At 41.9% G+C, this 57,671-nt stretch carries 57 protein-coding genes and 2 pseudogenes (1 of these 59 running past the window's edge); 28 read left to right on the forward strand and 31 right to left on the reverse strand.

The features are described from left to right. Nucleotides 1-183: 183 nt before the first annotated feature. Nucleotides 184-1,374 (forward strand): HAMP domain-containing sensor histidine kinase, encoded by a 1,191-nt coding sequence (locus HWQ38_RS18560; RefSeq protein ID WP_292796212.1) that lies wholly within the window; start codon nt 184-186, stop codon nt 1,372-1,374. Between the two features lie 629 nt (nt 1,375-2,003). Continuing rightward, nucleotides 2,004-4,634 carry a DNA polymerase III subunit alpha gene (locus HWQ38_RS18565; protein ID WP_292796214.1) on the forward strand — a complete coding sequence of 877 codons (2,631 nt, stop codon included), beginning with the start codon at nt 2,004-2,006 and terminating at the stop codon, nt 4,632-4,634. Nucleotides 4,635-5,019: 385 nt separating this feature from the next. Here the strand turns inward: HWQ38_RS18565 and HWQ38_RS18570 are convergent, their stop codons facing one another. From HWQ38_RS18570 to HWQ38_RS18585, 4 genes are all read right to left on the reverse strand, one after another. After that, nucleotides 5,020-5,190, reverse strand: a complete 171-nt coding sequence (locus HWQ38_RS18570; RefSeq protein WP_292796217.1) for a hypothetical protein — start codon at nt 5,188-5,190, stop codon at nt 5,020-5,022. A 32-nt stretch (nt 5,191-5,222) separates the two neighbouring features. Next, nucleotides 5,223-6,245, reverse strand: coding sequence for a zinc-binding dehydrogenase (locus HWQ38_RS18575; RefSeq protein WP_292796425.1), 1,023 nt, complete (start codon nt 6,243-6,245; stop codon nt 5,223-5,225). 228 nt (nt 6,246-6,473) lie between these two features. Further along, entirely contained in the window at nt 6,474-6,659 is a 186-nt protein-coding gene (locus tag HWQ38_RS18580; protein ID WP_292796220.1) for a hypothetical protein, read from the reverse strand. A gap of 61 nt (nt 6,660-6,720) precedes the next feature. Beyond that, nucleotides 6,721-7,785: a glycosyltransferase family 4 protein gene (locus tag HWQ38_RS18585; RefSeq protein WP_292796222.1), complete on the reverse strand. Its 1,065-nt coding sequence runs from the start codon at nt 7,783-7,785 to the stop codon at nt 6,721-6,723. Nucleotides 7,786-8,243: 458 nt separating this feature from the next. Between HWQ38_RS18585 and xth the strand changes: the two genes are divergently transcribed. Beyond that, nucleotides 8,244-9,026 (forward strand): exodeoxyribonuclease III, encoded by a 783-nt coding sequence (gene xth / locus HWQ38_RS18590; RefSeq protein ID WP_292796224.1) that lies wholly within the window; start codon nt 8,244-8,246, stop codon nt 9,024-9,026. Between the two features lie 65 nt (nt 9,027-9,091). Here the strand turns inward: xth and HWQ38_RS18595 are convergent, their stop codons facing one another. The 4 genes from HWQ38_RS18595 to HWQ38_RS18610 form a co-directional block, all read right to left on the reverse strand. Then, on the reverse strand, nt 9,092-10,186 hold the full coding sequence (locus tag HWQ38_RS18595) for a T3SS effector HopA1 family protein (protein ID WP_292796427.1): 1,095 nt from the start codon (nt 10,184-10,186) through the stop codon (nt 9,092-9,094). A 43-nt stretch (nt 10,187-10,229) separates the two neighbouring features. Next, nucleotides 10,230-11,468 carry a phosphotransferase gene (locus HWQ38_RS18600; protein ID WP_292796226.1) on the reverse strand — a complete coding sequence of 413 codons (1,239 nt, stop codon included), beginning with the start codon at nt 11,466-11,468 and terminating at the stop codon, nt 10,230-10,232. Nucleotides 11,469-11,586: 118 nt separating this feature from the next. After that, entirely contained in the window at nt 11,587-11,904 is a 318-nt protein-coding gene (locus HWQ38_RS18605) for a hypothetical protein (RefSeq protein ID WP_292796228.1), read from the reverse strand. A gap of 236 nt (nt 11,905-12,140) precedes the next feature. Beyond that, nucleotides 12,141-13,007, reverse strand: coding sequence for a WYL domain-containing protein (locus HWQ38_RS18610; RefSeq protein WP_292796230.1), 867 nt, complete (start codon nt 13,005-13,007; stop codon nt 12,141-12,143). A gap of 100 nt (nt 13,008-13,107) precedes the next feature. Here HWQ38_RS18610 and cas3 point away from each other — a divergent pair, with 100 nt between their 5' ends. From cas3 to HWQ38_RS18675, 13 genes and pseudogenes are all read left to right on the forward strand, one after another. Beyond that, nucleotides 13,108-15,285, forward strand: coding sequence for a type I-D CRISPR-associated helicase Cas3' (gene cas3, locus HWQ38_RS18615; RefSeq protein WP_292796232.1), 2,178 nt, complete (start codon nt 13,108-13,110; stop codon nt 15,283-15,285). A gap of 222 nt (nt 15,286-15,507) precedes the next feature. After that, complete coding sequence (locus HWQ38_RS18620; protein WP_292796234.1) at nt 15,508-15,804, forward strand: hypothetical protein; 297 nt, start codon at nt 15,508-15,510, stop codon at nt 15,802-15,804. 140 nt (nt 15,805-15,944) lie between these two features. Next, nucleotides 15,945-16,187, forward strand: a complete 243-nt coding sequence (locus HWQ38_RS18625) for a DUF433 domain-containing protein (RefSeq protein WP_292796237.1) — start codon at nt 15,945-15,947, stop codon at nt 16,185-16,187. 5 nt (nt 16,188-16,192) lie between these two features. Next, nucleotides 16,193-16,552, forward strand: a complete 360-nt coding sequence (locus tag HWQ38_RS18630) for a DUF5615 family PIN-like protein (protein WP_292796240.1) — start codon at nt 16,193-16,195, stop codon at nt 16,550-16,552. Between the two features lie 42 nt (nt 16,553-16,594). After that, nucleotides 16,595-17,614, forward strand: a complete 1,020-nt coding sequence (locus HWQ38_RS18635) for a PDDEXK nuclease domain-containing protein (RefSeq protein WP_292796243.1) — start codon at nt 16,595-16,597, stop codon at nt 17,612-17,614. A 58-nt stretch (nt 17,615-17,672) separates the two neighbouring features. Beyond that, nucleotides 17,673-18,125 (forward strand): nucleotidyltransferase domain-containing protein, encoded by a 453-nt coding sequence (locus HWQ38_RS18640; RefSeq protein WP_292796244.1) that lies wholly within the window; start codon nt 17,673-17,675, stop codon nt 18,123-18,125. Nucleotides 18,126-18,133: 8 nt separating this feature from the next. Then, nucleotides 18,134-21,502, forward strand: coding sequence for a type I-D CRISPR-associated protein Cas10d/Csc3 (cas10d, locus tag HWQ38_RS18645; RefSeq protein ID WP_292796245.1), 3,369 nt, complete (start codon nt 18,134-18,136; stop codon nt 21,500-21,502). Nucleotides 21,503-21,553: 51 nt separating this feature from the next. Next, a complete protein-coding gene (gene cas7d / locus HWQ38_RS18650; protein ID WP_292796248.1) occupies nt 21,554-22,570 on the forward strand; it encodes a type I-D CRISPR-associated protein Cas7/Csc2 in 1,017 nt (338 codons plus the stop codon). Then, entirely contained in the window at nt 22,570-23,277 is a 708-nt protein-coding gene (gene cas5d, locus HWQ38_RS18655; protein ID WP_292796250.1) for a type I-D CRISPR-associated protein Cas5/Csc1, read from the forward strand. Before cas7d ends, cas5d begins: the two co-directional genes overlap by 1 nt. A 140-nt stretch (nt 23,278-23,417) precedes the next feature. Then, nucleotides 23,418-26,402, forward strand: coding sequence for a valine--tRNA ligase (locus HWQ38_RS18660; RefSeq protein ID WP_292796251.1), 2,985 nt, complete (start codon nt 23,418-23,420; stop codon nt 26,400-26,402). Between the two features lie 312 nt (nt 26,403-26,714). Next, nucleotides 26,715-27,113 (forward strand): annotated as a pseudogene (locus tag HWQ38_RS18665) (hypothetical protein); the annotation flags it as partial. A gap of 206 nt (nt 27,114-27,319) precedes the next feature. Beyond that, complete coding sequence (locus HWQ38_RS18670; RefSeq protein ID WP_292796253.1) at nt 27,320-27,772, forward strand: hypothetical protein; 453 nt, start codon at nt 27,320-27,322, stop codon at nt 27,770-27,772. 73 nt (nt 27,773-27,845) lie between these two features. After that, entirely contained in the window at nt 27,846-28,157 is a 312-nt protein-coding gene (locus HWQ38_RS18675; RefSeq protein ID WP_292796255.1) for a type II toxin-antitoxin system VapC family toxin, read from the forward strand. A 99-nt stretch (nt 28,158-28,256) separates the two neighbouring features. Here HWQ38_RS18675 and HWQ38_RS18680 read toward each other — a convergent pair whose 3' ends face one another. Continuing rightward, on the reverse strand, nt 28,257-30,242 hold the full coding sequence (locus tag HWQ38_RS18680) for an AarF/ABC1/UbiB kinase family protein (protein WP_292796258.1): 1,986 nt from the start codon (nt 30,240-30,242) through the stop codon (nt 28,257-28,259). 257 nt (nt 30,243-30,499) lie between these two features. Here HWQ38_RS18680 and recN point away from each other — a divergent pair, with 257 nt between their 5' ends. Next, on the forward strand, nt 30,500-32,248 hold the full coding sequence (gene recN, locus HWQ38_RS18685) for a DNA repair protein RecN (protein WP_292796429.1): 1,749 nt from the start codon (nt 30,500-30,502) through the stop codon (nt 32,246-32,248). 46 nt (nt 32,249-32,294) lie between these two features. Here the strand turns inward: recN and HWQ38_RS18690 are convergent, their stop codons facing one another. Together HWQ38_RS18690 and HWQ38_RS18695 are read right to left on the reverse strand one after the other, a co-directional pair. Continuing rightward, nucleotides 32,295-32,528, reverse strand: a complete 234-nt coding sequence (locus tag HWQ38_RS18690; protein WP_292796260.1) for a PepSY domain-containing protein — start codon at nt 32,526-32,528, stop codon at nt 32,295-32,297. Next, a complete protein-coding gene (locus HWQ38_RS18695) occupies nt 32,528-32,767 on the reverse strand; it encodes a PepSY-associated TM helix domain-containing protein (protein WP_335238126.1) in 240 nt (79 codons plus the stop codon). Before HWQ38_RS18695 ends, HWQ38_RS18690 begins: the two co-directional genes overlap by 1 nt. Here HWQ38_RS18695 and HWQ38_RS18700 point away from each other — a divergent pair. Continuing rightward, complete coding sequence (locus tag HWQ38_RS18700) at nt 32,759-32,956, forward strand: hypothetical protein (protein WP_292796262.1); 198 nt, start codon at nt 32,759-32,761, stop codon at nt 32,954-32,956. The two genes, HWQ38_RS18695 and HWQ38_RS18700, sit on opposite strands and share 9 nt — an antisense overlap. A 47-nt stretch (nt 32,957-33,003) precedes the next feature. Here the strand turns inward: HWQ38_RS18700 and efeB are convergent, their stop codons facing one another. From efeB to HWQ38_RS18750, 10 genes are all read right to left on the reverse strand, one after another. Further along, the gene (gene efeB, locus HWQ38_RS18705; protein WP_292796264.1) at nt 33,004-34,278 is read right to left on the reverse strand and encodes an iron uptake transporter deferrochelatase/peroxidase subunit; all 1,275 of its coding nucleotides are present in this window, start codon (nt 34,276-34,278) and stop codon (nt 33,004-33,006) included. A gap of 168 nt (nt 34,279-34,446) precedes the next feature. Continuing rightward, entirely contained in the window at nt 34,447-35,637 is a 1,191-nt protein-coding gene (gene efeO / locus HWQ38_RS18710; protein WP_292796266.1) for an iron uptake system protein EfeO, read from the reverse strand. Between the two features lie 31 nt (nt 35,638-35,668). After that, nucleotides 35,669-36,502, reverse strand: coding sequence for an iron uptake transporter permease EfeU (gene efeU, locus HWQ38_RS18715; protein WP_292796268.1), 834 nt, complete (start codon nt 36,500-36,502; stop codon nt 35,669-35,671). A 526-nt stretch (nt 36,503-37,028) separates the two neighbouring features. Next, nucleotides 37,029-38,294, reverse strand: a complete 1,266-nt coding sequence (locus tag HWQ38_RS18720) for an MFS transporter (RefSeq protein WP_292796270.1) — start codon at nt 38,292-38,294, stop codon at nt 37,029-37,031. Continuing rightward, nucleotides 38,260-38,733, reverse strand: coding sequence for a MarR family transcriptional regulator (locus HWQ38_RS18725; protein WP_292796272.1), 474 nt, complete (start codon nt 38,731-38,733; stop codon nt 38,260-38,262). The genes HWQ38_RS18720 and HWQ38_RS18725 overlap by 35 nt, the downstream gene beginning before the upstream one ends. 208 nt (nt 38,734-38,941) lie before the next feature. Next, nucleotides 38,942-39,796: an ABC transporter permease gene (locus HWQ38_RS18730; protein WP_292796275.1), complete on the reverse strand. Its 855-nt coding sequence runs from the start codon at nt 39,794-39,796 to the stop codon at nt 38,942-38,944. Further along, a complete protein-coding gene (locus tag HWQ38_RS18735; protein ID WP_292796277.1) occupies nt 39,753-40,604 on the reverse strand; it encodes an ATP-binding cassette domain-containing protein in 852 nt (283 codons plus the stop codon). Before HWQ38_RS18735 ends, HWQ38_RS18730 begins: the two co-directional genes overlap by 44 nt. Before the next feature lie 376 nt (nt 40,605-40,980). Next, nucleotides 40,981-41,088: a DUF3368 domain-containing protein gene (locus HWQ38_RS18740; protein WP_335238127.1), complete on the reverse strand. Its 108-nt coding sequence runs from the start codon at nt 41,086-41,088 to the stop codon at nt 40,981-40,983. A 3-nt stretch (nt 41,089-41,091) separates the two neighbouring features. Then, a complete protein-coding gene (locus HWQ38_RS18745) occupies nt 41,092-41,469 on the reverse strand; it encodes a DUF3368 domain-containing protein (RefSeq protein WP_292796279.1) in 378 nt (125 codons plus the stop codon). Further along, nucleotides 41,466-41,711: a UPF0175 family protein gene (locus HWQ38_RS18750; protein ID WP_163928872.1), complete on the reverse strand. Its 246-nt coding sequence runs from the start codon at nt 41,709-41,711 to the stop codon at nt 41,466-41,468. Before HWQ38_RS18750 ends, HWQ38_RS18745 begins: the two co-directional genes overlap by 4 nt. Nucleotides 41,712-41,885: 174 nt before the next feature. On the opposite strand from HWQ38_RS18750, the gene HWQ38_RS18755 reads away from it, so the two are divergent. After that, entirely contained in the window at nt 41,886-42,362 is a 477-nt protein-coding gene (locus HWQ38_RS18755) for a hypothetical protein (RefSeq protein WP_292796283.1), read from the forward strand. 15 nt (nt 42,363-42,377) lie between these two features. Here HWQ38_RS18755 and HWQ38_RS18760 read toward each other — a convergent pair whose 3' ends face one another. Further along, entirely contained in the window at nt 42,378-42,506 is a 129-nt protein-coding gene (locus tag HWQ38_RS18760) for a hypothetical protein (RefSeq protein WP_292796285.1), read from the reverse strand. Between the two features lie 13 nt (nt 42,507-42,519). On the opposite strand from HWQ38_RS18760, the gene HWQ38_RS18765 reads away from it, so the two are divergent. Both HWQ38_RS18765 and HWQ38_RS18770 read left to right on the forward strand, forming a co-directional pair. Next, entirely contained in the window at nt 42,520-42,966 is a 447-nt protein-coding gene (locus tag HWQ38_RS18765) for a hypothetical protein (RefSeq protein WP_292796288.1), read from the forward strand. Nucleotides 42,967-42,980: 14 nt separating this feature from the next. After that, nucleotides 42,981-43,592: a PIN domain-containing protein gene (locus tag HWQ38_RS18770; protein ID WP_292796289.1), complete on the forward strand. Its 612-nt coding sequence runs from the start codon at nt 42,981-42,983 to the stop codon at nt 43,590-43,592. Nucleotides 43,593-43,666: 74 nt separating this feature from the next. Here HWQ38_RS18770 and HWQ38_RS18775 read toward each other — a convergent pair whose 3' ends face one another. Together HWQ38_RS18775 and HWQ38_RS18780 are read right to left on the reverse strand one after the other, a co-directional pair. Continuing rightward, nucleotides 43,667-44,356, reverse strand: coding sequence for a class I SAM-dependent methyltransferase (locus tag HWQ38_RS18775; RefSeq protein ID WP_292796291.1), 690 nt, complete (start codon nt 44,354-44,356; stop codon nt 43,667-43,669). Between the two features lie 354 nt (nt 44,357-44,710). Further along, nucleotides 44,711-45,466: a dienelactone hydrolase family protein gene (locus HWQ38_RS18780; protein ID WP_292796294.1), complete on the reverse strand. Its 756-nt coding sequence runs from the start codon at nt 45,464-45,466 to the stop codon at nt 44,711-44,713. Between the two features lie 150 nt (nt 45,467-45,616). Between HWQ38_RS18780 and HWQ38_RS18785 the strand changes: the two genes are divergently transcribed. From HWQ38_RS18785 to HWQ38_RS18795, 3 genes are all read left to right on the forward strand, one after another. Next, nucleotides 45,617-46,030 (forward strand): GNAT family acetyltransferase, encoded by a 414-nt coding sequence (locus HWQ38_RS18785; RefSeq protein ID WP_292796296.1) that lies wholly within the window; start codon nt 45,617-45,619, stop codon nt 46,028-46,030. A gap of 100 nt (nt 46,031-46,130) precedes the next feature. Then, entirely contained in the window at nt 46,131-46,541 is a 411-nt protein-coding gene (locus HWQ38_RS18790; RefSeq protein ID WP_292796298.1) for a VOC family protein, read from the forward strand. A gap of 141 nt (nt 46,542-46,682) precedes the next feature. Beyond that, complete coding sequence (locus tag HWQ38_RS18795; protein ID WP_292796301.1) at nt 46,683-47,705, forward strand: NADP-dependent oxidoreductase; 1,023 nt, start codon at nt 46,683-46,685, stop codon at nt 47,703-47,705. Between the two features lie 78 nt (nt 47,706-47,783). Here HWQ38_RS18795 and HWQ38_RS18800 read toward each other — a convergent pair whose 3' ends face one another. Next, complete coding sequence (locus HWQ38_RS18800) at nt 47,784-48,344, reverse strand: nitrate transporter (protein WP_292796304.1); 561 nt, start codon at nt 48,342-48,344, stop codon at nt 47,784-47,786. 675 nt (nt 48,345-49,019) lie between these two features. After that, entirely contained in the window at nt 49,020-49,595 is a 576-nt protein-coding gene (locus HWQ38_RS18805) for a TIGR04376 family protein (RefSeq protein ID WP_292796307.1), read from the reverse strand. A 190-nt stretch (nt 49,596-49,785) separates the two neighbouring features. Between HWQ38_RS18805 and HWQ38_RS18810 the strand changes: the two genes are divergently transcribed. The 3 genes and pseudogenes from HWQ38_RS18810 to HWQ38_RS18820 all read left to right on the forward strand — a co-directional run bounded on the left by HWQ38_RS18810 (nt 49,786) and on the right by HWQ38_RS18820 (nt 53,118). Then, on the forward strand, nt 49,786-51,273 hold the full coding sequence (locus HWQ38_RS18810) for a DUF3131 domain-containing protein (protein WP_292796309.1): 1,488 nt from the start codon (nt 49,786-49,788) through the stop codon (nt 51,271-51,273). Between the two features lie 311 nt (nt 51,274-51,584). Then, a pseudogene (locus HWQ38_RS18815) lies at nt 51,585-51,782 on the forward strand (hypothetical protein); the annotation flags it as partial. Next, nucleotides 51,760-53,118 carry a glycosyltransferase family A protein gene (locus tag HWQ38_RS18820; protein WP_292796311.1) on the forward strand — a complete coding sequence of 453 codons (1,359 nt, stop codon included), beginning with the start codon at nt 51,760-51,762 and terminating at the stop codon, nt 53,116-53,118. The pseudogene HWQ38_RS18815 and the gene HWQ38_RS18820, both read left to right, overlap by 23 nt. A 57-nt stretch (nt 53,119-53,175) precedes the next feature. Here HWQ38_RS18820 and HWQ38_RS18825 read toward each other — a convergent pair whose 3' ends face one another. From HWQ38_RS18825 to HWQ38_RS18835, 3 genes are read right to left on the reverse strand one after another with little or no spacing between them, the layout of a single operon-like run. Then, on the reverse strand, nt 53,176-53,766 hold the full coding sequence (locus HWQ38_RS18825) for an SAM-dependent methyltransferase (RefSeq protein WP_292796313.1): 591 nt from the start codon (nt 53,764-53,766) through the stop codon (nt 53,176-53,178). Next, nucleotides 53,763-54,512 (reverse strand): PIG-L deacetylase family protein, encoded by a 750-nt coding sequence (locus tag HWQ38_RS18830; protein ID WP_292796316.1) that lies wholly within the window; start codon nt 54,510-54,512, stop codon nt 53,763-53,765. The genes HWQ38_RS18825 and HWQ38_RS18830 overlap by 4 nt, the downstream gene beginning before the upstream one ends. After that, nucleotides 54,509-55,762: an acyl-CoA dehydrogenase family protein gene (locus HWQ38_RS18835; protein ID WP_292796319.1), complete on the reverse strand. Its 1,254-nt coding sequence runs from the start codon at nt 55,760-55,762 to the stop codon at nt 54,509-54,511. Before HWQ38_RS18835 ends, HWQ38_RS18830 begins: the two co-directional genes overlap by 4 nt. Before the next feature lie 207 nt (nt 55,763-55,969). Between HWQ38_RS18835 and HWQ38_RS18840 the strand changes: the two genes are divergently transcribed. Next, a complete protein-coding gene (locus HWQ38_RS18840; RefSeq protein WP_292796321.1) occupies nt 55,970-56,119 on the forward strand; it encodes a hypothetical protein in 150 nt (49 codons plus the stop codon). A 53-nt stretch (nt 56,120-56,172) separates the two neighbouring features. On the opposite strand, the gene HWQ38_RS18845 is transcribed toward HWQ38_RS18840, so the two are convergent. After that, entirely contained in the window at nt 56,173-56,550 is a 378-nt protein-coding gene (locus tag HWQ38_RS18845; RefSeq protein ID WP_292796322.1) for a VOC family protein, read from the reverse strand. Between the two features lie 102 nt (nt 56,551-56,652). Beyond that, nucleotides 56,653-57,671, reverse strand: the 3' portion of a protein-coding gene (locus HWQ38_RS18850) for an aldo/keto reductase (protein ID WP_292796323.1). It continues 46 nt past the right edge of the window; the window shows 1,019 of its 1,065 coding nt (coding positions 47-1,065); its start codon lies off the right edge, out of view — the gene reads right to left on this strand; its stop codon occupies nt 56,653-56,655.

A 57,671-nucleotide genomic window follows, 5' to 3' on the forward strand; every position in this document is an offset into this window, starting at 1 on the left:
ATTGATTCAACAATCGCTAATAATTTTTGCTTACCGCAACTTATTGAGCGGATACATATAAAATATATTTCTTTTGATAGATTAATTAAATCGCTAATTTTGCGAAAAAAACACTGCACTCGGTAAACTAATTGCATATAGTAGTGAAGTTTACTCATCGATCTCCTCGCTGAATTTAACATAATGGATTTTAGTCAAGTACTGGCTGAAAAAGCGGACACCATCCTTGATAAATGGATTACAGCAGTTCGCAATGATAGACAGATTGAAAGTGCTGATGATTTATCTTATACAGCCGTAAAGGATCACATCCCTGATGTTTTGAAAGCAATGGTAACGGTGCTTTCAAAATCTCCGGATAATGATATTCAGTCGATGGTTACTGCGAGTTTCCAGCATGGAGCTATTCGAGCCGAACAAGGATTTGATCCAACCGAAATAGCTAGAGAATATCATTTGCTACGAACATTAATATTTGATGCTATACAAGCAGATTTATTGAGTGGAACACCTGTAGAGATAATTCGTTCTATGCGTTTGATTGACGCTATCATAGATGAAGCGATCGCTCGATGTTTTAAGAGTTATGTTGAAGAGCGGTTGCGAGAATTACAGCAGTTGCAGTCAGTAGTTACGCTCCATAATCAGGAACTCACGCGCTTAGTTAGCGCAAATCAAGAGTATCTTTCCCAACTAGCCCATGAATTTAAACAACCTCTAACTTCTATTATTGGTTACTCGGATCTGTTTTTACGCCAACAACGGCGAAAGACTCAGGTGAAAGACACTTCTGCCAATTTAGAACACATTGAGCGCGTGCTACGGAATGGTAGACAATTACTGCACCTGATTAATAATGTACTAGAATTCTCGCGGGATGATCCAGGGCAAATAAAATTCCAACTAACGGCTACCAATGTACGTGAATTAATTAATAATGTATGTGAAATGTTGGAACCTTTAGCTGCTGAGAAAAATTTAAAAATCGTCGTAGATTGCGATCACGCCCCTATAGAATTGATCACAGATTCTTTTAAATTTCAACAGATTGTTACAAATCTTATTAGTAATGCGATTCGCTATACAGAGTCGGGGACTATTATTATAAGGTGTAAGGTGTTGGAGAATCAGAGATGGGCGATCGCAGTTTCTGACACTGGAATTGGCATTGCACCAGAAAACCAAGCCCAGATATTTGAACCCTACTTTCGCGTGAGTTGTAGCAATCGTTCCTATCTTCCTGATAGTACTGGATTGGGGTTAGCGATCGTCTCGCGTTTAGTGAAACTATTGCAAGGTCAAATTAACCTAGTCTCTGAGGTAGGGGTTGGTTCTACTTTTACGGTAATTTTGCCTTTAGAAGTGAAGATTTGAGAAGTTTATAGTATTCTTTTTAAAACTCATGAAATAAGGCGTGAGATAAAAAATCAATGGCTAGATACTGGTTAACTGCTGTAACTATTAAAACTTAACTTTCGGAAGTGAAAATTTTACAAACAAGTTAATCTAAGATCCCGTTGCTTTGCAATAAGACTTAGGCAAAACTACACGCGGTAGGGGCAATTCATGTAGCTTTAGCTGACCGCAGGGTATTGCCCCTAGCTAAAAATCATTGAAAGCGGCGGGAAACTCCATCCCCTCCCTACGGGACGCTGCGCGAACGTGGGTGGAGAGGGATAGCACTTCGGCCGTGCTCAGTGACCACCGCCCCGCCGATGAGCGTCATTAGTCAAAAGTCATTGGTCATTGGTACTAATGACTTTTGACTAATGACTAATGACTAAAAACTCCATCCCCTTGTGGGTGGAGTTTTTTATTCTTTTCAGTTATTGTTTGCGTAAGTCCTGTGCAAAATCCGGCTCGAAAGGGTAAGCCACTGGGTAGACCCTAGAGATAACCTGATTAGCATTAAAACTGTATACTATCAGTAGCTCTAATGCTTGCGGTAGTTGTGTTTCTTCTCTATAAGATGCTACTCGAACATTTTTAATTTTTAATTGCTTATGTCCTTTGTCCCTTTACATATTCACAGTGACTACAGTCTACTCGATGGGGCTAGTCAGCTACCAGAGTTGGTGGATCAAGCGATCGCACTGGGGATGAAAGCGATCGCCCTTACCGATCATGGTGTCATGTATGGCGCGGTTGAATTGATCAAAATCTGTCGTAGTCATAATATTAAGGCGATTATCGGCAATGAAATGTATATCATTAACGGCGATATTGAGAAACAAGAACGCCGCCCCAAATATCATCAAGTTGTTTTAGCTAAAAATACCAAAGGTTACAAAAATTTAGTCAAATTAACCACAATTTCTCACCTCAAAGGTGTTCAAGGCAAAGGAATTTTTTCTCGCCCTTGTATTAATAAAGATTTACTAAAAGAATATCATGAAGGCTTGATTGTCACCAGTGCTTGCTTAGGTGGAGAAGTTCCCCAAGCGATTCTCAGTGGTAGACCAGATGCAGCCCGGAAAGTTGCTCAGTGGTATAAAGATGTATTTGGTGATGATTATTATCTAGAAATTCAAGATCACGGCTCCCAAGAAGACCGAATTGTGAATGTTGAAACAGTCAAAATTGCACGGGAGTTAGGGATTAAATTTGTTGCAACTAATGATTCGCATTTTATTTCTTGTTTTGACGTTGAAGCCCACGATGCTTTGCTCTGTATTCAAACTGGCAAGCTAATTATTGAAGATAAGCGGATGCGTTATAGCGGTACAGAGTATCTCAAATCTGGTGAGGAGATGCAGCAGCTATTTCGAGACCATTTGCCGGATGATGTGATTGCAGATGCGATCGCTACCACTGAAGAAGTGGCCGATAAAGTCGAGCCTTACCATATTATGGGTGAGCCTCAGATTCCTACACCCCCAATTCCCTCTGGTCATACTGCTGACACTTACGCCGAAGATGTTGCATGGAGTGGACTTTTAGAACGATTAAATCGCAAATCTCGCCAGGAAGTCGATTCTGTCTATAAAGAAAGATTGGAATACGAACTGAAAATGATTCAGCAGATGGGTTTTTCCAAATACTTTCTAGTTGTATGGGACTACATCAAATTTGCTAGAGATAATAACATTCCTGTGGGGCCAGGTCGGGGTTCGGCAGCTGGTTCATTAGTTGCTTATGCAATGCGAATTACTAATATTGATCCTGTACATCATGGGTTACTATTTGAGCGTTTCTTGAACCCAGAACGGAAATCAATGCCTGATATTGATACGGATTTCTGTATTGAACAACGAGATAAAGTTATTGAATATGTAACTGAGAAATATGGTGCAGATAGAGTTGCCCAAATTATTACTTTTAACCGCCTAACTTCTAAAGCAGTTTTAAAAGATGTCGCCAGAGTATTGAATATTCCCTACGGGGAAGCTGACAAAATGGCGAAATTAATTCCTGTGGTGCGGGGGAAACCAACGAAACTCAAGGTGATGATTTCTAAGGAAACCCCAGAACCACAGTTTAAAGAGAAATATGATAAAGAACCCCATGTTCGCCATTGGCTTGATATGGCGATGCGAATTGAAGGAACTAACAAAACTTTTGGTGTTCATGCAGCAGGTGTGGTAATTTCTGCCGATCCACTTGATGAAATTGTGCCGCTACAAAAGAATAATGACGGTTCTGTGATTACCCAGTATTTCATGGAAGACCTGGAATCAATGGGTTTGTTGAAAATGGATTTTCTGGGTTTGCGGAACCTGACGCTGATTCAAAAGACCGTTGATTTGATTCAAGAAACAAGAGGATATCGGGTTGATCCTGATGAAATTCCCCGCCAGGAAAGAAAAGCACAAAAGATATTAGCTAAAGGTGAACATAGTTCTCTACCAAAAGATGTCCAAAAAACTTATGAATTATTAGAAGCAGGGGAGTTAGAAGGGATATTTCAATTAGAATCTTCTGGGATGCGTCAGATAGTCAGAGATTTGAAGCCTTCTAATATAGAAGATATTTCTTCAATTTTGGCACTTTATCGACCTGGACCATTAGATGCAGGACTAATTCCTAAATTTATTAACCGCAAACATGGTCGAGAAACAATTGATTATCAACACCCAATCCTAGAACCAATATTAGACGAAACCTATGGAATTATGGTCTATCAAGAGCAAATCATGAAAATTGCTCAGGATATGGCTGGATATACTTTAGGACAAGCTGACTTGCTGCGCCGGGCGATGGGTAAAAAGAAAGTTTCTGAGATGCAAAAGCAGCGTGAAAAATTCGTAGATGGTGCAGCGAAAAATGGTGTTCAGAAAAAAGTTGCGGATGAATTGTTTGAGCAAATGTTAAAGTTTGCTGAATATTGTTTAAGCTATGACACAGAAATATTGACAGTAGAATATGGATTACTGCCGATTGGGGAAATTGTAGAAAAACGCATTGAATGTACTGTGTACAGCGTTGATAATAATGGAAATATTTACACGCAACCTGTGGCACAATGGCACGATCGCGGACAACAAGAAATGTTTGAATATTGTTTGGAAGATGGTTCATTGATTCGGGCAACAAAAGACCATAAATTTATGACTGTTGATGGTCAAATGTTACCAATTGATGAAATATTTGAACGGGAATTGGATTTGATGCGGGTAGAGGGTTTACCGAATTAGCCAGAATAAAACTTTAGTAATAGTGCTGAGTTTAGTGTATCGGCAAATACAGCATTTAACAGATGTGCTACGCTGCCTGGAAGTGGAAGGATTGTTGTGGGTAGAGGCAATGAAAGAACTTACCTCCTGCCTTTCACTCTAAACTATTGAGGCATTTAAAACCCCTACAGTAATGCAGGGGTTTTAAATTAGGAAAATCTTTTGTCTCTTCGACTTGGGTCTTCCAATATACTTTCTGCTTCTTTAACTTCTGGTTCGTAACCGCAGTTAATGCAGTGGTACAACTGAACACGCACCCTTTGGTTATTCTCGTTTATAATCCAATACTGCGAAGGACTGTAACATTTATAACCACAGTTAGGGCACGGGTAAGTATAGCTATGCATTAGTTAGCGATCGCTCTCGACAACTCCCGAAAGAGAATATTCGCAACCTTCGACATCAGCTTATTTTGCAAGTGTTTACCGTTGAGTAGCTGCTTACTGGAAGCATCGACTTGGTTTTTGAGCGTATCCCTATAAAGGGCAATTTCTTCACCTATAGGATTTTTAGGCAAGCGACCGTCAATTTCAATTTCAGGGTAAAAAACTAAGGAATCATCGCTACCTTAATCACCTGACGCGCCTTCATCTCATAAAACACCTGTTCTAAATCTTTTAACGATCGCTGTTCACTAATAAGTAACTCCAAGGGAATTTTGCGACTAGCAATCAATGCAAGCGCCTGCCGCACATACTTTGGTGTATTATGAAACACGCCTTTGATGGTAAGTTCGCTGTAGTGTAGCTGTTCTGTATTCACGGTAATGCTGGTATCCCGTGGACATCCACCGAATAAGTTGACTGTTGCACCAGGACGGGCACAGGCGATCGCAGTTTCCCAAACACTTGGTACACCAGTTGCTTCAATCACTACATCTGCGCCCCATCCTTGGGTGAGTTCTTTCACCACACTGGGAATATCCGAGATTTGATGATAATTAAAGGTCTGAGTTGCACCCAATTTCTGACCAATTTCTAGTCTGTGGTTATTACCTCCCCACAGCAAAACCTCAGCTTTCGCACTCAACGCCGCCACAAACATCAGCCCGATCGCCCCATCTCCTAAGACGACTACTTGATCTTTGGCTTTGATGTCAGAACGCGCTACACCATGCAACACACAAGCTAAAGGTTCCGTCATCGCTGCCAATTCCCACGGCAACTCATCAGGAATTTGCAACAAATTATGCTGTACTATCGCTGCGGGAATTTTCAGGTATTCCGCAAAAGTCCCGTTATTCCACGTCAGGTTCGGACATAAGGAATATTCTTGGTGTTGACAAAAAAAGCATCGGTAGCAGGGGGCGGAATTATTAGCGACAATGCGATCGCCTATTTGCCAACCAGTCACACCTGCACCCAAGGCAACAATTCGCCCAGCAGCTTCATGACCAAACAGCGTCGGCGGCATCAGCATTTTGGCATGACCACCACGCCGCCAGACTTTCAAATCTGTACCACAAGTTGTTGCTGCCCCTACCTGGATCACAATTTCGCCAGCCGCCGGAGTAGGGTCAGCAACCTCTTCTAGGCGTAAATCTTCTTGACCATAAAGTAACGCTGCTAACAAAACTTTAAACCTATCAATTAACTCCATCCGATTTTATCAGTTGGAGCTAATTGATAAATGTAAACTCGATTTCTATAGGACTCGTATTTTAATTTTTGAAAAAAATCAGTACACCCCGAAAAGGCTTCTTCCCATTCGGCTACGTTCAGGGCAAGCCCACTCCCTATCTACGCAAATAATTTCAAAAATCAAAGCAGACTGCTATAGTAGGCTTTATATCTCGAAAAACTAGCTATTCACTGCTGGCTGCGGAACCACTCCAGTATTCCGGGTTTCCACATTCGGCAAGCGAGTAACCGTTAATAGCGGTACTTCTTGTCGGCACGACAGGCAAAACCAATATAGTTCACCATGACGGGCATGACGCAGGAGGGGACCACCGCAACATAAGCAGGTGTTGGCTCTCGTATTCATACCAATGTCCTCCTTAAAAAGAGTTGTTGTTTAAATTGGATAAAAAAGCAGTTGATTAAAACTAGATTTTGGCAGCACGAATGCGGCCATTTGATTCTATGCGGTCTTTAATAATTTGTCTGTAAACAGCTTCGTATCCGTTAACCATTTGGCTAACGCTAAACTTGTTCTCCACATATTTTCGACAGGTTTGACGATTGAGTTCCAAAGCTAGTGGAATCATTGCCGCCATTTCTGTATAGCTTTTGCAGATAAAACCTGTTTTATTATGGGCAATCACTTCAGGTACAGAGCCTAAATTCATGGCAATCACTGGTGTACCAGTTGCCATTGATTCAATCATTACTAAGCCAAAAGGTTCTTGCCAGTTAATCGGGAAAAGAGTTATGGCAGCATTGCCCAGAAGTTCAGTTTTTTCGGCGTGGTTAATTTCGCCTAGATATTCAATTTGCTGACCATCTATCAGGGGGGCAATCTCTTGTTCAAAAAACTTCGAGTCTGCTAAATCAACCTTTCCTGCCATCTTCAAGCGCCAACCACTCTCTTTAGCAATGGCGATCGCATGTTGTGGCCCTTTCTCTGGTGAAAAACGGCCTAAAAACGCCAAATACCGAGGTTCTGACGGTTGGGCTACAAATGGGTAATCTGCGAGCTCAATTCCGTTATAAACCGTGCCAATATAATTGAGATCGATTTGACGCTGCGAGTTACTAATGCTGATGTAGGGTTGCTTTTGGTGGTAGCTAAATGCGTGACGGTTGTCCGTTGTAAAATTACCGTGCAGAGTGTGGACTGTAGAAGTTGCTGTTATCAAACTCGCTAAAGCTAATGCCGAAATCCCTATATGAGAATGGATAATATCGAATTGGGCAGCACCTTGGTAAACTTGGCTCAGTTCCAGCATTTCGTATACTGCATACTCTTTCACATTTGGGTCTAAGCGCAATGCCCCTGGATAAACTGCTTCCAAGTGAGCCAAAGTTTGAGAATCGCCAGAGGCAAATAAAGTTACCTCATGACCGCGACGAACAAGTTCATCAGTCAAGCGACTCACTACCAGTTCGATTCCTCCATAACTATGAGGTGGAACCCTTTCCCATAAGGGGGCAACTTGAGCGATTTTCATAAGTTGTTTTGGTTCAGTCTCTGAAACTTCCCTCTATATAATGAGCAACAGCATTATATTATGAGGAAAGAGGATTTGTATTTACTCTTTTGACATTTAAGTTAACCTAACAGGCTACCAAAAGCGTAACAATGGTTAACCGGAACGCAAATTCTCTACCGGCAAATCTAAACGACTATTGGCAAAAGTCAACCATGAGCTACACTTCTAACGGTATCGCTAATCTATTACTTGTTACATCTGTCTTGGGGATCATAATGAGGGAGAATATTTTGTATCAGAACTGACAAACTGGAAGATTTTGTAGCTGACAACACTAAATTATGGAATGGGATCAAGTCATTAAAGCTTCCTTTAAAGGTAATTGGCAAACTGAACAGAAATTATAAGTATTAAGTAATTGTACAAAAATTACACAAATTTAATTAGTAATTTACAAAAATTCTGATAACTAACGAATGAAAATCGCTACTTGGAACGTTAACTCAATTCGCACTCGCCTTGAACAGGTTATCGATTGGTTAACCCTGAATCCTGTTGATGTTCTCTGTTTGCAAGAAACCAAAGTTGTGGATGCCGAGTTTCCGCGATCGCCTTTTGAGCAGTTAGGCTATAACCTTTATATATCAGGACAAAAATCTTATAACGGCGTAGCCCTGATTAGCCGCCAGCCACTCTTAGACGTAAGTAGCGGGTTTCGGGCGATTTTGCCAGATTTACACCACGAATGGGATGAGCAAAAGCGGGTGATTACGGGTGTAATTGATGGTGTTCGGATTGTGAACTTATATGTTCCCAATGGCGCAGCAGTCGGAACTGAAAAATACGAATACAAACTACGCTGGTTGACAGCCCTACACGAGTATTTGCGCTTGCTGGTGCTGTCGGAACCTGCAATTAATGTGTGCGGAGACTTCAACATCGCACCTGAAGATAAGGATATTCACGAGCAAGTGAGTACAGAAAATCACATTATGGCAACAGAAGCAGAGCGCCAAGCCTTACGGGCTATTGTGACACTGGGATTTGCTGATGCTTTTCGCAAATTCACCACAGAAGGCGGAAATTATAGCTGGTGGGATTATCGCGCCGCCGCCTTCCGTCGCAACTTAGGTTGGCGAATTGACCATCACTATCTTACAGCTGTGCTATATGAGCGTGCTAAAAGTTGCATCATTGATGTCGCACCCAGAAAATTAACCCAACCCAGCGACCATGTGCCGGTGATTGTGGAATTTTGAATAGGGCATTGGGCATTGGGCATTCTTTCCCCCTCATCTCCCACTCCCCCACTCCCCACTCCGCATCAATTTAAAGGATAATAAATATCCTCAGAACTGGGATTAAGATAAGGACGCTGCAAATCTATTAGATGTCGCGTAAAGTGTTGCTCAATAACCCTCATCCGTTCCTCCATCGTATTCTTACCTTTTTGCCAAGCTTCTAATAAAGCATTAGCGACAATTTGGCAACGGTTCATCCCAAAACTTTCTTGTGCTGCAAATTTTTGGATTGGTTCCTCAGCTAAACCTAACCCCGGTGCTAAGAATTTGGTAAACAAGGGAATTTCGGGCTGGAAATGGGATTGATTTTCTGGATAAACAACCTGAAGGATTGCGCGGATTGCTGGATAGTCGGGGAGTTTAAAGTAAAGTAGCCCCGAATCATAGCGTCCGTATGCAGAAGGGTTGTGAAGAACCTGAAAGCTAAAGGGAATCGAGGCTGCATTCAATTGCAGTGTCAAGCTTTCCATGAGCGCGATCGCACCAGATGCCGTAAAGTTAAAGTAAATTCGCCCTGCTCCCAAATCAGCATCGGGGTTGCTCTGGCGTTCTTGTCCGACATTACTAACTGCCAAGTAACAGCCATTTTGCAGTCGATTTTTGGGCATCCAGATTGCTACCGTCTCACCGACTTTGGTAGGTTTCTTGCTGGATTTTAAATAGCAGTCTGGCTCAACATAAAGTGTTAAACCGCCTTTAGTCACCGCCATAGTCCCATCAGGTTCTTTTCGCAACACCTGCCATTGAGGGTCAAAGTAACCTATGCCGTGATTACTAGCGTGCAATTGCTCGTAAAAGTTCCAATCAATCTCCAAAATCGAATTATCTGCTAAATTATACTTTGGTGGACAATTAGTACTATCAATGTTGACTGCCAAAGTACTTTGTAGCGAACCATTGTAATAGATTCCATAGAGAAAATTTCGCAGCAGTAGAGTGAGATACTTCTGTTGTAAATCTACAGAATTGTGCTGAAATCTATCGGCTATTTTACTCGGCAGAGCAAAGGGTTGATAATTGGGATGGGAAATACAAAAATTTGACTCAATCTGGATATTCTTCGCAATGTCCAATAGAGAAGTTAGCGGTTGATTGATAGTGGTTTCTGAATTCTGTATTTTGAATTCTGTATTCTGCTTCAAATTGTTCTGCTCCTTGCCATTAACAACCACGAAGCCGAGTTTTTTCGTAATAAAGGCGAAGTAACTGTGGCTCCTTTACAGGTTGAGGAAGTTTATGGATTTTTGCTACAGGATTGAGGATTTCTGACTCTGATATCCCGAAAATAGTCAGCACAGCTTGCTCCGGCATAGTGAGTAAACTTTTAGCTACTTCGAGCATACAGATTTCAGCATTATTAAAGTATTTCCGGTACGTAATCATCTCCTGAATTTGATGAACTAGTGCCAGCCCCGCAAACTGGATAACGCGCAAAACAAAGTCACTGCGGTATGACAAAATCATCGGGAAAGCAGTTATATAAGACCTAATTAAGGCAATAATTGAAGGTTGTAAAATTTCCAACGGTGTCAACGCCAGATGTAGAGATTCTTCTAACTCAATGGTGGGGTCTACTACGAGACTATTGAGCCAAATTCCTAAATAGCTTGCTAGTAAAGTCCCTAAATCAAAAGCTGGATCTCCCCAAGCACAAGCTGACCAATCAATTAGTCGTACTAGGCAATTGTCTAGTTTCTCCCACCTGGAATGAACCAAAATATTGTTTAATTTCAGGTCGTTATGAGTCAAACAGCAAGGATTCCAGTTAGATGCCAAATCTGCGATCGCAGATTCCAAACTCTCGTATTGTTGATAGAGAACATAGAATTTCAGTGCATCTGTGGGAACACTCCCAAAAATCTCCGGCTCAATTGACCCTACCCCTTGCGCCGGATTGTAAAAGCCATAGCGAAACTCTCCTTGGGGAGCAGTTGCCATAAAATCCTTATATTCTCGGCGGTTGAAGGTTGCACGATGGAGTCCCGCCAAAGTAGTGCCGATCGCAGAAGCAATTTCTTGTGGAAAAATCTCATTGTTATGGTAGAATATCGCAAGCTCCCGATATTCACTCAGGTAATTGCGGACGAGGATAGAATTTTCTTCGTCAAAATGCACTAGCAACGGTGCGAGGGCTGAAATATTGCCGAGAACTGGAAACTGTTGGAGCAACTGGTGAAACAGCCATTCCTTAAACAACTCATGGGGCGGCGCATCATTGTTGATGCTACGTTCTTGTTTAACGAGCAGTTTTCGATTATCTGCTAGAGTCACTAGTAAATCGAAATTGTTTTTACTACTTCCTGGCAACTCAGATTTGTCTGATGCGCCATCTTCTGAGCTACACAGACCCGCGTCTTGCAGATACTGGATAACGTTATGAGAAGACAGTGATAATACCATGTATTATTTCCTACTTCATAAATTACTTAAATTTATCTGTGTCAAATTTGCTTGGTCTCAGCAGCTTTCGGTAGATAGTAACTGATGTGTAAATAACAATAAAGATTTGTACAATCTACTAATATCCCATATTTTGGGTAGAAACCTGCCAAAATGGCACCAAGTCTTTTACAATTCCTTTAAAATTTGCCCCAAGATAACGTGACATCTTTACAAATACATCTAGAGTAAGTTTTGTGGTTGAGCCTTTTGATGTAGCTCGATCTATCTCCTTTTTTTCTGGCAAAGAAGCATCCCCAGCAAAAATTTGATGTTCAGTAGTCATTCTGAAAGCAGCGAAGAATTTCAGTAATCCTTCGTCGTAGGAAGCATGACATTCAACGCTATTATTTTTATTTATCATCACAAAGCCAAAAAAACCGGACTTTTTAGGCAATTAATGATGATTTTTTTCTTTAATTTTCAAAATTTATGTCTAGAAAGCTTGTTATAACGTTATTTGTGTCACCTACAAAGTGTAGATGACTAGAGGCGATCGCAAATAAAGGCTACATGAGTGCATCTTATGGAAGTGTACTTTTGTCAAGGATGTTAGGGGAGTTGCAAATAAGAAACCTCTAAGAAGGTTTTACTATGTAAAACCGTCCCTCTCCGAGTCGGAGAGGGAAAGAGTTAAGACCTGGTTTCGATATCGTATAAATTGCAGAGGGTGAGGAGTTTTTGTTTGAGGCGATCGCGCACATTCTCAGGTAAAATAACTACACAATCTGGTGCATACTGCATGACTTCACGACTGAACCAAAATGTACTGGATACTCGCCTGACAACTCGCCGAACTCGCGCTTTATCTGGTAGCCACTCATTAATATTGTCTTCTGGTTTAGCTTGATAAGCAAAAGCCAAGCCAGAAAATAAGTGCATTTCTACTTTTATCTCATCCAAATTAGTACGCCACTCACCAGAAATTGAAGTCACCGCCGCATCCGTAATTCGGTCTAATCGTAAACTCCAGTTGTGAACCAGTTCTGGGATATCAAAATTTCCTTCTGTTTCCTCACACCAGCAATCAAGATATTGTCGCTTTTCGTGGGGTGCTACTTTGGCGTGGCGAACCGTAAAGTTTAATAAACGTCCAGTTGCATCTTGATAGGAAAGCTGAAAGGGCTGTTCGCGCAAGATATAGCGGTCTATTTCTAAGCGCCAAGCTGGGGGCAAATTCTCTAAGAAACGTTCGATTTCGCCTCGCAACGGTAATGATAGTTCGCTGCGTTCGAGAAGTAAGTTTGCAATGATTTGGGCTTGTTCAATTTGCCCGATGTCTGTCAAAGCATTGATACATCTATGTAATGCCCTGATGCGTGGTTCTTTCCAATCGTTATTGTTACCGATGAGTAACTTACGTTGAGCGATCGCTTTAATTAACTTAGAGATGTTAGGCTCTTCTCCCCACATCATACCGAATTCACGAGCGATCGCTTCTAGCTCGGCTTTGTCGCGTTCTGATATCGAGAGTGTAATAGATTGACCTTTTCGACTCATTAAAAATGTCCGTATACTTTATACACATTCTCTCTTGTAAACTTCTATTTTGCGTGTCAATATAGTTTTTAGCAACCAGTTACGGACACTATTTAAGTGTATGTCCAAAAATTACAGAATTACTCTCAAGCCTGTTTACTCCCAAACCGTCCCGACACCAGACGGGGTGAAATTACCTAAAGATTGGTCGCTTTCTTGGCATCAAGCCGCAACTTTAGAAGCGTTGCGCGATCCAAATATTGATGTAGTATTCAACACTGCGATGACTGGCGATGGTAAAAGTCTCGCGGCTTACCTAGAAGTTCTTCAGGGCGAATTTTCTGCGATCGGACTTTACCCAACCAATGAACTCGCCCGCGATCAAGAAACGCAGATTAGAGGATATGTTGAGAAATTCCAGCCAGAGAATCAGCCGCGTGTAGTGCGACTCAGTGGGGCTGATTTAGAGATTTATGCTGAAAATGAGGGATTGAAAAAAGGAGCTGCGATCGCAACTCTCACTAACCAGAGAGAAGCATTATTAACTAACCCAGATATTTTTCACTACCTACATCGAGGTGTTTATATAATTCACGGCGATAGTCCAGATAAGTTATGGGGCAGAATTGATAAAGATTTTGACTTGTTTATTTTTGATGAATTTCATGTTTTCGCTGCTCCACAAATTGCTAGCGTGATTAACACAATGTTGTTAATTCGCTGTACAAACCGCCGCAAGAAATTTCTGTTTCTCTCAGCCACACCAGATACAAACTTAATTGGGCGATTAGAAAAAGCAGGATTTTGTTGTAAAGAAATTGATCCTCTAAAACAAAATAAATATCAATTTCCTGATACACCAAAAGAAGGGCAGCAACTGCAAACACAGGGATGGCGGCAGGTAGCACGAACAATTTCATTGAATTTTATTTCTTTAGAACCGTCGTTTAAAGCTTCGGAAACTTGGTTAAAAGATAATAGTGATTTGATTTTGGCTCAGTTTCAGCAGTATCCAGGAAGTAAAGGCGCAATTCTCCTTAACTCAATCGCAGCAGTCAAACGCCTAACTCAATTTTTTCGGGAAATATTACAGCCTTACGGATTGAAAGTTGGAGAGAATACAGGGCTATCGGGAAAAGGAGAAAAGGAACGAAGTCTTTTTGCTGACTTGGTTATTGGTACTAGCACAATTGATGTTGGGGTTGATTTCAAAATCAATTTCCTAATTTTTGAATCATCCGATGCAGGTAACTTTATCCAACGTTTAGGACGCTTAGGAAGGCATGACGAATATGAGAAAGATGGTCAGATAGTTAAGTTTGAGAATTTCACAGCTTTTTCTCTAGTTCCTAACTTTTTGGTAGAGCGCTTGTTTAAGGGAGATACTCCACTGCTAGAAGTGAATAGTATTTGCGATCGCCCCTCTTTTCATAATACAATTACTGAGAATTATCGACAAATCAACGATTTTCGTGGTTATTATCGTCGTTGGGGGGCTGTGCAATCATTTCGGTTGTTTTATCAGTTGAGCGATCGCACAATTAAACAACAGTATGCCCAAAGCCGAGACAAGTTTCAAGAAGCCTGTGAACAATTATTTGAAACTAGTCTGAAGTCACAAGCTGGACGTATTCAAGGATGGGCGAAAGATTGGCAAGCACTTTCTGGTAAATCAGGAAATCCCATTGCTGAGGATGCTGCTAGTTTTCGAGGTTCAAGTCCTTTGCAATGTGGTTTATATGACTTAACGGAAGAAAACGAGGCCGATAGGTTTAAAACCTACGATTTACCAGGTATTTTGGGAAATTTAGAAATTGAAATGTGGACGGAAGCGGCATTTATACGGACACTCAAAGAAACCGCAGAACGCACCCGACAACCCATTGCCAAAGGTAGATTTGCTCATTGTCTAGCATTTATGAAGTTACGTTCTTACCGAGAGGAACGGCTGAACTGGAAGTTTACTTATTCTGAAAACTTGCAGCCAATTGCTGACGCTTGGAAAGTTCAGGTTTTGACTGGTGTGGAAATTTGGCAACCTGATAACTATTGGGTTGGGGAAATTAACAAACGCCTAAAAAAGGAAGGTTTGGTTTGTTACGTGATTCGCCGTCCTCTTGCTGAAGTGCGGATGCGGCTAAGGCTACCGATGAATTTTCAGATTTATGGCATCAGCGATCAGTATAGCTTTCATGATGCTACTGCGCCCTATGCGATCACTTTTGGTCACTCTGCGCTGCTGCTAGATACGCTGGCGTATACGTTTAAAAGCAAAAGAGATGAGATATGGATTGCTTGAGGTTTCAATCCCTAATAGGGATTTTAGTGATTCAAAGTCTGAAGGCAGAGGAACGAACAGTAGTACGTTCACAGGGTATTGTTTCAATCCCTAATAGGGATTTTTCGTGTTTGAGTGCCTTAGACTTATACTATAGTGTACAGGTTTTATGCAGGGTAAAAGAGTTTCCCTGGTTAATACACTGTAAACTCTATATACTGATCGTTATTCTATGCAAAAGCAATGCAAAACCAGAATGCCGACCCCCACCTGACCAACCTTATACTGAATGCCGATTTCGACCATCTCAACCAAGCACTGACTCTACGCCTATTTGGTGAAGTCCGTGAACATCGTCGTCGCATTGATGCCTTAGAGGAAAAATTAGACTTATTAAATGAATATATATTGCAAATAGTTGACAGTCAGAATGAGCAAATTGAGGAGTGTAAGGGTTTAATACTGAATTGTATTAGACACAAGGATAGTGAAATTGAAAACCTACAAAGTCTAGTAAATATTTACTGCCCACTAGATTAAAATGCTGTTTGCAGTGTACACCCGACTTGTAATCAGAAGGTCATCAGTTCAAATGCCTGCCCACCAGATTTAGACTGCTCTGCCGTTTGAAGTGTACACACCATACATAAAGCAATTTACTGTTACTACGCAGATAAACCATGAACGAGCAACAATTTTTGGAAAGAATCACAGTCAACCCCAAAATCTTTGGCGGTAAACCAATTATTCGAGGTCGCCGCCTAGCGGTTGAACATATTTTAGGGATGCTTGCAGCAGGAGATACTATCGAAACCTTGCTAGAAGCTTATCCCTGGTTAGAACGGGAAGATGTGCAAGCCTGTTTAATCTACGCGCGGAGGCTAGTTGGTCATGAGCGAATTGAACCATTATTGATAGAGTAACCAATGTGAAAATACTGCTAGATACTTGTGTGTGGTTTGGGGTGCGTACCAATTTACTTGCTGCTGGCTATGACGTAGTTTGGACTGGAGATTGGTCAGAAGACCCAGGCGATGAGGAAATTTTAGCAACTGCTTACCGTGAAGGTCGAATTTTAGTAACCCTTGATAAAGACTTTGGAGAGTTGGTGATTGTACGGGGAAATCCTCACTCTGGCATTTTGCGCTTGGTTAATCTCATCACTACAGAGCAATTAGTTGTCTGTCTGCGAGTACTTCAGCTTTATGGTGATGAATTAGCATCTGGTGCGATTGTAACTGCCGAATTAGGTAGGGTGAGAATTCGACCAGCCGCAAGCGATAACTGAAAAATTCACAAATTTCAAAAAGCCGTAGCATCAATTTCCGCTATGAGTAACTCCATTTCAGAGGATTACAGACATTTACTAATGGAAATAAAACAGCGTATTCGTTCAGCCCAGTACGAAGCACTAAAGGCAGTTAATCGGGAAATGATTAATCTCTACTGGGACATTGGACAGATAATTGTTACTCAACAACAGGGCGCTACTTGGGGAAAATCCGTAGTAGAACAGTTAGCAAAAGACTTACAAGCAGAGTTTCCAGGAATTAGCGGATTTTCTGCTGCTAACCTCTGGCGGATGAGGCTTTTTTATGAATCCTATGTCAACAATGAAAAACTCGCACCAATGGTGCGAGAAATTGGATGGAGTCACAATTTGGTCATTGTAGAGAAGTGCAAAGATGACCTAGAACGAGAATTTTATATCAGAATGATTCGTAAATTTGGCTGGACAAAGAATGTTTTGATTCACCAAATTGAAAATCAAACCTATGAAAAGACTCTGTTGAATCAGACTAACTTTGATAAAACTGTTCCAGCAGAGATCCGTAATCAATTAAAACTAGCTGTCAAAGATGAATATACTTTTGATTTATTGGAACTAGCAGATGAACACAGTGAACGGCAGCTAGAACAGGCGATTTTAACAAGAGTTGAACCATTTTTACAAGAAATGGGCGGGATATTTGCTTTTATCGGTAGTCAATATCGGCTAGAAATTGATGAAGAGGAATATTTCATAGATATTTTATTATATCATCGCCGCTTAAAGTGTTTGGTGGCGATAGAACTTAAAATAGGTAAGTTTTTACCTGAATATGTTGGCAATATGCAGTTTTATTTAGCTGTTTTAGATGATACGGTAAAGCTACCTGATGAAAATCCTTCCATTGGAATTATTCTTTGCAAGTCTAAGCAGAGAACAATTGTTGAATATGCGTTAAAGGAATCTAATAAACCAATTGGTATAGGAGCTTATCAAGTAGTATCAAAATTACCCCAAGAATTACAAAATCAACTTCCTGCTCCAGAGCAAGTTGCCATATTACTGGAAGGATTTGAATAGAATTATAGAGTTAGCCAATAAATGTTGACGATTATTTATCCGCATGGAGAATCATCAAATGCAAAACAACACACCGACAATTGCAGAGTTGCAAGAACTTTCCTCACAAATACCAGAAAAAATTCCTTACTTGAAAATGTTAGTTCTGTTTGGTTCTAGAGCTACTGGTAACACCAATGCTAAAAGTGACTGGGATTTTGCCGTTTTGTGTGATCAAGAACAACGTCAGGCTTATGTCAAAGATAATGCTTTTCTTTGGTTTGAATTACCTATAGTTATTGGGGAAATATTTAAAATAAATTCTGATCAAATTGATATTGTAGAGCTAAATCAATGCTCTGGACTCATATCACATTTCGTTGCTCGTGACGGTAAAGTTTTGTATGAGGATAATCCAGAAGAATTTGATAGTTTTAAACAAAGAATGCTATTGAGTAATTCGGAGCTTAAAAAAATTGAAAATATTAACCGACAACATATTGAACAGTTTCTCCAAAGGTGGGGTGTATAGTCAAGAAGATGGCTAAAAAAAATAAAAATTCAGATGATTATCAACAATTATCACTCTTGGCAACAGAAAATGATGGGAATCCTGAAGCAGTAGATGATGATTGGTTATCGGGTGATTTTGGATTTGATGGTGATTCTTCAGACCGTACTATTGAAACCGAAGGCGAATTATTAACACTCAAGTTATTGCGTGAAGCTATTAAGGCTCAAAATCCTAATGATAACGTAATGGCAGACTTTGCCGAGTATGTTTTACCAAATCTGTTGCGGATAGCCATTGGTGTAACAGCAAAAGGCGGTAAGTTTTTTGATGAAATTGACCAACAGCGAGAAGCAGAAGGAAAAACTAAAGTCAGACGAGATAATGCTGCTGATCAATCACTGAATACTCACTTACTTAATGGATTATTCCCCGCTAATTTAATTGAGAAACGTTTAGAAAAACTTAATACCACAGTGCAGCGAGTGGTGAAAGAGCGAGAACGGCGTTTGGTAATTGCTGGATTTATTTTACATGATTTTGAAAAGTTTCCTGATGTACCTGAAAACTGCCGCAAGCTACCGCTAGCAGAACATCGTGAAATTATTGAGAAAAAAGTTCACCAGTTAGGATTAGATAACTTTATAAATCTAGAAAATCCTGAAGCTTATCGACAGTATCTAGATGATTTGTTGTGCATGGCTTATAATGCTCAACGTCGCTGGGATACTAACTGGAATTTTTCTGAATTCGGCTTGAATCCTGTTCTCAAAGACCGCACGCTTCGCAGTTTATCTGATTTAACTTGTTTGGCTGATTCTCTCGCCTCAATTGTTAAACATCCCCAAGACGCAGAACATCCTAGACTCAAAGAAATCATTCATAGCCTGAGTGATGGGCAATTAAAATTTACCTATCACAGCATTGCTGAGAATCGTGGTGTTTTAACTAATGTGGTGAATAATGCTTTAATTCAGGCTCATACTAGTCTCAATACTGATGAGCATACCTACTATGAACCTTTATTATATCTGCCAACAGGCGTAATATACTTGGCTTCGCGCAATGCTCCAGCTATCTCGCCGGAAGATTTACCACACCGTGTAGTTAACAATATTAAATCACTTTGTGCAGATCAATTACGCTTTAGACAAACAGGATTTGGTAGAGATGGCAAAGGCATGAAATATGCCGAATATTACAACTTATTTTTTGACGATATAGGCTTGATGGAAGTAGCCTTAGATGCTACATTACGCATCTTAAACCCTAATAAAGGCTCTGTTGCTAAAAGTCGCAGCGAAAATCTGAATAAGTTTCAGCAACAAAAAGTTTTATCTGCTGATTATGACTTCACATTTGAAGACGATATCCGTATTGACCAAATAGCAGAATTTGGTGATTTAGTTAGCCGGAAGATTTGGGAAGAGACAGTTAATCGCGTTGATTCTGCTCGTAAAAAAGATAAAAAGCTGCCAGCAATTCCCGATTTTGATTTAACTCACAAAGTTGCAGAGTTTTGGAATTTAGCAGCATATTTACCCAAAATTAGAGAAATTCAACGCATTAATGAAAGTCTCAAAGAAAACAAGTTAAAGGGAAATACTGGAGGAGTACCTTATGAATGGTATTATCTAGCAGCTAAATATTTAGAACATCATCCAGGAATTGAAGATATACGCGAAGCTTGTCAGCAAGTCATTGACTATTTGACAACTTTAATTTTTCCGATAATTTCTCAGTATGAATTACCTGATGGTTGGGATGATTTAAGGCTTTGGGTAAAACGAGTTGTGATGTTACCAGGCACTAATCAAGAGCCATCTGTTAAAACTCAAGTTGAAACATTTCTAAATGAGTTAGATAATTACAATGCTGCCAAAAAATCAGGGCGAGGGAAACAATTAATCTGCTCAATTTCTCATTCTGCTTACACGGTTACTGAGCAAATGGAATCAGCAGTTTTATTTACGCCTCAAGTTTATACAAACAAGCAAATGTTAGGAGGTTCTAACGCTAAACGCAATATCTCTAGTATTGCAGGTGTGGAGATGATGCTGAGGCAAATATTGATGAATCAAACTCAAGCTGTAGGTAAGCGATTTGAAGATGGTAAATATCGCTATCTCTACTTTTATCCTACTTATTACTTTACTCCAGAGACTAACAAGTTTTTGCAGAAAGCATACAATGGTATTGCTCAAACTCGCTTTGATACCAGCGTTCGCAATCATTTTATCAGTAAGGATTTACAGGCGGATTTGGGGCGCGATCGCTACCAAAGTGTAGATAGTTTCTTAATCGATGAAAACCTCCAGCGTGACAAGGATCGCATCTTTAAACTTTCCTATCCTGAAGACCAGCCTTTAACATTTTACTTCATGGCGCTCCCACCAGGAAGAGACAGCACTGATACAGAATCTTGGATAATGCCAACTTGGTTAGCGTTTGCTTTCCCGATGATTTTAGATGTTAAAACTGTGGTTTCAGAGTCACCGATTCCACCCTTTAATGATGGGGCTGAGTTTGAGGAAAGCGTTTTCCTTGATAGTGCGCCTCATGCTTTCCGTGCTTTAGTAAGGCGCGATCGCTTCCGTCTTGACTACATTCTCGAAGGCTGGAATGAAAACGGCATCCAATACCCAGCACCTTTAAATGTGCTTACTGCCGCTTATGCGATTCATTTAGATGTGAATGCGCGACAAGGTAAGACTGGTTACGATGCCAACTGGGGCAGATTTACAGAACTGGCTAAAGATTTTGAAACCAGTCCATTGTACGTCTTTTCTTACCTCAATCGCTGGGTGCGTAACCAGGGTTCGGAAACAGCGCGAATTGAAAAAATCCGGCTTTATGCCTATCATTTTTATCCTTGTTTTGACCCTTATGTGAAATATGACATTAATATGGAGCAATTAATTGTGGGAGAAGTATCAAGTCTGAATCATCCTAAGAAATTAACAGATTTATACCGCAGATTTTACCGAGCTAATAAGCGTTATAATCCTAAGTCTAATGCTGTGTTGAAACCAGTTGATATTGCGGCTGAAACTATACTCAAAGCTGAGTCAAGTGTGTTTCAGGGAGAAACATTAGTTGCGGCTGTTGCAGCAGAAGTTTTTAAACTCATGGATCGTGTTCATTCTTCTACTGCTGAAGGACGTTGGATCATGAGCAAACGAGAAGAAGAACGGCAAGCTGTTCTAGATTTTGCAAAGTATTTTGTAGTGGAGGTATTTGATAACTCATTTGCAGGCGATCGCGCTCGTTTAGCTGGTCGTCAACTCAACTTAATTCGAGATACTTGCGAATTTCTTTATCGCCTTGAAGATGACAAAGAAAATGCAGTAAAAGATGAAAATATTCCTGTAATAGATGATGTTAATGAACAGGACTAAATTCTTTTTCTATACGTAAACAAGTAGTAAATAATTCTTTGGAGATAAATCATGGCAATTTTAAAAACTGTTGAACCTAAATTCTTTCAAACTGAGATTCCTTACAAACCAATGGGTAAATATGTTCATTTCTTGACTATTCGCATTACTGAATCTTATCCACTATTCCAGACAGATGCAGAACTAAATAAAGCACGAGTAAGAGCAGGAGTTAAAGACAAAACCACAATTAGCCGTTTGTCAATGTTCAAGCGCAAACAGTCTACTCCAGAGCGTTTAGTTGGTCGGGAATTGCTGCGTAACTATGGATTAATCACTGCTGAAGAATGCGAATACAACGTGAATTTTGCAATGGATAATCCTGATTGCATCATTTACGGCTTTGCTATTGGTGACTCTGGCTCTGAAAAATCGAAAGTTGTAGTAGACACGGCATTTTCAATTACAGCTTTCGATGAATCACACGAAACATTCACCCTCAACGCTCCTTATGAAAATGGTACGATGGCTTCCAAGGGTGAAAATGGTTCTAAACCTGGTGAAGTTACCAGTCGAATTAATCAACAAGACCACATTAGACCGCAAGTTTTCTTTCCTAGTATTGTCACCTTGAAAGACCCCACTGAAGCTAGCTTCCTTTACGTTTTTAATAACATTCTCCGAACTCGTCATTATGGAGCGCAAACCACGCGTACAGGTCGTGTTAGAAATGAGTTAATTGGTGTTGTCTTTGCAGATGGAGAAATCACCAGTAACCTGCGTTGGACTCAGGCAATATATGATAAAATGAAATCTAATAATACTTTAAATGCTCCCGATCCGCTAGATGAAGATGATGTGATTACTGCTGCTAAGAATGCTATTGAGGCGTTAATGGCTGATGAGTTTATTGTTCACACAGATTTCATTGGTGATGCTTTTGTATCCATAATTAATGAAGTCAAAGCTTTAACAGGAAGTGAGAAAGGAATTCAGGCAATTTTACAAAAAGCTGATGCAGAAGCTAAAGATTATGCCAAGAAGCACATCAGCAAAAAGAAAACGGCTGCTAAGGCGGGGAAAGAGTAATGGCAATTATTTATCGCTGTCAAATAGAACTTCATGACAGTCTTTATTATGCAACTCGTGAAATTGGACGATTGTATGAAACAGAAGCCATAATTCACAATTATGCCCTCTGTTATGCACTGGGTTTAGTTGATAGCAAAATCTACTCTACTACCGTTGCAGAAGAACATTCCTATCGCTATTTTTGCCCCGAACAAGTGCCAAAATATCAGGAGCATTTAACGCCACTCAATCAACAGCAAATTTACGTAACTCCGGCGCGATCGCTCAATCATTCTTCCATCCTCAACACCTGGAAGTATGCTAACAACAACTACCACGTTGAAATGGAGAAAACACAGAAAAATATCCCTAGTTTTGGTAGAGCAAAAGAAATAGCAGCAGAAAGTAAATTTGAGTTTTTTGTCATTTCCCAAAAAGAACTCAAACTACCAAAGTGGATTCGCTTGGGTAAATGGATGAGCAAGGCTGAAGTAACGGTTGAACAATTACCGAAACCTAAAATTACTGAAGGTATATTCATTTGTACACATCCATTAAATCCTTTAGATGTGATGTTTACTAATCAAGTGATTAGCTATGACGTGGTAAATATGCCTCCAGTTAGCTTAATTCAAAATGTCCAAATGCGAGGTCAGTACTATCAATTTGAAGACATTAAAGAACTAAAACTTCCGGTTCGCATGGAATATCGTTTTAAGGGTTAATTACTTCCCGAAACCCGATTCAATTCCTCTCCCACCTCTCTTCCCTCCGCGTTCTCTGCGCCTCTGCGCTTCGTTTCCATATAAACCCTCTCCAACCCTGTGGCAAAATTTATTAGAGTCCCTTCTTTAGTTTGCCCCACATGACCGCAACCATTCCCAATCTCCCCAGTCTCTACGACCCCTTTTCCACTGAAGCCAAGTGGCAAAAATTCTGGGAAGACAACCAAGTTTATAAAGCTGACCCCAACAAAGGCGGTGAACCTTATTGCATCGTCATTCCACCCCCTAATGTCACCGGCAGCTTACACATGGGTCACGCTTTTGAAAGTGCGTTGATTGATACCCTCGTGCGCTACCACCGGATGCAGGGGCGCAATACCCTGTGGCTACCTGGAACTGACCACGCCAGCATTGCTGTGCATACTATGCTGGAAAGGCAACTCAAGACAGAGGGTAAGACTCGTTACGAGTTGGGGCGCGAGAAGTTCCTAGAACGCGCTTGGCAATGGAAGGCGGAGTCTGAGGGAACGATTCTGAATCAGCTACGACGTTTGGGTGTCTCGGTGGACTGGTCACGGGAAAGGTTTACTCTGGATGAGGGTTTATCTAAAGCTGTTGTCGAGGCGTTTACTCGCCTTTACGAGGAAGGTTTAATTTATCGTGGTGAATATTTAGTTAACTGGTGTCCAGCTTCCCAGTCGGCTGTGTCTGATGTTGAGGTGGAAAATCAAGAGGTTAATGGGAATCTTTGGCATTTCCACTATCCCCTCACCGATGGTTCCGGTTTTGTAGAGGTGGCGACAACTAGACCAGAAACTATGCTGGGCGATACGGCTGTAGCGGTTAATCCCAATGACGATCGCTACAAACATCTCATTGGCAAAACTTTAACTCTGCCCATTCTACACCGAGAAATTCCGATTATTGGCGATGAATTTGTTGACCCCACTTTCGGCACGGGTTGCGTGAAGGTGACTCCCGCCCATGACCCAAATGATTTTGACATGGGTAAGCGTCACAATCTGCCGTTGATTAATATTATGAATAAAGACGGCACTCTTAACGCCAATGCCGGGGACTTTCAAGGACAAGACCGCTTTGTTGCGAGAAAAAATGTGGTTTCTCGCCTAGAAACAGATGGCTTTTTGGTGAAGATAGAAGATTATAAGCATACCGTTCCCTACAGCGATCGCGGTAAAGTACCGATTGAACCTCTCCTCTCAACGCAGTGGTTTGTCAAAATTCGCCCCCTAGCTGACAACACTCTCGAATTCCTCGACCAGCAAAATTCTCCAGGGTTTGTCCCCCAACGCTGGACTAAGGTCTATCGTGATTGGCTAGTAAAACTCAATGATTGGTGTATCTCTCGCCAATTATGGTGGGGACACCAAATTCCGGCTTGGTATGCTGTCAGTGAAACGGATGGGCAAATTACCGATAACACCCCGTTTGTGGTGGCGAAATCCGAAACTGAAGCTTGGGAAAAAGCTAAAGTACAATTTGGGGAAAATGTCAAATTAGAACAAGACCCAGATGTGTTAGATACTTGGTTTTCTTCTGGACTCTGGCCATTTTCGACTTTGGGCTGGCCAGAACAAACTCAGGATTTAGCAACTTATTACCCGACTACGACTTTAGTAACAGGCTTTGATATCATCTTTTTCTGGGTAGCCAGAATGACCATGATGGCTGGGCATTTTACGGGGCAAATGCCTTTCCAAACGGTTTACATTCACGGTTTGGTGCTGGATGAAAAAGGTCAGAAGATGTCTAAGACCAAAGGTAATGGTATTGACCCGTTGTTATTAATTGACAAATATGGTACTGATGCCCTGCGGTATACCCTAATTCGGGAAGTGGCGGGGGCTGGTCAAGATATGAGATTGGAGTACGATCGCAAAAAGGATGAATCAGCATCGGTGGAGGCATCCCGCAACTTTACTAACAAGTTGTGGAATGCAGCCCGGTTTGTGATGATGAATTTGGATGGACAAACGCCGCAACAATTGGGGAACCCAGTAGCTAGAGAATTGAGCGATCGCTGGATTCTCTCGCGCTATCATCAAGTTGTCAAACAAACCACCAATTACATCGATAATTACGGTTTAGGGGAAGCAGCAAAGGGATTGTACGAATTCATTTGGGGTGATTTCTGCGATCAGTATATTGAACTGGTGAAATCTCGCCTTCAGCCAGATGCAGAACCGGCATCGCGGCGGGTAGCACAACAAAGCCTTGGCTATGTGCTGGAAGGAATTTTAAAATTACTTCATCCCTTCATGCCTCATATTACCGAGGAAATTTGGCAAACTCTCACCCAACAACCAGTAGATTCACCGCAAACTTTACCATTACAAATCTATCCCCAGGTGGATGCAAACCTAATTGATGCAGCTTTGGAAGAACAGTTTGAATTGCTGATTGGCACTATCCGCACAATTCGGAATTTGCGTGCGGAAGCGGATATTAAACCAGGCGTAAAAGTGATAGCGAATTTGCAAACTGAAAGCCAGAAGGAGCGAGAAATTCTCACTGCTGGACAGGATTACATTAAAGATTTGGCGAAAGTTGAGACTTTAACCATTACTGACAAGCAAAAAAGCGAAACTGTTGCTGCGAAAAAACCTCAGAGGGGTTTGAAGACAATTGGCTTAATTATTGTGGCGATAGTCTTTGGTAGATTGGGTTTAGCTGTAGGAAATGACATTGATCACACTCCCATCGTCGGAACTTTCTTTGAAATAGTTGGTTTTGGTTACACAGCTTGGTTTGTTAGCCAAAATTTACTAACTGCTGAAGCTAGACAAAGATTATGGAGAGGTTTTTTCTCGCAGAGAGAATTAGAACAACCACAAGAATCAGAAAATGCGATCGCTGGTGTGATTGGTACAATACAAGTGCTAATTCCTCTGAGCGGCGTAGTGGATATTGAAGCTGTGCGTGCCAAACTAGAGAAAAGCTTGAGTAAAGCTGAAGCAGAAGTTCAATCCCTGAGTACCAGATTAAACAATCCTAGTTTTGTGGATAGAGCTAGAACAGACGTGGTACAGGGAGCGCGGGACGCTTTAGCCGAAGCACAGAAGCAAGTAGAAATTTTGCGCGATCGCCTTCAGGCGTTGTCGTAGGCATCCCCTACATCGCTTAGGATAACTGTAATGGGTTAATAGGAGTGTCAATAATTCCCAATTACCCATTACCAATTAATACCAATTTGAAAAATGATTGAGACACATGGAAACCTGAAACGCTTATCCAATGGATGTTTCACAATCTAAAATCTAAAATCTAAAATCTAAAATGGTATAACAAGATCCAAATTTGTCTCCCCTTCTCTACGAGACGCTGCGCGATGGGAGAAGAGGAGCAATTTTCCCAGACTGCGTAGGCTGGCGGCGATCTGAACTTCGGTGATTATGAATTGGAGCGAACCGACCCTCATGCTATATCTAGCCCAGGTGCGTAAAAACGATTTTTTAGACCAGCACCAGTTACGCTTGTTAGCGCGTCAAGAAGCTGATAACTTGTGGGCGATAATTCCCGAAGAAGCTTTCATTCTGCTAGGAAAGGGAAAGATCATGAGTGAAAACTTGCTTATTTTAGTCGAACTTTCCCCTACAGGCGACATTGAAAGAATAGAAGATGCCACCAACTGGGTACTTCATTTAGTACAAAACTACCTGACTATCGGTATTAGCCCGGAATTTTTGCAGCAGGAAGCCGAGCGAGCCGAACATTGGCGACAATCCCTGACGTTGCAAAATCAAGACTTAGCGCGACGTTCCTTAGAATTGGAAGCGCGTCGTGAACAAATTCAAGCCTTAGAAGAAAGCCTCAAGTTGCAAAATCAAGACTTAGTGCGACGTTCCTTAGAATTGGAAGCGCGTTGTGAACAAATTCAAGCCTTAGAAGAAAGCCTCAAACGTGAGAAAAATGGTTATCCCCAAGAAGAAAGTTAAACTGAACATACTTTGTTAAAATCGTGGTGAAATAAAAATTTCGTCTTTAGCTGTTAATTGTTGTTGATTTTACACCTAATAATATTATGTATATTAGCGAGAAGGCACGTTTAATATCTTCCATACTATCTTCTTTAACTATTTCAGACTTACAATCGTTGAAAGAAAAAATTTATTCTATTATTAGAAAACAAAATTTAACCGATATTAAAGAAAATATAAAAGAAGAAAATTTGTATATTGATCATCTTAAAACTATTGCTTCTAGTGATGATACGAATGTTTTTAATTATCATCAGTTAACTAGTTTTGAGAATAAAATAACTACTCAAAAAACTATTCCTAAAACCTTACGGAGTACTGAATCGAATGTAGTTAGTTCACCTGTATTCACTTGTGAAATTGGTGAACTAAAAAAAATTCCTTCTACTCAAAAGTCTTGTAGAAGTTTAGGTATTTGGAAAAGGCAGGTAGAAATATCAGAGGATTTCTATAAAACATCAAGTGAGATACTTTCGGAATTTGGTATAGAAGAATAATGGAATTCTTGCTTGATACCTGTGCTTTAATATGGTCACTTGAAGATTAACCCTTGTCTTTTACCTGAAGCTCGTGAGCAAATTTCAGATTCTTCAAATCAAAGTGTTTGTTAGTGCTGTTAGTGTTTGGGAAATAGAAATAAAAAGAAAAAAAGGACAGCTTAAAACTCCAGAGAATTTATTACAAGCTATTATTGATACTCAGTTTAGTTTTTTATCAATAACAGAACACCACGCTGTTAAAGCAGCATCACTACCTAAACATCATAAAGACCCTTTTGATAGACTTTTAATAGCACAAGCGATCTTAGAAAAGATGGTTATAATTACTTCCGATACTCAATTCCTAAAATATGGAGTAGCAGTTTTATTTGCTACAAAATAATTAAAAAGATTGTAATGCTATGCCAACAAAGTATTAGAGGATGTAGAAACCTCTAGCGATCGCAAAGCCAGCTAGAGGTACTTCATCTCATAACTTTTACTACGATGCCAATAATTGCCGAATTAACCTAGCTACAGCCTTTTGCGTGAAGCGGTTGGCAATTTGTTGACCTAAACGTTGCACATCTGAATTTACCAATAACTGGGCAATTTTAGGCGCAAGTTCCACTGGGTCAAAGCCTTTTGTTTCTTGGAGAATACCTAATATACGTTTGATATGCTCCAAGGTTTGTTGTTGCTCACCTGTCGCCGATGGAGTTTCATTAACTGTTCTCAATCCTACCCGTTCCCGCAACAAGGAGGTAAAGTTATGCAAAACATTTTTACCTAAAGCATCGAGTCCGTTAACAGATTCATCTACTAACTTGTCACGAATGAAAGCGCCGCGTTCAGATGCCAGAAATTCTATTCCCTGATTCAGCACTAAATTAAAGTCGTAATCTTGACTATTACGCGCATTTCGTAACAAGTTTTCTAAGCGATTCCAGCGAAATCTGCCATCTTTAAATAGCAAATCTTGCAATGATGCTCTTAATTGCGGTGCTGGATCAGTTAACAGGCGTTTAGAAACGTAAGGATAAGCTTCACTGAGAACTTTAAAGGTGGGATCTATAAATATTGCAATACCTTCGAGCGTCACCAAGGAGCGAATAATTAAAGCGTAGTAGGGCGGTACGCGGAAAGGATATTCATACATCAAAGCCGATAGTTCATCGGTGATGCTTTTAATATTCAGATCGGCAACACTGGCTCCTTGGGCATCAGCAAAGACTCTCGCAAAAGCTGGGATAATTGGGGTTAAATCGGTTTCTGGTGATAAGAAATCTAACTTAACGTAGTCTTTTGCTAATCCTTCAAAGTCGCGGTTGACGACATGGACGATCGCTTCAATCAAACCATAACGCTGTAGTGGCTTAATCTCGCTCATCATCCCAAAGTCGAGATAAGCTAATTTGCCATCTGGTGTTGCTAATAAATTACCAGGGTGGGGATCGGCGTGGAAAAATCCATGTTCTAACAACTGGCGTAGGGAACACTGCACACCCACTTCAATTAGGTAACGAGCATCTATACCTTGGGCGCTAATTTCTTCTGTCTGAGTTAATTTGGTGCCGTTAATCCACTCCATCGTCAAGACGCGACGATTGGTATATTCCCAGTAAATTTTCGGTACATATATGTCTTTTATATGACCGTATAGCTGGAAAAATCGCTCGGCATTTTCGCCTTCGTGGATGTAGTCCATCTCTTCAAAAATGCGATCGCCTAATTCATCCAGAATCCCAACTAAATCACTTCTTACCCGCTTAACTTTTTTCTGCACCCAACCAGCCAGCTTACGCAAGATATACAAGTCAATGGTGATTCCCTCTCTTAAGTCGGGGCGTTGGATTTTAACGGCAACTTCTTCACCAGTTTTTAGCTTACCTTTATAGACTTGCCCCAATGAAGCCGCAGCAATTGGCTGGGCTGAGAGTTCGGCGTAAACCTCTTGGGGAGGTGCGCCTAGTTCTTCTTTGATAAACTGGTAAGCAATTTCGTTGGCAAAAGGCGGTAATTGGTCTTGTAACTTAGTTAATTCTTCTAGGTATACCGGAGGAACCAGATCGGGTCTGGTGGACAAAGCTTGTCCAATTTTGATGTAAGCAGGCCCCAGTTTGGTCAGCAATACTCGTAGCTGAGTGGCTCGGCGGCGGTCATTTTTGACGACAATTCCCCGTTTACTATCCGACCACAACCCAAAAGCAAAGGATAGACTCGGCCTTAACACCGCGAAAATCCGCCTGATAACTTGTAGGGGTCTGTTTTGGTAATGCGCCGCTATGCTCACGGGATCGTAAAGCCTTTCAGGTTGGGCTGTTGTCCTCAGCTTTTGGGCGGGCGATATCTGCGCCACAACCAAGCTTTGTGTACCATTTTCTTCTGGCACTATATCAATAACGTCCAGTTCACCTCGGCGATTTGTGCCGTTGCGACTGTCCTCCTGAATCGATTGGGAACTAGGGGGAAGTGTCTTAACAATCATGAAGAAGGCCACCGGTCAGAACGATCACGTTAAGTATTGTAACAATATGTTGAGGGATTGGGCATAAGTATTATTATTCTCTGCCTACCTCCCCTGCTCCTCTAGCTCTTAAAAGTCTTCAGTACCAATAGGTCTGCTACACTTAAATGGGCATACTAGTTCAATAGTAGTAGCTATTGCTAGTTGCGGAAAGATCATACTTATTGTCCTGTAAATTGGAAGTATTTGGCATCTGCCCTCATGGAGAATTTGGCTTGATGTTGCTTTGTCTGCGAATTGAAAACTTTGCCCTAATTGACCAACTGGAATTGGAATTTGGCGCGGGACTAAATGTGTTGACAGGTGAAACCGGCGCGGGAAAATCGATTATCTTGGATGCCATTGATGCTGCTTTGGGTGGTAAAGTCTCCAGTCGAGTCATTCGCACGGGGACAAGTCGGGCGATGGTAGAAGCGACTTTCACCTCAAACGCTCCCCTCGCGGCTTGGTTGACTGAACAAGAAATAGATTTGCTTGATGAAAATTCCGTAGTTATTAGTCGAGAAATCACAGCCAGCACTAGTAATATCCGCAGCCGATCGCGGGTGAATGGCGTGTTGGTAAATCGGCAAATTATGGGAGGAATGCGCGATCGCTTGGTGGAAATCACAGCCCAAGGTCAAACTGTACAAGTGGGACAATCTGCCCAAGTCCGCGACTGGTTAGATTTATATGGCGGCGACTCTCTAATGCAGCAGCGCCATAAAGTCGCCACCAGCTTTGGTACTTACCAACAGGCGCATTTAGCATTAGAAAAACGCCGGACATCAGAACGGGAACGGTTACAACAACTCGACTTGCTTACCTATCAAGTGCAAGAATTGGGAGCAGCCAATCTCAGCGAAGCTAATGAATTAGAACAGTTAGGACAAGAACGGGAACGCCTAAATCATGTCGTCGATTTACAACAGATGAGTTACAAAGTTTATCAGGCTTTGTATCAAAACGATAATGAAACCCCAGCCGCCGCAGATTTATTGGGAAATAGTGAGGCGACATTAAATGACATGGTGGAGTATGATATCCAACTCCAACCCCTGTTGGAATTAGTTAGGGACGCGCAAGCGGCGGTAATGGAAGTGGGAAGGCAGATTAATGCCTATGGTGATGGTTTGGAAGCCGATCCGCATCGGTTAGAAGAGGTGGAAGAACGGATTCAGGAATTAAAGCAAATTTGTCGTAAGTATGGGCCGACACTTACAGAAGCGATCGCTTATTACGAACGTATCCAAGGGGAATTAGCCCAACTTAACGACGGCGAACAATCTATTGAAAACTTGGAACAGCAAGAAAAGGCGTGTTTTGAAAAACTCACCCAAGCAACTAATCAGTTAACTGAACTGCGGAGTAAGGCTGCTGCTAATTTAGAATCACGTTTGATCGCTCAACTCAAGCCCCTAGCGATGGAAAAGGTGAAGTTTCTGGTTGAGATAGTACCTACTTCCCCAACTGCGATGGGAGCAGATAAAATTACCTTTATGTTTAGTTCCAACCCTGGAGAACCACTGCAACCTTTAACGGAAGTTGCCTCTGGCGGGGAAATGAGCCGCTTTTTACTGGCGCTGAAAGCTTGTTTTTCTCAGGTTGATGTGGCTGGAACAATGGTTTTTGATGAAATTGATGTCGGGGTTTCGGGAAGAGTCGCCCAAGCGATCGCAGAAAAGTTACACCACCTGAGTCAACGCAACCAAGTATTATGTGTTACTCACCAACCTTTAGTTGCGGCCATGGCTGATCGGCATTTCCGCGTAGATAAGCAAACTATTAATCAAGGTAAAGGTAAAAAAGCCAACAATGACAACGCCGAACAGCGTACCGTTGTCAGAGTTACTACCTTAGATAATTTAACCACACGCCGGGAAGAATTAGCGCAGTTAGCTGGTGGTAAATCTGCAAGTGATGCGATCGCCTTTGCGGAATCTCTGTTATTGCAAGCTGCTAATCATCGTCGCGGGCAGCAAATTTGACAATGACATTGTGTAATTAATTTTGCGATCGCAGTATGTTGAATATCTAACTCCTGCTTGCCGGCTCAACCATTTTTTGAGTCTGCGGTTTGGGATTTTTCCCTTTGTAGCGATACCACCACATAATAAAGCCTGTAATAGACAGAGTTGATAGTCCCAGTCCGACAAACACATACAGAATCCGTGTTGGTAGACCCCCAAACGTGCCGTAGTGCATTGGTGCAAATGCATCGAGAAAACGGTCAGCCCCTGATGATTTCAGAGCATTTTTTAGTTGCACTACTTTACCTGTATACTGGTCAAGATAAACGTTTCCAGTACAGATTCTATGGGAAGGCGCTGTTCTTGGGGAATCACCTGTCCAAACTGTTGACTGATCAGGAATTGGTTGATTTCCTTTTCAAATACCAGCAGACTTCCAGTAAAGCCAATGATAATCACCACCAGTCCAACGACTAAGCCGATATAACGGTGTAAGTAAAATGTTAGATTGGTATTTGTTTGGATTTCATGGTGAATGCCCGTCTGTCCGTTATCTTCCTAGCTTGTAAAAGATGGCAGCATCGGTACACAGATAACTCGGCGACTGAAAGATGTTTGCCAAATCTCCCTGGCGATCGCATCAAGTCAGATTGCATCAATACTAAGGAACAGGACAGTGCTAGTAAATCTGCAAGTTATGCGATCGCCTTTGCGGAATCTCTGTGATTACAGGCTGCTAATCATCGCCAAAAAATTAAAAATTAAACATAAATCTATACTGATGATGTTTCTAGTAATGACTGACCGAGATAACCTCCTTCAGCTTTGACACCAGGTAAAGCAAAGAAATATCCACCACCAATCGGGCGAATGTACTCCTCCAAAGGTTCCCCAATTAAGCGATTTTGCACCGTCACAAAGCCCTTTTCTAAATCAGCCTGAAAACAGACAAACAACAAACCCATATCTAACTGTCCAGCTTTGTCAAACCCGCGTGAATAATTGAAACCACGCCGCAGAATCAAACTCGACTCTGATTTGCGGGGATTAGCAAGGCGGATATGAGCATCTAGGCGGATTTTTTGACCCTTGGGGTCTTGAGCATAATTGGGAATATCTTTCTCGTGATTCATCCCCAAGGGTGCGCCAGAGTCCTTATCGCGTCCAATAATTGTCTCTTGTTCCTGTAGTGGTGTCCGATCCCAGCGTTCCACTAAGTTGCGGATCACCCGCACCACTTGATAGCTTCCCCCGACTGTCCAAGCTGGTTCGCTGCTATTTGGCTGTACCCAGACAATCCGGTTCATCAATTTTTCATCGCTAGCATCTAGATTTGCTGTCCCATCTTTAAAACCAAGCAGGTTACGCACCGTAGTTTTACCTTGTTTTTTGTGGGTATTCGGCGGCAGAAACCCTGCTATTTGCCAACGCAAAGTTATCAAGTCAGGCAAGTTCTTAATAATGTCACGTAAAGCGTGGAGATTCGATTCTTCAGTATTCGCACAGAATTGCAACAGTATATCCCCATGACATAAATCTGGGTCAAGCTGGTCATTGGGAAAACCTGGCATAGTATCTAACCGCTTGGGTTTCAAGTTGCCAAGTCCAAAGCGGTTATCGAACAGTGAGTTACCCACAGCTAGGGTGATTGTCAAGTTATTGGGAACCACTACAGGCCCAAGAATCCCCGAATCATTGGGGGGAAATTTCGGGTCGCGCGACTTGGGTGTTCCCCCTGCCATGAGAAACTGGATGCGCTCAGTTAAAGTTTTGAACAACCGCACTAAATCTGCTTTATTGGCAGCAGTTGTATCAAATGCAACCATCAGTCCAGAGGCAGGAGTAGGGGTAAGAATACCTGCTTGGTGAAGTCCAAAGAACGGCACCATCTCTTCAGATGGGTCAAGAGGTGTTCCTAGAAGAGTCTGATAAGCCAAACTGGTCAAAGCTGCTACACCACCTGCTGCGGCCATACCGATGAGCAAGTCACGACGGCTGATCTGGGGAGTAATGCGTAAATTTGGTTGCTTTGTATTTGTAATAGACATAGTTTCCTCCTCTAGGAATGATTAACTCATCCCCCGGCTTCAAGCCGGGGGATTTCGAGTCATTAGTCATTAGTACCAATGACTAATGACTAATGACTAAATCGGCGGGCGGCTATCCCGGACACCCCTCTTGTTGGGATGGGATTCCCGCCGATTTTCGTTGATAAATTACTCAACTCCCAAAGTGCCGCGCAGCTGAGATAAATCTTCAGCAAGAGATGCGATCGCTGTTTTCATCTCTTTCTTGTCTGCTTCACTCACCTTGTCATAGGTAGCAAAACCACCATCAGGGGTTTTGTATTTAGCAAGTTTTTGGTCAACTTTGGTGAAATTTGCATCCACACGCCCCAGTAGTTCGGGGTTGGCTTTTTGGATGACGGGGCGCAATAACTCCACAATCTTTTGGGAACCATCGACATTAGCGCTGAAGTCCCAGAGGTCAGTATGACTGTAACGGTCTTCTTCTCCAGAAATCTTGGTTTTACCCACTTCTTCAATCAAGTCAGCAGCACCGCCAACCATCTTTTTCGGTTCAATGGTCAAGGTGGCAATACGCTTTTGTAAATCTAGTCCATCTTTCTGTAGCTTTTCGGCATAGGGTTTCATGCCTTTTGTAGTTTTGTCCTGGAATAAAGCTTTTTCTAGGCGATGGTATCCGGTGAATTGTGGGTCAGCCTCTTTTTTGGCAAAGTCATCAGCACGGGAATCCATGCTTTTGTCGAGGTCGGAGAACAATTCAGCTACCGGTTCTGTGCGTTCATAGTGAAGATGGGCAGATGCATAGGTTTTTTGAGCCTTGGGAAGGTCGCCAGCAATCACGGCATCTGTCAATATCTTGGTTTTAGTAACCAGTTGGTCAATTTCTTTAGTGATGTAGACTTTATATTCTGCGATCGCACCGACTAATTGACCTTGATCTACAGTCCCTTTGGCTTGAGAATCTCCAACTCCCGCTTTCACTGTGAGTTTCCCTTTGGGATTGCTGCGTAAACCGCAAGCCATGTCATAGTCACCCGGTTGGAGATTGGTTTTGAGTTTTTGAACGAAGCCAGGAGCAATATTTTCCTTTTCTTCAACGACTTTCACCCCGGACAAAATCTCCCACTCCACAGGTTTGCTGCTTTTGTTGGTCAGTACAAAGTTGTTTTGTCCAGATGTTACTGTCAGCTGATTCGGTTCGCAACCTTTATCTGTCACACTCAAAGCAGTTTCTGTAGGATTGTTAGCAGAGGTATCACTGGCTACTTTTGCTTCTGGAGTATTACTCGCGGCAGTATCGCTTGATTTGTTTGATTCACAGGCAGCTACTGTCAAGGCAATTAGACAGATAATTGTTGAATACTTTAAAACATTTTTCATTGTTGTATTTTCCTAAAAATTATGGAAGTAGCTAATAATGCCTTGCTGTAGTCTTCTGTGCCGTGTTATCCCCTAAGAAGAACAGCGACATCGTAGGAATTAAATAGCCAAAATAGGCGATCGCTTCGCTGACAGTCGGGGCATCGTTATATCCAAAAAATCCTGCTAAAAGTGAACCGAGAAACCCGTTATTGGGAAGTACCCCGCTAGCATCGAATACCACTGTTTGCAGTAAATTCCACACTCCGGCTTCGTGAAAAGCTCTCACCCCACTTGCTAAAAGTCCAGCCGCAACCAGGATAATGAAGGCTCCTGTCCATTTAAAAAATCGCTTCAAGTTGATGCGAATACCACCCTGATAGATGCCTACACCGACGGCTAGTGCGGCTGCATATCCAAATAATGCCCCCACAGGAGCTTGAATTCCCAAATTTTGCTGAAACGTAGCCAGCAGAAACACTACTGTTTCCAGACCTTCCCGCAGTACTGCAAAGAATGACATCCAAACGAGTGCTGTACCCCATTTATCGCCCGACTGAATCGCAGTTTCAATTTGAGACTGTAACTCGCCTTTCAGAGAACGAGCCGCACGGCGCATCCAAAAAACCATCCAGGTGAGAACCCCAACGGCAACGAGGGAAATTACCGCTTCAAATAGTTCTTGTTGTTTCTGGGGAAACTCCTGACTAGTTATTTGCAAAATAATGCCAGCAGCTAGACAAATCAAAGTTGCTAGTGCGATGCCAATCCAAACTGACTTCATCAAATGGGTACGACCAGTTTGCTTGAGATAACTGGCAATGATCCCCACGACAAGTGCAGCTTCAACGCCCTCTCGGAACATGATCAAGAAGGGAAAAAGCATGGATAACCTTATTAGTTATAATTACTATCAAATCATCATGAGAATAATAACCTACTTGAGAACATTTGTATATAACTGCGAGTTAAAAATCTAGGTTGATGAAGTTTTTGTGATTCCGATGCATTGGCATAACCAGTCGATGCATTGGCATAACCAGCCGATGCAATGGCATTGCGGCTTAAAGGACTTCCAAATAAAAAAATATTCAACTACTTCTTGTGGGGTGGGCAACACGCAAGAAATATCAAATATGTATCAGGTGAAAAACCACATCTTTCGTAGGGGTTTAGCATGGCTTTTCCCCTACAGCATCGTCTATTTACGACCAAAGGATAATTAAGAAAAGCCAACAAGAGTCGGAAACCCGACGCCAGTTCCTTCAACGGGGGGAACCCCCACAACGGACTGGCTCCCCAATCCACTGGCTTGACTTTGCGCTAAATCCCCATTACAAAACTGTACCCTTCTCTACGAGACGCTGCGCGAACGGCGTAGCTCAGGGCATCGCTTCCGACTTCCGACTTGTTTAATACTCTTGCAAAGCCCCTAACTTGCGAATTCCTGGCCAAATCATCGCCGTAGCAATCACTACTAAAATTGTGCCAATTCCACCACCTACAACTGAAATCACTGGGCCAAACAAGGCAGCAGTCAAGCCTGACTCAAAGCCCCCCAACTCATTGGAAGCACTAATAAACACGCTATTAATAGCAGCAACGCGACCACGTAAATGATCTGGTGTTCTGATTTGAACTAATGTATGACGAATCACGACGCTAATACTATCTAGTGCGCCACCAAGAATCAGCATTAACATAGACAGCCAAAACGAACGAGAAAGCCCAAAGATAATTGTCACAACGCCAAAGCCAACCACTGACCACAATAAGGCTGGGCCAGCTTTGCGTAACGGTGGTAAATACACCAAGGTAATCGCCATAGTTAAAGCACCGATGGAGTGGGCTGCTTGTAGGTATCCCAACTCCACTGGCCCCACATGTAAAATATCTTTGGCAAAGATGGGAAGGAGCGCGATCGCACCACCTAACAAGACAGCAAACATATCCAATGTAATCGCGGCTAAAATTAACTGATTCTGCCAAACAAATTTAGCACCAGCTGACAGGGCTTTGAGTGAGATTGGCTCGGTTGAGCGAATCGCTTTTTGCTCTTTGATCGGCAGGGTTAAAATAAAACACACTAACGCAGCGAGCGCAGCTAGCATATATACGCCTGTAGCGCTTCCCAACAGTGCAATCCCGAATCCTCCGAAGGCTGGGCCGATGACTGCGGCTAACTGAAAGCTACTACTATTCCAGGTGGCTGCATTCGTAAAAGCACTGACAGGTATCAACTGCCACATGAAGGCATCACTGGCAGGTCTGAGAAATGCCCTAGCAATACCTGTTAATACCAAGCAGGCGTAAATCAGAAAAACTGCACCTTTAGTATAGGAAAGTACACCCAAAGCCAGGGAGCAGAGAGCTAGCAACATTACCGACAGTAAGATGATCAGTTTGCGATCGCGGCGATCGGCCACATGTCCGACAATTAAGGTGAGAGCAATCATCGGCAAAACTTGCGCCAGCCCCACGCCACCTAAAGCGATCGCTGAGTCAGTCCGCTCATAAAGTTCCCAGCCGATGGCTACAGTTTGCATTTGCGACCCTACGAACAGCACCAGCCGTCCAATGGCAAATAGCCGATAGTCTCGAAACTTCAGGGCTGCAAAGGGATCGTGCTGTGCAACCTCAGAGTTATGGGGATTTGAGTTCTGTTTTCTCGAAGACATTTTTTAGTAGAGTTAAGCCTTCTTCAATGTTGGAAATTTCCTCTTCTGTAAGACCTTTCAGCAGATCGGTAATATGAGCGCGAGTTTGATCTTGGGATTGCTTGAGATGGTGTCTTCCCTCTTCAGTTAGATTGAGCAACACCCGCCGCCGCTCTTGAGGATGATCGCAGCGTTTGACAAAATCGCGTTGGACTAAGCGTTCTATAGTTGCTGATGTCGTGGCACAGGTGACACCTAAATGTTCTGCTAGCTCAGATAATGAAGCCCCAGGATTGCGGTTGAGAAATGCTAGCGATCGCAACTGAGGTATAGATAAAAAAGCAGCGCTATGGGCACGCATATCCGCTCGGATAAACCGCATCACTAATGGAACTGTGTCCATTACCCTAGCGGCACATTCTTCGGAAGTTGCACCTTTAGTAGGTTTATCCAAGGTCATGGGCTTGTTGTTCTCCTAATTACATCGCCATCTATGGATAAAGTCGTCGAACCATGATGATTAAGATTATTAACCTTAATAAGAGAATTGTACAATCCAGACCAAAGCCATAGATGCTAATACAACACGGCGTAAATAAACCACCGATTCCAAATCAATCAACCGCTTACGCTGTATTCATTTTGAATTTTGAATTCCGCCTTGCGGATTACATCGCTACCCGTGGATAAAGTCGTCCACCGATGATCGTCAAGACTGTTACTGCTAATGAGAGAATTGCTAAATCCCAACCAAAGCCATAGACGCTGATTCCATCTACTAGCATGGTGCTGCGTAAGGCATCAACTTCATAAGTTAAGGGATTCAAGTGGGAAACAAACTTTAACCAGTTGGGCATCATTGCGATCGGATAAATAGCATTGCTGGCAAAAAATAACGGCATGGTTAACATTTGTCCAATTCCGGTCATCCGCTCTCTAGTTTTTGCTAAACAGCCAATAATTAATGAAAAAAGACAAAAGCAAGCCGCCCCTAGCATGACTATTAGTAGTACTTGCAGAAAAGCTAAAGGATGGAGATTTAATTTTACACCTAAGAAAAAAGCCAATACATAAATTACTGCTACCTGGGATAAGCACCTGACCCCACATGCTAAAGCTTTGCCCAAGACCATTGCTATACGAGGTGTAGGACTAGCAAGAAATTTATGTACAATCCCTAAATCTCGCTCCCAAATTAGTGTCATTCCACCGGTGAAAATCGCCACATTCAACACGCTTTGAGCGAGAATGCCAGCAGCCATAAAGTCTAAATATGGTAAGTTCCCTGTATGAATTTCGTGAAGTTTGGAGAACACTTGCCCAAAAATCAGCAACCATAATGACGGTTGCACTGATCTAACTACTAAATCAGTGGGATCGTGGCGGAGTTTACGCACTTCCAATTCTGCGATCGCTAAAGTTTTCGTAACTAGCTCTTTAATTGCAGAGATGATATTTCCTCGGTGAGTAGCTGGGGCTTTAACCCAACCGTTGAGCAGTACGTCTGGTTCTTGCTGTGTCACGGTAGTTCACTCCTGATGTTAACTGGTCGCCTGTATAGTGAATAAAGACATCATCCAAAGTTGCGTTTGGTTTATCTAAAGAAGCTTTTAAGTCGCTTGGTGCGCCTGTAATTACGACTTCACCTTGTTGCATAATCGCCACTCGGTTACATAAGCTATCTGCTTCTTCTAAAAAGTGGGTTGTTAAAAATATAGTTGTGCCGTAATCAGCACAGAGTTGTTCCACAAGCTGCCATACTTGAGTTCGAGCGATCGGATCTAGTCCGACAGTCGGCTCATCAAGAAACAAAATTTGGGGTTGATGCAGCACTGAGACGCCAATTTCCAGCTTGCGGATCATCCCACCAGAGTAGTTTCGTACCAAGCGCTTCGCCGCATCTTGCAAACCCATGTACTCTAGAATCTCATAGATCCGGCGATCGCGTCCTTTGGCAGGTATTCCATACAGCTTGGCAAAAATTAAAAGATTTTCGTAACCCGTAAGACTACCATCAGCAGAGAGCGCCTGGGGTACATAGCCGATCGCCCGTCTCACAGGATTAGATTCACGAGTCACATCATAGCCAGCTAAGGTTGCTGTTCCTGCACTCGGAGGCAGTAAAGTTGTCAACATCTTAATAACTGTACTTTTCCCTGCCCCATTCGGCCCAAGCAGCCCAAAGACTTCGCCTTGTTCCACAGATATGCTCAGGTTATTAACAGCCGTTAACTTCCCAAAACGGCGTGTGAGTCCCTGAGTTTCCAAAATCAGCGCTCTTGGTTCGCTAGGAGGTTCTAACCGATTTATTTTTCCCGTCAGTATTGTCACAAGTTTGATGCACTTCCAATAATTAGCTTAACTAACTATTAGTCTCTCAATATACTTGTCTGAAGTCAATAGACTTGTTACAAAAATCCGAATCAGAGTAAAAGGAAACTCAGTAGAATGGCGGCGAAGTTATTGATCGGCGAAGTCTCACTGACAAATTAACCGCAAACACTTGCTAGGATAATAGGTGTTGCTGAATCAAGGGATGATTCTTGTGGGGTGGGCATCTTGCCTGCCCCAAAATACAAGGGACGGGCAAGATGCCCATCCCACAAAACTAGCAAAATCATCCCGCAAATATGCAACGCCGGATAATAAATAGGTGAAAAATTTTCAGAATGCCTACTGCTGCTTAGTTAGGAAGTCTACGTTGCATTTAATTTTCATCAACAAGCTGCAAAACCCTCTTGTATAAAGGTTCCGCCACCCAAAATCCTGCTTGGTTAATCAGAGCATCTAACAAAGGTTTCACAGCAGAAATCAGCCTTTAACTTTTAGCTTCAACCAAGATCCCTAAAATTCCTGTGTAAGCAAGATTTAGCCTAGCTGCAATCATGCGACCACGACGTTCATCAATCAAAACTTGATCTGCTTTCATTTCCAGCGCTAGAGCGATGGCTTCAGCTTCACCAATATCCAATTCATTGCTGAGTGCTTCAACCAATATACGATCTTCAACTGGACGAGTTTGAATCCAGATAAAAGTTTGGACTTCAATTGCACCTGCAACTGAAAAGTTGGGATCAGTCAGTTCTCGGTAGACAGCTTCAGGAATTAGGACTGTTCCGTAAAGCTGTTGTAGTAAATGAAGATGGTTAATGGCGGCGAGGTTATTAATGGGTGAAGTATCACTGACAATGATCACAGTCTACCCATCGCCCGCAAGTTTTCTATATCTTGGTCAAAATCCTCGACCCCATAATGCACTGAAATTTGACGACTTGCAAGTAGATGCTGAAACGCTATACGATTCATGCCTGCAAATCGGCTGGCTTGAGCAAGGGTTAACTTTTCTTTTTGAAAGAGCATCACTGCAATTTCCTGCTTCATTTCGCCTTCAGTCATCCGAGTTGCGGTTAATATTTCATTAGGAATGACGACGTTCATAATTATAATCCTCTCTATCACTACTATTCTAAGCAGCTTGGCGATCGCCAAGTGATAATCAGGTAAATAAACCGAACCGTATCCTTTTTATAAATCTTGCTCATGTCATAATGTAAGGCTTTGTTCTGGTTTGGGAACCCTAAGAATAATACTTGAGTACTGAATACGGTTTATATGACAATAAAGGATGTTCTTGCAGATTTCGAGGGAGATGATTTCGTCACTCCCAGAATTATTCGCGCTACTCGCAGTTTTAATGGTCAAGGTATTTCACTTTATTACTATATTTATGGTAAAGATTCTGATGGGCTTGTTGCTGGTCTAAAACTAGACTTCTTTAAAGAAGTTCGCTTTACTAACTTTAAGAAACCTCATGCAACAGAGAAATATAAACCTTATTTTGATAAATTTATTTATGGATGGTCTTGTAGCCACGATGATGTGTTGCAATGTTTTGCATCATCGAATTCAGTAGCAAAAGTGCAATTAGACAAGATGGCTAGACATTGGGAAATTCCTGTAGAGCGATTTATCAATACCTTATTACTTGCATATATGTTGTTGTGGGATGCTGAGGATGATGGCTGGCTTGATGGATCTGATTGGGCCGGCGGAGATTTCAGGGGTTCTTTGCCTTCAGCAAAGCGATGAGTTGAGTGTTCTAGCTTATATGCTGCCGCTAACTTTTGCTGTTAGCTGTCTCATCATGGTTTGAAGCACTGCACCAGGATATAGAGGAAAGAGCGATCGCTCATAACCTATAATTAATAGGCTGTTTAAAATGGTCAATGTCACGAGGATTTTAAAAATGGACGTTGAAAAACTTAGTGATAAAACAATAGAAGTCTCAGACATTACAGGTTGGAATAAAAATGGACAAAAACTTCTAGTATCAAAAATTAGATCCAGAGACATTCAAGAAGATATTAAATCCAAAGTACAAGAAATTCTCAAGTTCGAGCATGAACATAATAAAGTCATAGTTCCTTATGCTATGACTGCTACCCCTGAAAATATTATTTTTTTTAAATGGGATGGGGAAAATCTAGAGACTCTCTACACTTTCCCAACTCACGAAGTTATGTCTGAATACGATTCAAAATTTCCAAACAAGAGGATTTCTGAGTCTTATCTAGAAATATTAGTTGAGAGTTGGTTAAGAGATTTAGCATATAACTGGAAAACAGATAATCCTCCTAAATTACAAGAGTTAAAACAAATAGATTTTCTACAAAAGCTGGGAGATGCAGCATAAGGGTAGAAAAACTAGTGACTACACTTTATCTTGAAACTAACTTTTTCATTGGTTTCGCTAACAACCAAGATCAAGATTGTGATATTTTAATTTATTCTCAAACAAATGAGCAAATATCGCAAATTACAATTGTGATTCCTGCAATTTGTTGTATGGAATCTGTTTCTGTTCTAGAAGATGAACGCAGAAGAAGACATAGTTTTACAGAAAGGTTAGAGAGAGAAAGAAACGAACTGAAAGGAAATATTAATTCAGAATTTTATAGGGAAATTTTGCGTTCTCTTCAAACCGCAAAAATTCATAACGAAGCAATGACTAATGATCTTGAAAATCGCCTTTTTGAAGTTTTGAAATGGGCTGCTAATAATGTAGAATTAATAAATTTAGAATCATCTATACTCATTACCAGCCTTAATCAACAACTTATTCCTGATCCGACAGATAACTTAATTCTACATTGTATTCTTGCTCATGCCAAAACATCTTCAGATGATCATAAAGTTTTATTAAGTGGAAATTCTAAAGACTTTGGTACAAAAGAGATTAAACAAATATTGGGTGCAGCAGGAATAAAAAAATATGTTGCAAGTACGCGAGACTTTTTAGGGTGGTTGCAGTCAATTTAATTATTAGAGTAGAGTGCGATAGGAGACATCCAAGGGACGTAGTGGGGTATAGCCCATTACGAATTACCAATTATTTAAACCTTTGTTCCATGTGCATAGATAAAATAGTTATCTGTCACCTTCACCTCAGCCTGAAAACCTGTTTTATTTAGCTGCTCTTGAAGTTCATCCGGCTGATAAAAAATTTTGACAATCTGAAATTCTTGACCATCATTTAACTTCCGGCTTTTATATATGTTTCCGTCATCTTTAAGGATATGATTGTTAGCCGTAGATGTCGGTTCAAAGCGAGAGTCAATGATAAATACTTGTCCACCAACGCGAACAGATTGATAGACTTTCGTCAAAAATGAATCAAGTAATTTTGGCGGCACATGAGAGAGCCAAAAGGCAAAGAAAACTAAATCATATTCAATGTTAGGTTGCCATGTAAATAAATCCATAAGGTGATATTCAACACTCAGGGAATTTAACTTCGAGCGATTAATTGCAATCACTTCTTGGGAGGCATCGATCGCAGTAATTTTTTTCCCGATACTTAAAAGCTCTTGCGTCCAGATGCCTGTTCCACATGCTAACTCTAAAATATCATCCACCACGCCAATTTGGTGTAATGTACTTTTAATCACACCTACTTCATTAAACCAGTGCTGGTTGTTTTCGATACCGCGATCGTAGCGTCCTTTCCTATAGAACCACTGATCATATTCGTTGGCTCTAGCGCGATAGTATTCAATCTGTTGTTGAAGAATATTATCTGTCATCGTGTGCATTCTCAGTTGATTGAGCTTAGATTTGACGTTGTTATAACTTTTAGCGATAATTTTTTCTTCAGCGAATAGACTTGCATTTCAGCTGGAATTATATGATATTTTTATTTTTATTTACTTTTGACTATTTGGCTAATATTTGCCGATTTGATGAAGATGCATACTGTTCAGTAGAGGCGCACAGATAGATGTGCGCTTCAAACCCCTCGCCTTAGCGTCAGCCTGCCGTTAGGCAAGCAAAGAGGGGGAGTTTGGCTCCTCCTTTCCTGGTAGGAAAGGGGGCTGGGGGGTTAGGTCTTTGATTACTGAATCGATGCTCTAGCGGTGTATTGCTTCTAACCTAAAGATTTAGACTTTTTGAAGCTGAAGGTTCTTTTGGAACAGTTCTTGAACGTTTTTCCAAGCATCGGCAGCAGCTTCGGCATTGTAGCTGGCGCGATGGTTGCAGAAAAAGCCATGTCCGGCTCCAGAATAGCGGAAAATAGCATGGGGAATCTGATTTTTCTTTAATTCAGCCTCAATCTGTTCTGTTTGCTCCAAAGGGATTCCCTGATCATCAAGACCAAAGAAGGCGTAAATGGGGCCTTTAATATCGGGAGTGCGGGTGATAGTTGGTTCTCCACCGCCGGGAGTTGAGTTGGGAATACCGCCACCATAGAAGGAAGCTGTAACTTTAATATCTGGTAAAGTCGCAGCTAGATAAACGACGTGACCACCAAAGCAGAAACCAATAGAGCCGATCGCATCTCCTTGCACATTTGGTAAGGTTCTTAAATAGGCGATCGCAGCTTTAATATCACTTAATATTTCATCTGCTGTTGTCTGCTCCTTATAGCCTCTTCCTTGCTGAACATCTTCAGGAGTGTATCCACCCTCAAAACCAGGGGCGGTGCGTTGAAATAGAGTCGGAGCGATCGCCACATACCCGTCTTTGGCGAACTTCTCAGCAACTTCCCGAATGTGAATGTTGACGCCAAAAATTTCCTGAATCACGATAACGGCTGGGAATGTTCCCTCTTTTGCTGGTTCAGCTAAATAAGCATCAATTTGCAAATCTCCGTTAGGCACTTTAACTTTAGCAGTGCGAATTTCTCTGTTTGTCATCTTAGGGATTAGCCTGCAATTGCTTTGAGGACACGATGTTTTATGGTAAGTTTTGTAAATACTACTTAAACTCTACCAATTTGCCGTAGTTTTAAGAATAGTATTTCACAAACAATCGGCAAAGGCAAGTCCTTTGATTTAGAGATGTAGATGAATATAAAACCATACCAAGAATCTGATGCTGAATCAGTCAGTGCTTTGTGGAATGAGGTGTTTTTTAATAACCCGTCGCACAGCAGCCCCAAATTGATAATCAGTCAGAAGCTTGCTGTACAGCCTGAGTTGTTTTTCGTTACTGAGATTAACTCTGTAATTGTAGGCACTATAATGGCAGGATATGACGGACATCGCGGTTGGCTATACACAGTTGCGGTCAGTCCTCAGTATCAACGGCAGGGTATTGGTAGCAAGCTAGTGCGGCACGCAGAGAGGGTATTGATCGCGATGGGATGCCTCAAAATCAATCTCCAAGTTCGGATCTCCAACGCAGAAGTAGTTGAGTTTTATAGAAAACTTGGCTATCTCGTTGAAGAACGTATCAGCATGGGAAAGCTTGTCGCATAGGTTTTTGGTGAGTTGGAAAAAAACTTTAGAAATACGCCACTATTACTGCAAAAGGTGATTGCACCGTTGCCAAATTTAACCCAAACTAGGAGAAAAATCTATGAAGCTTGATGCAGTTCATCATATTCAAGTAACCTATCCTTTTGAAGTAGAGGAAGCAATGCTGTTTTTCTACAGTAAAGTTTTGGGACTGACAGAAATTCCCAGACCTGAAGTGATCAAAAACGATTCAGGAGCGTGGTACAAGTTGGGAGATATTGAATTGCACATTAGTACAGAGAAAAACACCAATAACCAAGCATCTAGACGACATTATTGCTTCCAAGTCGATAACTTGAACGCCTTTGAAGAACACCTAAAAGCGCATGGAGTAGAAATTATTCCCGATCAGCGACCACTCCCAGGATGCGTGCGATTTTTCCTCCGCGATCCTGGTGGGAATCGTATAGAGATCGCAGAGTTCGTTAAGAGTACTTTTGCACAGCTACAAACAGAGGAGTCGCTATTATAAAGACATTCAGCAACGGTGTCTTAAGCACCAAGATTACTGGAAGTCGCACGCCAGTTGGTACTCTGCTTTAAACCTTCTGGCGAGCATATACAAAAGCTTAATTTTATGCTAAAAAACGATTGATTTAGAGGAAAATAACTTATGTCTGATTTAATTAACAAACAAATCATCCTCAAAAGTCGTCCAGTCGGCGAACCAAAAGAGAGTGATTTTGCTCTGGTAGAAACACCAACTCCTGAACCGGGTGAAGGCGAAATTCTTAGCCGTACCATTTATCTATCTCTCGACCCTTACATGCGTGGTCGGATTCGTGCAGGTGAGTCTTATTCTGCACCAGTAGAATTGGGTTCAGTTATTGTCGGTGGTACAGTCAGCCAAGTAATTAAATCAAATCATCCTCAATTTCAAGTAGGAGATTTTGTTCTTAGCAATAAGGGTTGGCAAACTTATGCTGTATCTAAGGGCGAGACACTGCGTAAACTTGATCCCACTCAGGCACCTTTATCCTATAGTCTAGGTGTATTGGGTATGCCTGGTCTGACTGCTTATGCTGCTCTGCTTGATGTTGGTCAACCGAAAGAAGGTGAAACTGTTGTCGTTTCAGCCGCTTCTGGTGCTGTGGGTGCTGTAGTAGGTCAAATTGCCAAAATTAAAGGTGCGCGAGTAGTGGGAATTGTCGGGAGTGACGATAAGCGGGACTATATAGTTAAGGAATTAGGTTTTGATGTTGGCATTAACCGCAAAACTCAAGAACTTGATTCAGCGCTCAAAGCAGCTGCTCCTAATGGCATTGATGTTTACTATGACAATACAGCAGGTGTGATTTTAGAAGCTGTGTTGCAGCATATCAACCTTGGGGCAAGAATTCCACTAGTAGGTTTGATTTCGGAGTATAACGCCACATCTACTCCACCAGGGCCTAATTTAAGACCACTGCTAGTCAAACGGGCCTTAATTAAAGGTTTTCTAGTTAGTGATTACCAACATCGGTTTAATGATTTTTTGCATGATGTTTCTGGATGGTTGCAGTCTGGTCAACTCAAGTATAAAGAAGATGTAGTTATTGGTTTAGAGAACGCTCCTGGGGCATTCATCGGTTTACTTCGAGGTGAGAACTTTGGCAAGCTGATTGTTAAGGTCAATGACGACCCAACAGAATCTTAATACTCACGTTCTTTAGGAATACGTTCTGCGAAGCAAACTATTAGCTGGCAGCGTGTAATCCGCAAGCCTAGACAAAATTTAATCAGATTTTTTCCCATCGGATACCATTTGTGAGAGAATATAGGCGGCGAAATCTAGTAACTGATCTAGCAAAAAGCCAATGATACCGATATAGAGGATTACTTGGATTATGTAATCGGTATTGCCAGCTTTATAAGCATCCCAGAGGGTAAAGCCAAGTCCTTTTGGTCCGGTTAACATTTCTGTAGCAATAACTATAAACCAAGCTACCCAAATGCTAACTTTCAAGGCATGAAATATATGAAATATCGCTACTCGAAAGTTATTCTTCTGTCTATGAAAATGTTGCATACCTATTGCTGTATTAATAATCATCGTCCAGAGAGTTCCCAAAAAAACTACTATAATAGCAGCCGATTCGCTCTCTTGAAACGCTATTAGGGCAATAGGTAGCAAAGCTATAGGAGGGATACTATGTGGGATCTGAAATATCAGCCTAAATAGCTGATAAATCATGCTATTTAGTCCGATGAAATATCCGATGAAACTACCCAAGACAACGGCTGGAATGTAACCCACAAATAACCGTTGTAGACTAGCTAAAATGTCTAAAAACATATTATTTTCTCTGCCTCAGTTCTCATGGAAACATCTGGGAAATACTGCGGCAACAACACCAAATAGGAAATAGAAAACTAGATTTAATTCTACTTCTTCTTTGATTACTACAAGATTTTTTATATCTTCTCCTGGTTGACCGTTAATCAAAAAAACTTAGGTATTATTACGATGTGTTAGTGGTAGTACAAAGAAGAGGTAAAACTTGGCTTTACTAAACTTTATCAGAAAAATAAATCCTGATTAGCAAATTAAATACAATTTCCAAAATTTAATTGAAGATTCTATTAAGTATAAATATCTAAAATTTTTAATCCTAAATAAATAGCATAAATTGTTATTAGCAATACAGATAATAATTCAGGACTTACGCACTCAAAACCTGAAACTTTGATCCCCCTAATACCGTTTCACAAAAACCTTGATACAAATACATATCTGTAGAGAAGCGAAATTTCGCGTCTCTAGAAGATTCATCTGTATCGGTATTAACGTCAAATGGTATAACCGCCCTTAAAAAGGGAGGGATCTTAAAGACCCAACTTTTTAAGGGGATTGGGGGATCTATAAATGCGTAAGTCCTATAATTGAAAGAGACAGCAAATTCCAAGGGGTTTTAAACCGCAAGCTTGCTTGCCTAGTTTACCAACGTCGGCATCGCAGCATTTCGTTGGTTTATTTACCCAGATTCCGCTTCATTTGTTCTAACTCATCTTGGGTTTCCCAGCGCTGAAACTTTTCTTCTAAGTCATCAAACCCACCAGAATAACTATTAGTTTGATTCGACCAGCCATTGGTTTCCAAACGCTGCTGAGTTTGCGCTTGAGTACGGGCTGTCTGTGCTTCGGCTGCTTTAGCTTGCACCTCCTGTCGGCGCTGCTGAATTTTTCGCAGTAGTTCTTGAGATTGGTTAATGCGTTCTTTCAGCCCTTGCATCTGTCCCCAGCGCTGATTTCCTTCCCGCAACAAGGCTGCTTCTCGCTCACCCGCCGCAGTTGCCAAATCCTCTCTGCCAGCGTTTTCGGCTTTTTGAACACGGATATGCCAACGCTGAATTTCTTGAGCGGTGGAGAGAATTTCTTCTTGCGATCGCTTCTGTTGTAATTGTAAGTCTGCGATCAGCTTTAATGTGTCTTCCTCTTGCTCACGCAGCTGTTCTAGCAGCGCCTCTAACTCCAAATGGGGATTGTTACGCAAGAATTCTTCTAAACGATTTTCTAGAAACCGACTCAAATCATCAAATAAGCCCACTGCTAGAACTCCAGAGATCGGGTGCGTGACTATTTTATTGTAAATAATTATCGTCGTCGGCGGAATGTAAATTTTAATAGTTCCCGTCAGATGCACTTCTGGGTGTTAGTTAGATTTAAAAGTTGGGAAGAATGTATTTGGTGAAACTACGCAAGCAACCCTGACTTATAAGATCAGGCTTTAAAAAAGCATGAGTTCTGATTTTCAACCGCCGCCTAAGAGCTTGTCCATACTAGCTTCTGTAGGAGGAGTCCTTACGGCTGCGATCGCGATCGCAATTTTAAATGTTTGGTCTAAGCAACTTTCTAAGACTTCTCTAGAAAAACCAAAAATATCAACATCCCAAACTGCTTCAGCCCAATTGCAACAACCAGATAAACCCCAACGCCCTGTCTCTTCTGCTAAACAAACTGAAATAATTGCCAGCCTGGATGCGAAATCTCTGGTTTTGCCAGGTAAACCCATCCCTAAAAACCACCTAACAGTAGCTATAATTCCATACATTGCTCCTGGAGTTGGAAAACTCACCCTAGAGGAAACGAGAACTGCGCGTCAGGCTTGGTTATACTTCCAGCGCAACTGGAACGATGAAACTGGCTTGGTCAATTCTGTTGATGGCTTTGCCTCTGTAAGTATGTGGGATCAGACAGCAGCGATCGCAGCTTTAGTTAGTGCTAGAGAACTCAATATCGTCCCGATGGCTGAATTTGAAGCCAAAATGAGTAAAATGTTGAAAACACTGGCATCAATGCCCTTATACAAAGGTGAACTACCCAACAAGGTCTACAATGCAAAAACCCTCGTACCTGTTAATTATGGTCAACTAGAAAAACGCGAAGAAATTGGTTGGTCAGCAATTGATTTGGGAAGGATGGGAATCTGGTTGAAGATTGTCGGGGCAAAGTATCCACAGATGCGATCGCAAACCGCAGCAGTTTGGAAACATTGGCAAGTCAAGCGTCTAACCAAAAATGGTCAAATGTACGGTACTGCCGTTATCAAAGGCAAAGAACAGTATAACCAAGAAGGTCGCTTGGGTTATGAGAATTATGCTGCCTATGGTCTGAAGCTTTGGGGCTTGGATGTTAAGCAAGCCTTAGATTATCAGTCTCATACTGCCTTTGTTGATCTTTACGGAGAGGGAATTCCTTACGATCGCCGCGACTATAAAAACTCTGGAGCTAATAATTACGTTCTTAGCGAACCCTATATCTTAGATGGCATTGAAACTGGGTTTCAAGCTTTGCCTAAAACCTATGCTGATCGGATTTTAGCTGCTCAAGCAGCGCGTTATCAAGCCACAAAACAATTAACCGCCGTTACCGAAGACAACTTAGATCGCTCTCCATACTTTGTTTACAGCAGCCTGTTTGTCAACGGCAAAGCTTGGGCAACCATTACAGATACCCAACAACAGCACAATGATTTGCGATTTCTCAGTGCCAAAGCTGCGATCGGCTGGCATGTACTTTATAACACTGCCTACACTCAGCAGTTATTTGATTTTGTCCAAGGCAACCTCAAGTCAAAAGATGGCTGGTACAACGGTTTCTATGAGTCTTTGCATCAGCCGAATAAAACTCTTACCGCCAACAATAATGGCGTAATTTTGGAGAGCTTGCTGTATAAGCAAGTTGGACAACCGCTTACCGTTTGGGCAGGAGTCACACAATTTTAGATTTTAGATTTTAGATTTTAGATTCAAAAGAGCAATCAAGTCACTAGTTCTGTTAAACTGTTCCCCATTTAACTTACATATCTTGGGCGGGCGAGACACCCACCCCACAAGAAATGTACAACTTCAAATTATGCAAACTAGATATGGTTTAGCTTATTTAATTTTAGATTTTGGATTTTAGAATTACTCTTTCAGGACTTATGCAAAAAAGTTCTGAAGTAGTGGTAATTCATGAATTACCACTACGACAAATTAGGTTTTTGAGACAATTAATTTTGTATAAGTCCTGTCTTTGAATGTTTATAACCACCAAAAAGCCTTTATCCCAAAGAGTAGATAATTGTCCTGTATGTCATATCAGTTTATGTCGTGATCTAAATGCCTCAATAAATATAAAGAATCCTCGGACGCACGATCTAAAAGCTCAGATTATGTCTTCATTGAAGAGTCTCACCAGAAGCTCACGCTTCCTGAGTACAGGTAAGCGTGAGTACGTCATTCAGCACTAATCATACTGTAGGTAGATTCCAAGGAAATCAGAAATATGAAAATATAGTTACAATAGTTACAAATATTAATAATTTCCGATTGTGGATGAAATACTGTGTCGCTGTCCCTGGAGATGGAAAAATGGTTTTTATGGAAAGTAAGCGCTTGCTCTTCGTTGCTGACTTTCCATCTGTACAACTCGGTAAAGACTTTTCTGATTTAGTCCAAATACCGCCGTCGCCCCATTGTGAAGTTTGTGTAATTGTTCCAGTTCGCAATGAAGCTGAGACGTTGGCAGCAACCCTTACTGCCCTGCTACATCAAGTTGATCTAGAAGGACAGCTTTTAGATCCCAGACGCTACGAAATAATTTTGTTAGCAAATAATTGTAGCGATGATTCAGCAGCTATAGCCCGAACTTTTGCTCAACAACATCCAGATATAGCACTGCATATAGTTGAAAAAACTCTCCCTCCTGCACAAGCCTATATTGGTCGAGTGCGTCAGATTTTAATGGATGAAGCATACCGCCGTTTGTCTAGCTTAGGACGCACAAGGGGGGTAATTGCTTCAACTGATGGAGACTCGCAGGTTAGCCCAACTTGGATTGCTGCCAACCTGTACGAAATTAGTTGTGGTGCTGATGCTGTCGGTGGGCGAATTCTTGTTGAGCAAGCTGGTCGTGCTAATCTACACCCTTACGCCAGAGCTTGCTATCTGCGTGAAGTCGGCTACCGCTATTTAATTACTGAATTAGAAACTTATCTTGATCCCGACCCCCATGACAGCTTTCCGCGCCATTATCAACATTATGGAGCAAGTTTAGCAGTAACAGCAGAAATGTATGCACTGGCAGGAGGCTTACCGGCAGTGCGGACTCCTGAAGATGTAGCTTTTTACTGTGCCTTGCAACGGGTAAATGCCCGTTTTCGCCACAGTTTATTAGTACGGGTAGTAACTTCGGCAAGACAAATCGGACGTACCAATGTTGGTTTAGCAAATCAGCTCAGTCAATGGATAGAAATGGGACAGCAACAGCAATCATTTCTAGTCGAGCCAGCAGCAGCTATCGAAACTCGTTTTGTTGCACGTCGCCAATTACGAGTGATGTGGTGGTGCGTTCTCAATGGCTATCAGCCAGATCATAAGAGCGTCGCGTCCTTGGCAGAGATGCTGGGAGTTTCAGTGCAATGGCTTATGCAAAAATTGACCCAACCTTATACATTTGGTCAGTTGTTTGAACAAGTCGAAGAACGCCAGCAGTCAGAACAAACGTGGGCTTCGCGCTGGAAATTTGTGGAAATCCAACAAGCAATTGGAGATTTGCGCTTGCGTCTTCAGAGTTTGCGTCAGTAATTCTTAAGGGGAAGCGTCACCCCAGAGTAGGGTAACGCTTCCAAAGTGGTTTATTTCTCAGACTCGCTCGAATAAATCAAGTCGATATTCTTCCTCGCGTTGACCTTTTAAATGCCGCAGTTTATTTGAGGGCAACTCCAAAAACGAGTCGTGAACTTCATCCCCAGTTAAAGGATAATCACAGGCATAGAGTGTCCAATGAACTAAAAGTAAATGTCCTCCTAGTTCTAGGTGTTCTAAAATGCACTGTTGGGATTTTTTCAAATCTTCCCAGCTCCAGTAATAGCCAACTTCCGAGACTAGGGTCAAATCAAACATCTCATCAGGATATTCCTCTGGGACACACATAATCTGGAAGTTGACATTGGAGAGATGCTGACAGCGCTCTTTTGCTCTATCCTGCGCCAGTTTTGATATATCAACTGAGAATAGTTTGTCACAACGCGCTTGTAACTTTTCAGTTAAAACGCCAATGGAACCACCGATTTCAAAAGCAGACCGATAGCGCTCTTTGGGTAAAGCTGCGATCGTGGCCGCATATTTGTTAGCTTCGTATTCGCTTGTCTCAAACTTCCACGGGTCAGGATTTTCGCTGTAGAGTTTATCGAAGTAGCTGGGTGGTAGGGAATTGGATTGTAACGGGTTCATCGGTTTTCTTCTATATAAACTTCCCAAGGATGAGTGAAGTTCGCTAACATTTTGGGAGTTAGGCGAAAGCCTTCTGGGTCATCATCAATTAAGTCTGTAATTTGAGAACGATAAGCAGCGATCGCTTGCTGTTTTAACTCCAGTACTGTGCTAATATTCAACCGCCAGGTTGTCACATCAAGAGATGCTGGCAGACTCCCCCGTTGCTGCCAATCCCAATCCCAAATAGGATACTCAATCAATCGGGGGGATAAGCGCAAACCATGCAGCACTGCATGAATTAACTTCCACGTCCCTCGGTGGTCTGCGTGAGGGTCATATCGCCACGGTAAAAAGATAATTTGTGGTGCGACTTCTGTGATATAAGCACGACAACTAGCGACTACACTTTGATACTGTATTGAAATTGACCCATCCTGCATTCTCCAGAAGGTGACATGATTAACCTCTACACCCAGCAATTTTAATGCTGATAGTGTTTCAGCCTCCCGCAAACATCGGAGTGTATCTGCGGGATATTTCCGGGAACGAGGGTGTGAAAGAGTACCATCACTGATGACTAAAACTTGCACATCACAATTTAAAGACCGTAACAGTGCGATCGCACCCCCACAACCTAATGTCTCATCATCAGGATGGGGTGCAACGATTAGTACCGGACTACAAGCTATCTCGTTAACTGAACGCCAGGGCAAAATACTAGGATTGCTTAGTGGTGATGTCATCAAGCCGAATTTATTCATCATTCCAAAGCAAACAAGCTCTCCTTACTTTGCTGCAAGACATACTTACCGACATTTGCCAAGGCAGCATCAAAAGCAGGTTGACGCAGATATATAGTCAAATCTCGGATAATGCGTTCTATTGGATTTGGTGGTAGTAAGCCGCGAGTCCCAACAGAACGTTGACACAAATTCATCACATCAATGCAAATTTGTTCAATTGCTGTCCTCACCATGTTTGCATAGGCGACGAGTTGCTCGGCTTGCGGGTGGGGAACTGTAGGATCGCCACCAAACATCGGCGCATAGGCTGCTACCTGATCCGCAGCCCCGCGCAACCAGAGATTACCACTTTCAATGGCGATCGCCATTCTACCAAGCCGTTCCTGTTGATATGGATCATTTGTATATTCCAACTTCTGGAGATACTGGCGAGTCAGGTTAAACAGTGCTTCTGCCCCACCTAGTTGCACAGCAGCAAACCGAATCACCCCAACAGACAACCAGGGCTGTCGAAAGTAATCTCCTGCGCCGCCAATTAAATAGCTCTGCTCCAACTCTACACCGCTAAAATCCACTTTGTAACTAGCAGTAGCTCGCATCCCAGAAGGTTGCCACCAAGCTGGATCACTAACTGTTGTCACTTCGTCCATCGGCACAATGCACATTTGCCAACCGCCTTCGGGCAAGACTCCATTCACGAAAGGACGTTCAACATAGCCTGCACCAGTACAAAAGGTTTTAGAACCTTCCAGCCGATAACGTCCATTCTCAAAAGGAATTATTTTGACACCATCAGCAGCTTCAGCATTCCAAACCCCAAATATTTTCTGGCGATCGCGGGCATCACCAGCGTAGCTGATAATTTGTTCTCTAGAACCAAAAGTCTGAATCAGTTGCAGGGCGTTGATGTGTCCTTCATAAATTCGCCCAACTGCCAGATTCCCCTGCCCCATCTGCTTTAATAATATTAAAAGCTCGTAGGTAACATTAGCATCAATTCCTGCACCCCATCCGCCTAATTCCTTCGCCAATGGTGCAGTCAACAACCCCGCCTTAGCAATCAGTTCAAACTCCTGCTTGGGAAAAGCAGTATTGTAATCTATAGCACTGGCATTGTTTGCACAATAATCAGCAATTTCCGTGGCACGTTTTAGATCCAGAGCAATGTTGGAATCATGGGATTTTGGGATGACGACATTCTGTGATAATTGGATGCTAATAACCGACTCCTTTCTGTAACATTTCTTTATATAATTATTGATAGTAATCAAATTAAGCCGATTAATACCTCTATCTTTTGTGTGATTGTATACTCCATAAAAAGGGAGAAAATTAAAACACCTGTAAGAGGTTGTTTTAAAAGCATCTTTTGCTCTTATAGTTAGCACAATCAAGCATCTGAGTACATGACTATTTGCGGCGACGTGGGATTTGGTTAACAATACCACGCAAGTCGAATCAATGCAGAGGGGATAAGTTTGACAAATCGATTTATCGCCAGCGCAACCTACTTGAGCGATGCAACAAAGCCGCTTAAAAGAGATATTACCCAAAGAAGATTTAAAGTACTATCAGCCGATCCCAAAGGTTTTGACCGAGATGGAGATGGCATCGCGTATGAACGGTAGAAGCAGCAACATGAGTTTAGTTGCTGCCTCATCCCTGATTGAGCAGCTAATAGTTAAGACTGCGGATTTTGCCGAAGCCCTAACAAGTTTCCGTCAATATCCTTGAAGACAGATAATTGCACTCCATGACCGACATCGGTAATTGGCCCAACTTCAACTCCTTTTTCAATCAGGCTTTGACGAGCAACAACTATATTGTTTACAACAAAGGTACTAACAGTATTACCTGTTTCAACTGAGTTACTTAAGTTCAGTCCAATTGCAAAGCGCCCAATATCAGGGAGGCTCAACTGTCTCCAGTTAGGAGTGTCATATTTGTCTTCAGGAACAAATCCGAGCTTGGACTTGTACCACTCGACACTAGCTTCCAGATTCGTAACGTCTACTTTAGTGATAAAACTATATTCACCAAAGGTATTTTTCAATGTCATAATTTACTGTACTAATCCAAAACTTTTGCCAACTATAGATATTATCAACCTTTTTGAAGATTAAAAATACTGTAACTTTATCGGTAAACAGTAGTTTAATATTTACCCTAACCAAGCGGGATTCATGGCTGTACTGTCATTTTGGGTTGTAGTCTTATATCGTTCGTACTCCCCTTTAGCCGCGGCCTCACGGGTACGCGCTAACAGTGCTGTAACTTGTGCCTGATCCATTGGCTTAAACGTGCGGACTGCTTCAAACGCCTGGTCTAAAATTCTCATGCTGTCGATGCCCGTAATTACAACTGAGGTTGGCAAATTCATGGCGTAGTGCAGGCACTCGATCGCACTGACTGTATTGCTTCTAAGAATGTAAGACTCCCCGATGGTTTTCATTGCCAGCACACCAATGTTGTCTTTTACTAGCACAGGTAAAACCTGATGTTCAAAACTTCTAAAATGGGCATCCATCACATTCAAGGGCATCTGCACGGTGTCGAAACGGAAACCATTTTGTGTGGCAGTTGAGAGCATCTGAAGGTGAATCTGGGGATTTTTGTGTCCTGTGAAACCGATATAGCGAATTTTGCCCGCTTTCTGGGCTTCCACGACTGCCTCCATTGAGCCGCCAGTGCCAAAGACTCGATCGGGGTCTTCAAATCGCAGTATTTCATGATGCTGGATTAAATCAATGTGATCTACCTGCAAATCTTTGAGTGATTCATCAATCTGCATCTTGGCAGCGCCTTTGGTGCGACCATCGATTTTGGTCATTAAGAAGACCTTTTGCCGATAACCATTCTTAAGAGCATTCCCCATCCAACGGTGGCTACGTCCGTCGTGATAGTCCCAAGAGTTATCCATAAAGTTGATGCCGCGATCAATGGCACTGCGGATCAGCTTGATACTTTCTTGCTCCTCTTGAATTTTTCCAATGTGATACCCCCCCAAGCCAATTACAGATACTTGTTCTTGGGTACGTCCGAGGGTACGATATAACATCTCGCCGCGTCGAGTTGGAGTGGCTGTTTCGGCTAGCAGTTGATTCGTTTGCTCAACAGGTTGTGTTTGGGCCAAGAGTGGCTGCAAAAATCCTTCGGAAGCCAGTCCTGCTGCCACTAATC

The sequence above is a fragment of the Nostoc sp. NMS7 genome (assembly GCF_017115085.1).
In the GTDB taxonomy this organism is placed as follows: Bacteria; Cyanobacteriota; Cyanobacteriia; order Cyanobacteriales; family Nostocaceae; genus Nostoc.

Excerpts from the sequence above, each read along its gene's own strand:
- HWQ38_RS18560 (WP_292796212.1), top strand. The coding sequence starts at position 184 with ATGGATTTTAGTCAAGTACTGGCTGAAAAAGCGGACACCATCCTTGAT.
- HWQ38_RS18565 (WP_292796214.1), top strand. The coding sequence starts at position 2,004 with ATGTCCTTTGTCCCTTTACATATTCACAGTGACTACAGTCTACTCGAT.
- HWQ38_RS18580 (WP_292796220.1), bottom strand. The coding sequence starts at position 6,659 with ATGAATACGAGAGCCAACACCTGCTTATGTTGCGGTGGTCCCCTCCTG.
- HWQ38_RS18585 (WP_292796222.1), bottom strand. The coding sequence starts at position 7,785 with ATGAAAATCGCTCAAGTTGCCCCCTTATGGGAAAGGGTTCCACCTCAT.
- xth (WP_292796224.1), top strand. The coding sequence starts at position 8,244 with ATGAAAATCGCTACTTGGAACGTTAACTCAATTCGCACTCGCCTTGAA.
- HWQ38_RS18600 (WP_292796226.1), bottom strand. The coding sequence starts at position 11,468 with ATGGTATTATCACTGTCTTCTCATAACGTTATCCAGTATCTGCAAGAC.
- HWQ38_RS18610 (WP_292796230.1), bottom strand. The coding sequence starts at position 13,007 with ATGAGTCGAAAAGGTCAATCTATTACACTCTCGATATCAGAACGCGAC.
- cas3 (WP_292796232.1), top strand. The coding sequence starts at position 13,108 with ATGTCCAAAAATTACAGAATTACTCTCAAGCCTGTTTACTCCCAAACC.
- HWQ38_RS18620 (WP_292796234.1), top strand. The coding sequence starts at position 15,508 with ATGCAAAACCAGAATGCCGACCCCCACCTGACCAACCTTATACTGAAT.
- HWQ38_RS18625 (WP_292796237.1), top strand. The coding sequence starts at position 15,945 with ATGAACGAGCAACAATTTTTGGAAAGAATCACAGTCAACCCCAAAATC.
- HWQ38_RS18635 (WP_292796243.1), top strand. The coding sequence starts at position 16,595 with ATGAGTAACTCCATTTCAGAGGATTACAGACATTTACTAATGGAAATA.
- HWQ38_RS18640 (WP_292796244.1), top strand. The coding sequence starts at position 17,673 with ATGCAAAACAACACACCGACAATTGCAGAGTTGCAAGAACTTTCCTCA.
- cas10d (WP_292796245.1), top strand. The coding sequence starts at position 18,134 with ATGGCTAAAAAAAATAAAAATTCAGATGATTATCAACAATTATCACTC.
- cas7d (WP_292796248.1), top strand. The coding sequence starts at position 21,554 with ATGGCAATTTTAAAAACTGTTGAACCTAAATTCTTTCAAACTGAGATT.
- cas5d (WP_292796250.1), top strand. The coding sequence starts at position 22,570 with ATGGCAATTATTTATCGCTGTCAAATAGAACTTCATGACAGTCTTTAT.
- HWQ38_RS18660 (WP_292796251.1), top strand. The coding sequence starts at position 23,418 with ATGACCGCAACCATTCCCAATCTCCCCAGTCTCTACGACCCCTTTTCC.
- HWQ38_RS18670 (WP_292796253.1), top strand. The coding sequence starts at position 27,320 with ATGTATATTAGCGAGAAGGCACGTTTAATATCTTCCATACTATCTTCT.
- HWQ38_RS18680 (WP_292796258.1), bottom strand. The coding sequence starts at position 30,242 with ATGATTGTTAAGACACTTCCCCCTAGTTCCCAATCGATTCAGGAGGAC.
- recN (WP_292796429.1), top strand. The coding sequence starts at position 30,500 with ATGTTGCTTTGTCTGCGAATTGAAAACTTTGCCCTAATTGACCAACTG.
- HWQ38_RS18700 (WP_292796262.1), top strand. The coding sequence starts at position 32,759 with ATGGTGAATGCCCGTCTGTCCGTTATCTTCCTAGCTTGTAAAAGATGG.
- efeB (WP_292796264.1), bottom strand. The coding sequence starts at position 34,278 with ATGTCTATTACAAATACAAAGCAACCAAATTTACGCATTACTCCCCAG.
- efeO (WP_292796266.1), bottom strand. The coding sequence starts at position 35,637 with ATGAAAAATGTTTTAAAGTATTCAACAATTATCTGTCTAATTGCCTTG.
- efeU (WP_292796268.1), bottom strand. The coding sequence starts at position 36,502 with ATGCTTTTTCCCTTCTTGATCATGTTCCGAGAGGGCGTTGAAGCTGCA.
- HWQ38_RS18720 (WP_292796270.1), bottom strand. The coding sequence starts at position 38,294 with ATGTCTTCGAGAAAACAGAACTCAAATCCCCATAACTCTGAGGTTGCA.
- HWQ38_RS18725 (WP_292796272.1), bottom strand. The coding sequence starts at position 38,733 with ATGACCTTGGATAAACCTACTAAAGGTGCAACTTCCGAAGAATGTGCC.
- HWQ38_RS18750 (WP_163928872.1), bottom strand. The coding sequence starts at position 41,711 with ATGAACGTCGTCATTCCTAATGAAATATTAACCGCAACTCGGATGACT.
- HWQ38_RS18755 (WP_292796283.1), top strand. The coding sequence starts at position 41,886 with ATGACAATAAAGGATGTTCTTGCAGATTTCGAGGGAGATGATTTCGTC.
- HWQ38_RS18765 (WP_292796288.1), top strand. The coding sequence starts at position 42,520 with ATGGACGTTGAAAAACTTAGTGATAAAACAATAGAAGTCTCAGACATT.
- HWQ38_RS18775 (WP_292796291.1), bottom strand. The coding sequence starts at position 44,356 with ATGACAGATAATATTCTTCAACAACAGATTGAATACTATCGCGCTAGA.
- HWQ38_RS18780 (WP_292796294.1), bottom strand. The coding sequence starts at position 45,466 with ATGACAAACAGAGAAATTCGCACTGCTAAAGTTAAAGTGCCTAACGGA.
- HWQ38_RS18785 (WP_292796296.1), top strand. The coding sequence starts at position 45,617 with ATGAATATAAAACCATACCAAGAATCTGATGCTGAATCAGTCAGTGCT.
- HWQ38_RS18790 (WP_292796298.1), top strand. The coding sequence starts at position 46,131 with ATGAAGCTTGATGCAGTTCATCATATTCAAGTAACCTATCCTTTTGAA.
- HWQ38_RS18795 (WP_292796301.1), top strand. The coding sequence starts at position 46,683 with ATGTCTGATTTAATTAACAAACAAATCATCCTCAAAAGTCGTCCAGTC.
- HWQ38_RS18800 (WP_292796304.1), bottom strand. The coding sequence starts at position 48,344 with ATGTTTTTAGACATTTTAGCTAGTCTACAACGGTTATTTGTGGGTTAC.
- HWQ38_RS18810 (WP_292796309.1), top strand. The coding sequence starts at position 49,786 with ATGAGTTCTGATTTTCAACCGCCGCCTAAGAGCTTGTCCATACTAGCT.
- HWQ38_RS18825 (WP_292796313.1), bottom strand. The coding sequence starts at position 53,766 with ATGAACCCGTTACAATCCAATTCCCTACCACCCAGCTACTTCGATAAA.
- HWQ38_RS18830 (WP_292796316.1), bottom strand. The coding sequence starts at position 54,512 with ATGATGAATAAATTCGGCTTGATGACATCACCACTAAGCAATCCTAGT.
- HWQ38_RS18845 (WP_292796322.1), bottom strand. The coding sequence starts at position 56,550 with ATGACATTGAAAAATACCTTTGGTGAATATAGTTTTATCACTAAAGTA.